Source organism: Kitasatospora sp. NPDC093679 (genome assembly GCF_040683455.1).
Taxonomy (GTDB): domain Bacteria; phylum Actinomycetota; class Actinomycetes; order Streptomycetales; family Streptomycetaceae; genus Kitasatospora; species Kitasatospora arboriphila.
Genome location: NZ_JBFBDW010000022.1, coordinates 1 through 56,038, shown reverse-complemented (window position 1 = coordinate 56,038; position 56,038 = coordinate 1). Strand labels below are relative to the sequence as shown.

The 56,038-nt window shown below is 75.3% G+C and carries 52 protein-coding genes (1 of these 52 cut by a window edge); 29 read left to right on the top strand and 23 right to left on the bottom strand.

From position 1 onward, the window contains the following. Positions 1-632 carry the 3' portion of a tyrosine-protein phosphatase gene (locus tag AB0O09_RS19700; protein ID WP_363542913.1) on the top strand. 97 nt of this gene lie to the left of the window's left edge, so the window shows 632 of its 729 coding nt (coding positions 98-729); its start codon lies off the left edge, out of view; the stop codon is at positions 630-632. A gap of 105 nt (positions 633-737) precedes the next feature. On the opposite strand, the gene AB0O09_RS19695 is transcribed toward AB0O09_RS19700, so the two are convergent. Then, a complete protein-coding gene (locus AB0O09_RS19695; protein WP_363542911.1) occupies positions 738-1,751 on the bottom strand; it encodes a polysaccharide deacetylase family protein in 1,014 nt (337 codons plus the stop codon). 297 nt (positions 1,752-2,048) lie between these two features. Here AB0O09_RS19695 and AB0O09_RS19690 point away from each other — a divergent pair, with 297 nt between their 5' ends. From AB0O09_RS19690 to AB0O09_RS19665, 6 genes are all read left to right on the top strand, one after another. Further along, the gene (locus AB0O09_RS19690; protein ID WP_363542910.1) at positions 2,049-2,306 is read left to right on the top strand and encodes a hypothetical protein; all 258 of its coding nucleotides are present in this window, start codon (positions 2,049-2,051) and stop codon (positions 2,304-2,306) included. Between the two features lie 266 nt (positions 2,307-2,572). Continuing rightward, positions 2,573-3,406: a polysaccharide deacetylase family protein gene (locus AB0O09_RS19685; RefSeq protein WP_363542909.1), complete on the top strand. Its 834-nt coding sequence runs from the start codon at positions 2,573-2,575 to the stop codon at positions 3,404-3,406. Then, positions 3,399-4,592 carry a glycosyltransferase gene (locus tag AB0O09_RS19680; RefSeq protein WP_363542908.1) on the top strand — a complete coding sequence of 398 codons (1,194 nt, stop codon included), beginning with the start codon at positions 3,399-3,401 and terminating at the stop codon, positions 4,590-4,592. Before AB0O09_RS19685 ends, AB0O09_RS19680 begins: the two co-directional genes overlap by 8 nt. Before the next feature lie 37 nt (positions 4,593-4,629). Further along, entirely contained in the window at positions 4,630-5,322 is a 693-nt protein-coding gene (locus AB0O09_RS19675; RefSeq protein WP_363542907.1) for a sugar transferase, read from the top strand. A gap of 7 nt (positions 5,323-5,329) precedes the next feature. Next, positions 5,330-5,953, top strand: coding sequence for a NeuD/PglB/VioB family sugar acetyltransferase (locus AB0O09_RS19670; protein ID WP_363542906.1), 624 nt, complete (start codon positions 5,330-5,332; stop codon positions 5,951-5,953). A 48-nt stretch (positions 5,954-6,001) separates the two neighbouring features. Then, positions 6,002-6,493 carry an NUDIX domain-containing protein gene (locus AB0O09_RS19665; RefSeq protein ID WP_344625041.1) on the top strand — a complete coding sequence of 164 codons (492 nt, stop codon included), beginning with the start codon at positions 6,002-6,004 and terminating at the stop codon, positions 6,491-6,493. Here the strand turns inward: AB0O09_RS19665 and AB0O09_RS19660 are convergent. Further along, positions 6,480-7,409: an NAD-dependent epimerase/dehydratase family protein gene (locus tag AB0O09_RS19660; protein ID WP_363542905.1), complete on the bottom strand. Its 930-nt coding sequence runs from the start codon at positions 7,407-7,409 to the stop codon at positions 6,480-6,482. The two genes, AB0O09_RS19665 and AB0O09_RS19660, sit on opposite strands and share 14 nt — an antisense overlap. Before the next feature lie 92 nt (positions 7,410-7,501). Then, a complete protein-coding gene (locus AB0O09_RS19655) occupies positions 7,502-7,906 on the bottom strand; it encodes a PTS fructose transporter subunit IIA (protein WP_363542904.1) in 405 nt (134 codons plus the stop codon). A 352-nt stretch (positions 7,907-8,258) separates the two neighbouring features. Here AB0O09_RS19655 and AB0O09_RS19650 point away from each other — a divergent pair, with 352 nt between their 5' ends. The 3 genes from AB0O09_RS19650 to AB0O09_RS19640 all read left to right on the top strand — a co-directional run bounded on the left by AB0O09_RS19650 (position 8,259) and on the right by AB0O09_RS19640 (position 11,176). Then, positions 8,259-8,495, top strand: a complete 237-nt coding sequence (locus tag AB0O09_RS19650; protein WP_363542903.1) for a DUF397 domain-containing protein — start codon at positions 8,259-8,261, stop codon at positions 8,493-8,495. Between the two features lie 718 nt (positions 8,496-9,213). Then, on the top strand, positions 9,214-9,708 hold the full coding sequence (locus AB0O09_RS19645) for a hypothetical protein (RefSeq protein ID WP_344625037.1): 495 nt from the start codon (positions 9,214-9,216) through the stop codon (positions 9,706-9,708). Between the two features lie 286 nt (positions 9,709-9,994). Continuing rightward, complete coding sequence (locus AB0O09_RS19640) at positions 9,995-11,176, top strand: acyl-CoA dehydrogenase family protein (protein ID WP_363542902.1); 1,182 nt, start codon at positions 9,995-9,997, stop codon at positions 11,174-11,176. Between the two features lie 47 nt (positions 11,177-11,223). Here AB0O09_RS19640 and AB0O09_RS19635 read toward each other — a convergent pair whose 3' ends face one another. Then, a complete protein-coding gene (locus AB0O09_RS19635) occupies positions 11,224-12,390 on the bottom strand; it encodes an aminoglycoside phosphotransferase family protein (RefSeq protein ID WP_363542901.1) in 1,167 nt (388 codons plus the stop codon). A gap of 456 nt (positions 12,391-12,846) precedes the next feature. Between AB0O09_RS19635 and AB0O09_RS19630 the strand changes: the two genes are divergently transcribed. Then, the gene (locus AB0O09_RS19630) at positions 12,847-14,319 is read left to right on the top strand and encodes a hypothetical protein (protein WP_363542900.1); all 1,473 of its coding nucleotides are present in this window, start codon (positions 12,847-12,849) and stop codon (positions 14,317-14,319) included. A gap of 59 nt (positions 14,320-14,378) precedes the next feature. On the opposite strand, the gene AB0O09_RS19625 is transcribed toward AB0O09_RS19630, so the two are convergent. After that, a complete protein-coding gene (locus AB0O09_RS19625) occupies positions 14,379-14,744 on the bottom strand; it encodes a PAS domain-containing protein (protein ID WP_363542899.1) in 366 nt (121 codons plus the stop codon). A 319-nt stretch (positions 14,745-15,063) separates the two neighbouring features. Here AB0O09_RS19625 and AB0O09_RS19620 point away from each other — a divergent pair, with 319 nt between their 5' ends. Together AB0O09_RS19620 and AB0O09_RS19615 are read left to right on the top strand one after the other, a co-directional pair. Continuing rightward, positions 15,064-16,518 carry a HEAT repeat domain-containing protein gene (locus tag AB0O09_RS19620; protein WP_363542898.1) on the top strand — a complete coding sequence of 485 codons (1,455 nt, stop codon included), beginning with the start codon at positions 15,064-15,066 and terminating at the stop codon, positions 16,516-16,518. Between the two features lie 109 nt (positions 16,519-16,627). Beyond that, positions 16,628-17,356, top strand: coding sequence for a DUF1775 domain-containing protein (locus AB0O09_RS19615; RefSeq protein WP_363542897.1), 729 nt, complete (start codon positions 16,628-16,630; stop codon positions 17,354-17,356). A gap of 61 nt (positions 17,357-17,417) precedes the next feature. On the opposite strand, the gene AB0O09_RS19610 is transcribed toward AB0O09_RS19615, so the two are convergent. Then, a complete protein-coding gene (locus AB0O09_RS19610) occupies positions 17,418-18,260 on the bottom strand; it encodes an undecaprenyl-diphosphate phosphatase (protein WP_363543000.1) in 843 nt (280 codons plus the stop codon). Positions 18,261-18,619: 359 nt separating this feature from the next. Between AB0O09_RS19610 and AB0O09_RS19605 the strand changes: the two genes are divergently transcribed. Continuing rightward, complete coding sequence (locus AB0O09_RS19605; protein ID WP_363542896.1) at positions 18,620-19,384, top strand: SDR family NAD(P)-dependent oxidoreductase; 765 nt, start codon at positions 18,620-18,622, stop codon at positions 19,382-19,384. Between the two features lie 66 nt (positions 19,385-19,450). Here AB0O09_RS19605 and AB0O09_RS19600 read toward each other — a convergent pair whose 3' ends face one another. From AB0O09_RS19600 to AB0O09_RS19575, 6 genes are all read right to left on the bottom strand, one after another. Then, on the bottom strand, positions 19,451-20,296 hold the full coding sequence (locus AB0O09_RS19600) for a biotin-dependent carboxyltransferase family protein (RefSeq protein WP_363542895.1): 846 nt from the start codon (positions 20,294-20,296) through the stop codon (positions 19,451-19,453). Then, positions 20,289-20,963: a 5-oxoprolinase subunit PxpB gene (gene pxpB, locus AB0O09_RS19595; RefSeq protein ID WP_363542894.1), complete on the bottom strand. Its 675-nt coding sequence runs from the start codon at positions 20,961-20,963 to the stop codon at positions 20,289-20,291. The genes AB0O09_RS19600 and pxpB overlap by 8 nt, the downstream gene beginning before the upstream one ends. Continuing rightward, positions 20,963-21,739, bottom strand: a complete 777-nt coding sequence (locus tag AB0O09_RS19590; RefSeq protein ID WP_344628470.1) for a 5-oxoprolinase subunit PxpA — start codon at positions 21,737-21,739, stop codon at positions 20,963-20,965. Before AB0O09_RS19590 ends, pxpB begins: the two co-directional genes overlap by 1 nt. A 198-nt stretch (positions 21,740-21,937) precedes the next feature. Next, positions 21,938-22,228 (bottom strand): hypothetical protein, encoded by a 291-nt coding sequence (locus tag AB0O09_RS19585; RefSeq protein ID WP_363542893.1) that lies wholly within the window; start codon positions 22,226-22,228, stop codon positions 21,938-21,940. Positions 22,229-22,332: 104 nt separating this feature from the next. Beyond that, positions 22,333-23,100, bottom strand: coding sequence for a ferritin-like domain-containing protein (locus AB0O09_RS19580; protein ID WP_363542892.1), 768 nt, complete (start codon positions 23,098-23,100; stop codon positions 22,333-22,335). Continuing rightward, positions 23,097-23,657, bottom strand: a complete 561-nt coding sequence (locus AB0O09_RS19575) for a hypothetical protein (RefSeq protein WP_363542891.1) — start codon at positions 23,655-23,657, stop codon at positions 23,097-23,099. The genes AB0O09_RS19580 and AB0O09_RS19575 overlap by 4 nt, the downstream gene beginning before the upstream one ends. A 149-nt stretch (positions 23,658-23,806) precedes the next feature. Here AB0O09_RS19575 and AB0O09_RS19570 point away from each other — a divergent pair, with 149 nt between their 5' ends. The 7 genes from AB0O09_RS19570 to AB0O09_RS19540 all read left to right on the top strand — a co-directional run bounded on the left by AB0O09_RS19570 (position 23,807) and on the right by AB0O09_RS19540 (position 33,898). Next, the gene (locus AB0O09_RS19570; protein WP_363542890.1) at positions 23,807-25,339 is read left to right on the top strand and encodes a hypothetical protein; all 1,533 of its coding nucleotides are present in this window, start codon (positions 23,807-23,809) and stop codon (positions 25,337-25,339) included. Between the two features lie 178 nt (positions 25,340-25,517). Beyond that, on the top strand, positions 25,518-26,390 hold the full coding sequence (locus tag AB0O09_RS19565) for a hypothetical protein (RefSeq protein ID WP_363542889.1): 873 nt from the start codon (positions 25,518-25,520) through the stop codon (positions 26,388-26,390). 57 nt (positions 26,391-26,447) lie between these two features. Next, complete coding sequence (locus AB0O09_RS19560; RefSeq protein WP_363542888.1) at positions 26,448-31,022, top strand: hypothetical protein; 4,575 nt, start codon at positions 26,448-26,450, stop codon at positions 31,020-31,022. A 415-nt stretch (positions 31,023-31,437) separates the two neighbouring features. Next, complete coding sequence (locus AB0O09_RS19555) at positions 31,438-32,214, top strand: metallophosphoesterase (RefSeq protein ID WP_363542887.1); 777 nt, start codon at positions 31,438-31,440, stop codon at positions 32,212-32,214. 52 nt (positions 32,215-32,266) lie between these two features. After that, entirely contained in the window at positions 32,267-33,130 is an 864-nt protein-coding gene (locus AB0O09_RS19550; protein ID WP_363542886.1) for an SMP-30/gluconolactonase/LRE family protein, read from the top strand. Positions 33,131-33,353: 223 nt separating this feature from the next. Continuing rightward, entirely contained in the window at positions 33,354-33,551 is a 198-nt protein-coding gene (locus AB0O09_RS19545) for a hypothetical protein (RefSeq protein ID WP_363542885.1), read from the top strand. A 2-nt stretch (positions 33,552-33,553) separates the two neighbouring features. Then, the gene (locus tag AB0O09_RS19540; protein ID WP_363542884.1) at positions 33,554-33,898 is read left to right on the top strand and encodes a metalloregulator ArsR/SmtB family transcription factor; all 345 of its coding nucleotides are present in this window, start codon (positions 33,554-33,556) and stop codon (positions 33,896-33,898) included. Positions 33,899-33,922: 24 nt separating this feature from the next. Here the strand turns inward: AB0O09_RS19540 and AB0O09_RS19535 are convergent, their stop codons facing one another. Continuing rightward, positions 33,923-34,270 (bottom strand): ArsR family transcriptional regulator, encoded by a 348-nt coding sequence (locus AB0O09_RS19535; protein WP_363542883.1) that lies wholly within the window; start codon positions 34,268-34,270, stop codon positions 33,923-33,925. A gap of 112 nt (positions 34,271-34,382) precedes the next feature. On the opposite strand from AB0O09_RS19535, the gene AB0O09_RS19530 reads away from it, so the two are divergent. Continuing rightward, the gene (locus tag AB0O09_RS19530) at positions 34,383-35,477 is read left to right on the top strand and encodes an NADH:flavin oxidoreductase/NADH oxidase (protein ID WP_363542882.1); all 1,095 of its coding nucleotides are present in this window, start codon (positions 34,383-34,385) and stop codon (positions 35,475-35,477) included. A gap of 7 nt (positions 35,478-35,484) precedes the next feature. On the opposite strand, the gene AB0O09_RS19525 is transcribed toward AB0O09_RS19530, so the two are convergent. Together AB0O09_RS19525 and AB0O09_RS19520 are read right to left on the bottom strand one after the other, a co-directional pair. After that, on the bottom strand, positions 35,485-35,814 hold the full coding sequence (locus AB0O09_RS19525; protein WP_344627390.1) for a hypothetical protein: 330 nt from the start codon (positions 35,812-35,814) through the stop codon (positions 35,485-35,487). Positions 35,815-35,969: 155 nt separating this feature from the next. After that, positions 35,970-36,665: an FCD domain-containing protein gene (locus AB0O09_RS19520; protein ID WP_363542881.1), complete on the bottom strand. Its 696-nt coding sequence runs from the start codon at positions 36,663-36,665 to the stop codon at positions 35,970-35,972. A 112-nt stretch (positions 36,666-36,777) separates the two neighbouring features. Between AB0O09_RS19520 and AB0O09_RS19515 the strand changes: the two genes are divergently transcribed. After that, the gene (locus AB0O09_RS19515) at positions 36,778-37,317 is read left to right on the top strand and encodes a gluconokinase (protein ID WP_363542880.1); all 540 of its coding nucleotides are present in this window, start codon (positions 36,778-36,780) and stop codon (positions 37,315-37,317) included. Continuing rightward, the gene (locus tag AB0O09_RS19510; protein WP_363542879.1) at positions 37,314-38,816 is read left to right on the top strand and encodes an SLC13 family permease; all 1,503 of its coding nucleotides are present in this window, start codon (positions 37,314-37,316) and stop codon (positions 38,814-38,816) included. Before AB0O09_RS19515 ends, AB0O09_RS19510 begins: the two co-directional genes overlap by 4 nt. A 75-nt stretch (positions 38,817-38,891) precedes the next feature. Here AB0O09_RS19510 and AB0O09_RS19505 read toward each other — a convergent pair whose 3' ends face one another. The 6 genes from AB0O09_RS19505 to mmuM all read right to left on the bottom strand — a co-directional run bounded on the left by AB0O09_RS19505 (position 38,892) and on the right by mmuM (position 45,694). After that, positions 38,892-39,203 (bottom strand): hypothetical protein, encoded by a 312-nt coding sequence (locus tag AB0O09_RS19505; RefSeq protein ID WP_363542878.1) that lies wholly within the window; start codon positions 39,201-39,203, stop codon positions 38,892-38,894. A 138-nt stretch (positions 39,204-39,341) separates the two neighbouring features. Then, positions 39,342-40,937: a glycerol-3-phosphate dehydrogenase/oxidase gene (locus AB0O09_RS19500; protein WP_363542877.1), complete on the bottom strand. Its 1,596-nt coding sequence runs from the start codon at positions 40,935-40,937 to the stop codon at positions 39,342-39,344. A gap of 149 nt (positions 40,938-41,086) precedes the next feature. After that, complete coding sequence (glpK, locus tag AB0O09_RS19495) at positions 41,087-42,619, bottom strand: glycerol kinase GlpK (protein ID WP_363542876.1); 1,533 nt, start codon at positions 42,617-42,619, stop codon at positions 41,087-41,089. A gap of 93 nt (positions 42,620-42,712) precedes the next feature. Next, on the bottom strand, positions 42,713-43,432 hold the full coding sequence (locus AB0O09_RS19490; RefSeq protein ID WP_363542875.1) for an MIP/aquaporin family protein: 720 nt from the start codon (positions 43,430-43,432) through the stop codon (positions 42,713-42,715). Between the two features lie 361 nt (positions 43,433-43,793). Beyond that, positions 43,794-44,558 carry an IclR family transcriptional regulator gene (locus tag AB0O09_RS19485; protein ID WP_363542874.1) on the bottom strand — a complete coding sequence of 255 codons (765 nt, stop codon included), beginning with the start codon at positions 44,556-44,558 and terminating at the stop codon, positions 43,794-43,796. A gap of 119 nt (positions 44,559-44,677) precedes the next feature. Continuing rightward, positions 44,678-45,694, bottom strand: coding sequence for a homocysteine S-methyltransferase (gene mmuM, locus AB0O09_RS19480; protein WP_363542873.1), 1,017 nt, complete (start codon positions 45,692-45,694; stop codon positions 44,678-44,680). Positions 45,695-45,983: 289 nt separating this feature from the next. Between mmuM and AB0O09_RS19475 the strand changes: the two genes are divergently transcribed. The 5 genes from AB0O09_RS19475 (at position 45,984) to AB0O09_RS19455 (ending at position 53,232) form a co-directional block, all read left to right on the top strand. Beyond that, positions 45,984-46,865 carry an NUDIX hydrolase gene (locus AB0O09_RS19475; protein WP_363542872.1) on the top strand — a complete coding sequence of 294 codons (882 nt, stop codon included), beginning with the start codon at positions 45,984-45,986 and terminating at the stop codon, positions 46,863-46,865. Next, the gene (locus AB0O09_RS19470) at positions 46,862-47,941 is read left to right on the top strand and encodes a molecular chaperone DnaJ (protein WP_363542871.1); all 1,080 of its coding nucleotides are present in this window, start codon (positions 46,862-46,864) and stop codon (positions 47,939-47,941) included. The genes AB0O09_RS19475 and AB0O09_RS19470 overlap by 4 nt, the downstream gene beginning before the upstream one ends. Positions 47,942-47,951: 10 nt before the next feature. Beyond that, positions 47,952-48,944: a hypothetical protein gene (locus tag AB0O09_RS19465; RefSeq protein WP_363542870.1), complete on the top strand. Its 993-nt coding sequence runs from the start codon at positions 47,952-47,954 to the stop codon at positions 48,942-48,944. A gap of 200 nt (positions 48,945-49,144) precedes the next feature. After that, the gene (locus AB0O09_RS19460) at positions 49,145-51,022 is read left to right on the top strand and encodes an adenylosuccinate synthetase (RefSeq protein ID WP_363542869.1); all 1,878 of its coding nucleotides are present in this window, start codon (positions 49,145-49,147) and stop codon (positions 51,020-51,022) included. A gap of 191 nt (positions 51,023-51,213) precedes the next feature. Then, the gene (locus AB0O09_RS19455) at positions 51,214-53,232 is read left to right on the top strand and encodes an acetoacetate--CoA ligase (protein ID WP_363542868.1); all 2,019 of its coding nucleotides are present in this window, start codon (positions 51,214-51,216) and stop codon (positions 53,230-53,232) included. Between the two features lie 107 nt (positions 53,233-53,339). Here AB0O09_RS19455 and ptsP read toward each other — a convergent pair whose 3' ends face one another. Both ptsP and AB0O09_RS19445 read right to left on the bottom strand, forming a co-directional pair. After that, entirely contained in the window at positions 53,340-55,010 is a 1,671-nt protein-coding gene (gene ptsP / locus AB0O09_RS19450; protein WP_363542867.1) for a phosphoenolpyruvate--protein phosphotransferase, read from the bottom strand. Between the two features lie 35 nt (positions 55,011-55,045). Further along, positions 55,046-55,495 (bottom strand): PTS glucose transporter subunit IIA, encoded by a 450-nt coding sequence (locus tag AB0O09_RS19445; protein WP_344627375.1) that lies wholly within the window; start codon positions 55,493-55,495, stop codon positions 55,046-55,048. Positions 55,496-56,038 lie beyond the last annotated feature (543 nt).

Genomic DNA, 56,038 nt, shown 5'->3' with positions numbered 1-56,038 from the left:
TCCGCTCCGACTCGCTCGGCAAGCTGGACGGCCCGGACCTGGCCCGCCTGGAGGCCCTGGGCGTCCGTACGGTGATCGACCTGCGCTACCCGTGGGAGATCGCCCAGACCGCCCGCGTCCCGGAACTCCCCGGGCTGGCCTTCCACAACCTGTCGATCGAGCACCGCCCGTACGACCAGGCCGCACTCGGCCCCGAGGTCGACCCGGCCGTCTACCTGGCCGAGCGCTACGCCGAGGTCGCCGAGGACGGTGCGGACGAGCTGGCGCAGGTGCTCCGGGTGATCGCGGAGGCCGACGCGCCGCTGGTCTTCCACTGCTACTCGGGCAAGGACCGGACGGGCATCGTCGCGGCCCTGGTGCTGACCCTGCTGGGGGTGCCGGAGGAGGACGTCCTCGCCGACTTCGCCCGGACCGAGGACGCCACCGCCCGGCTGGTCGCCGAATGGCACGCCCGCCACCCGGACCTCACCCTCGTCTGGCCCGGCTACGGCCGCGCCCCCGCCGGGATCATGCGCCGCTTCCTGGCCGGCCTCGCCGACCGCTACGGCTCCGTCCCCGACTACGCCGCCACCCGCCTGGACGCCGACCCCGCCCTCGTCACCGCCCTCCGCACCCGCCTGCTCGCGGATTGACGGACGTGAGTGCAGGGGCGCGGGGCACTGCGCGATGCAAGGTCGGCGCATCCGGCACATGCGGCCCACCCGGGAGTGCGCACTCCCCGCGCCCCCGGCCGCTCCTCACACGGCCGCACCGCGCAGCCGCTGCACCGCAGGCTCCAGCCCCGACAGGATGGTGTCGAAGCGGCGCGTCCCGGTCGTGGAGTCCACCTGCAGCCGGCTGATCCGCAGCGGATGGGCCGGCAGCCGGGGCCCGAGCCGGTGGTCGGAGAGGAAGCCGAGCCGGTAGCCCAGCCGCCGCAGGACCGCGTCGGCCCGCGGGTCGTACCCGCCGTCCGGGTAGGCGAACGCCGTGGGCGCCTCGCCGAGCCACTGGCTGAGCGCCAGGTGGGCGCCGGTGATCTCGGTGTGCACGGTGGAGTCGTCGCAGCGCCCGAGCGAGGGGTGCCCGAGGGTGTGGTTGCCGATCGCGACGTCGGCGTCCCGCAGGGCCCGCAGGTCCTCGGGCCGGAGCTGCTCCTGCCGCGGCGGCCGCCGGTCGGCGCTGACCCGCAGCTCCTGCAGGCAGCGGCGGCGGTCCGGGTCGGGCAGCTCGCGCAGGCGGGCGAGGAGCCGCCCGGGCGGGCCGCCGGGCAGCAGGCGGGCCCGGCCGCCGTGCCGGGCGAGGTAGGCGGCCTCGTGCCACCAGAACGGCCGGTCGGTGCCGATCAGCTCGGCGATCACGAAGGCGGCGGCCGGGATGCCGCGGGCCGCGAGCATCGGCAGGGCGTGGGTGAAGACGGAGCGGTCGGCGTCGTCGAAGGTGATCAGGACGGACCGGGGCGGCAGCGGCCGGCCCTCGGCGACGGCCCGCTCGACGTCGGAGAGCGAGACGGGGTTGGCGAGGCGCCGCATCCGGTCGAGCTGGGCGCCGAAGGACCGGGGGTCGGTGACCCCGTGGTAGGCGAGGACGGCGAGCCGCTGGGCGGCCCGGGCCCGGAAGAGCGCCTGGGCGGGGGTGAGCCGCAGCCAGCTGCCGCGGTCGCGCAGCGGTGCCTTGCCGCGGGCGTGCACCGCCTCGCGCAGGGCGGTGGTGGTCGGCGGGGTGGTGACGGTCGTGGAATCGCTGACGGTCGTGGACTCGGAGTACGGCACGCGGTTCCCCCCTCGGTCGCCGCAGCGCGGCGTGGCGGTACCGTCGGCAGGCGGAGCCCGGCCTCCGACCCCGGGTGCGGCGGCTCCGCCCCCGGTGTGATCCGGTCCGTTGCCGGGGACTCCCTGCCCGGCCGCGGACGGCTCCTGGATCGCTCAATGTAATGGAGACCATCGGGCCCGACGGATGGTTGTACGGCGCTCGGCGAAATTTCGTCCGGCGTGCGCGGGCGCCTTTCCGGGCCTCTCGTGGACACTGGCGGTAGGCCCGTCGCGGGGCGCCCGAGTAGCGTGGAGGACATGGTGCACACGGATCGTCACGATGCGGTGACCCGCTGGGCGCGGATGTGGAGCGGATGCGCGATCGAGCGCCACAAGCTGCTGCTCACGGCGGTCGGTGCGGCCTGCATCGCGGTGGGCATCCTGGTGGCCGTGCTGGTGCCGGACACCGGCGGCCCGGCCTGGGCGATGTCCGTCGCCGGCTGCCTCGCCGCGGGCGTGGTGCTCCTGGCGCGGGTCGCGGTGGCCGTGCTGCGCAGGCCGGCCAGGGTCGGCTGACGCCCCGGCCGGAGCAGTCCGACCGAATTCCGGACGCCGATGTCCGGCGCCCGCGGCGCTTTCCGCGGTATCCCGCCGATTTCCGGCCGAGAACGCCACCGGAATGACCGGACAGGCCGGTTTTCGGCCCGCCTGCGCGCTTCTTTCACAATTCTCGGGCAGCAGCCCCACACTTCCCCCTACTGTGGTTCCCGCCCGGGCCTCGACCACCGCCGGGCAGGGGCCGGTCGGACGGCGCCGGGGAGGGCGCCGCGGAGGGGAGAACGATGGGGACGACCGCCGCGCCCGCGGCCGCCGGAGGATTCCGCACCACGCTGAAGCGCGGCCTGGCCCGCGCCGCCGGCTCCGTGCCGGGCGAGGGCGCCACCTACCTCATCTACCACCGGATCGGCGGCGGCACCGCCGACGAGCTGGACGTCGCCACCGCCGACTTCACCGCCCAGCTGGACCTGCTCGCCGACCTGCCGCCCGGCCGGGTGGTCTCCATCGACGAGGCCACCGACCGGCTGGCCGCCGGCCGCCGCACCCCCAGCACCGTGCTCACCTTCGACGACGGCTTCGCCGACGTGCACGAGCGGGCCTGGCCGCTGCTCGAGGAACGCGGCCTGCCTTTCACCGTCTACCTGGCCAGCGGCCACGTCGGCGGGGAGATGCGCTGGGAGGGCTCCACCGCGAAGGGCCCGGCCGCACCCGGCCTCAGCTGGGCGCAGCTGCGCGAGATGACCGACTCCGGCCTGTGCACGGTCGCCAACCACACCCGCAGCCACGCCCGGCCGGTGCTGCTCACCACGGCCGAACTGGACGGCTGCAACGACGACGTCGAGGAGCAGCTCGGCACCCGGCCGCGGCACTTCGCCTACACCTGGGGCGTGCCCGTGCCGCACATGGCGGTCGCGCTGCGCGCCCGGTTCCGGACGGCCGCCACCGGCGAGGTCGGCCGCAACCTGCCCGGCTCCGACCCGGCCCGGTTCTGCCGGGTGCCCGTCCGCCGCACCGACCCGATCGACTTCTTCCGCGCCAAGCTGTACGGCCGGCTGGTCCCCGAGCGCGCCTACGCCCGGATCGTGGCCGCCGCCAAGGCGGTGGGCGCCCGTGCCTGAGTCCGCCGCCGGCGCCCCGCGTCCCGTCCCCCGGCTGCGCGGCCCCGGCGGTCGCCCGCTGCGGGTCGCCCACCTGACCACCGTCGACATGAGCCTGCAGCTGCTGCTCGCCACCGAGCTCAAGGTCGACCTGGAGGCCGGCTTCGAGACCTACGGCATCAGCGCACCCGGCCCGTACGTGCCCCGGCTGGAGGCGATCGGCGTACGGCACGAGCCGCTGCACGCACTGACCCGCGCCTGGCACCCGCGGGCGGACGCCGCCGCCGGGCGGGAGCTGTTGGCGGTGCTGCGCCGGATCGAGCCGGACGTGCTGCACACCCACAACCCGAAGACCGGCGTGCTCGGCCGGGTGCTCGGCCGGCTGGCCCGGGTGCCGGTGGTGGTGAACACCTGCCACGGGCTGTGGGCGCAGGCGCACGACCCGCTGGCGAAGCGCGCCCTCGTGCTCGGCGCGGAGGCCGTCGCGGGCCGCTTCTCGCACGCCGAGCTGTACCAGAACGCCGAGGACCGGCGGACCCTCGCCCGCGCGGTGCCCCGGTACCGCTCACGGGTGGTGGGCAACGGCGTCGACCTCACCCGCTTCACCGCGGACCGCTCGGCCGACCGCGCCCGGCTGCGCGCCGCGCTCGGCGTCGCCGACGACGAGCTGCTGGTCGGCGGAGTCGGCCGGCAGGTCGCCGAGAAGGGCATCCGGGAGTTCGCGGAGGCGGCCCGGGCACTGGCCGGCAAGGCCCGCTTCGTCTGGATCGGCCCTCCCGACCCGGACAAGCCGGACGCGCTGGACGGCGCCGAGAGCGGCATCGACTTCCTCGGTGCCCGCACCGACATGCCGGAGCTGTACGCGGCACTGGACGTCTTCGTCCTGCCGTCCCACCGCGAGGGCTTCTCGCGCTCCGCCATGGAGGCCGCGGCCGGCGGTCTGCCGATGGTGCTGAGCGACATCCGGGGCTGCCGGGAGATCGGCACCGACGGCGAGCACCTGCTGCTCGCACCGCCCGGGGACGCCCGGGCGCTCACCACCGCGCTGGACCGGCTCCTCACCGGGCCGGACCTGCGCGCGCGGCTCGGAGCGGCGGCCCGCGCGCGGGCCCTCGCCGAGTTCGACCAGCGTGCGGTGGCCCGCGTCTCGCTGGAGACCTACGCGGCCGTGGCCAGGGTCAGGGGTCTGCCCTGGACGGTCGGCTGAGGGCCCGTCCACACCACCACACCCGTTGGGGGAGAGCATGCAGCCCGTTGGGGGAGGTATCAGGCGCGGCGGCGATCTGCTGATCGCGGCGGCTGCGGGGATCGTCGCGGTCCCGCTCGGCCTGCTGATCGTCGTGCTGATCCGCTGCACCATGGGAGGCCCGGTGCTGTTCCGGCAGACCCGCACCGGGCGGCACGGCAAGGAGTTCGACATCCTGAAGTTCCGCACCATGCGGGAGAAACGTTACGCCGACGAGCCGGACGCCCCACGGATCACCCGGCTCGGCACCTTCCTGCGCACCACCAGCCTCGACGAACTGCCCCAGCTGTGGAACGTCGCCCGTGGGGAGATGGGCGTCATCGGCCCCCGGCCGACCCTGCCGGAACAGGTCGTCCACTACACCGACCGCCAGCGCGGCCGACTCGCCGTCCGCCCCGGCCTCACCGGCTGGGCCCAGGTCCGGGGCCGCAACTCGATCACCTGGCCGGAGCGGATCGAACTCGACCTCTGGTACGTCGAGCACCGCTCGCTCCTGCTCGACCTGCGCATCCTGCTGCTGACCGCCAAGGTGCTGCTCCGGCCCGCCGGCATCACCGCGGCGGGCGGCGTCAACCCCGGCTTCCCCGTCCCGGCCGAGCCGCCGGCGCGGGTGGTCGTCCCGCTGATCGCCCCGCGGGAGGCCGAGGAGGCCGCCCCGTCCGCCGTCTCACCCGCCGCCGCAGGCCGATGATGGAGCCATGACCGAAGCCCAGCTGTGGATCGCCGGCGCCGGGGGCGTCGGCCGCGAGGCGCTCGACACCGCACTCGCGGCCGGCGTCCCGGTGGCCGGCTTCCTCGACGACCGGGCCCGCGGCACCGAGGTCCGCGGACTCAAGGTGCTCGCCCCCGAGGACCTGCCGCCCGGCAGCCGCTACCTGGTCGGCATCGCCGACCCGCACGTCCGGCTGCGCCTCGCCGCCCTGCTGGACGCGGCCGGCGGCGAACCCGCCGTGCTCGTCCACCCGCGGGCGCTGATCGCCCCCGAGACCGAACTCGCCCCCGGCTGCCTGGTGATGGGCGGCGCGTACGTCTCCAGCGGCGTCCGGCTCGGCGCGCACGGCCAGGTGCACTACAACGCCACGGTCGGCCACGACGCGGTGCTGGGGGAGCGGGTCACCGTCTACCCCGGCGGCAACGTCTCCGGGTCCGTCCGGCTCGCCGACGGCGCCACCGTCGGCTCCAACGCCGTGGTGCTGCAGGGCCGGACGGTGGGCGAGGACGCCTTCGTCGGCGCGGCCGCCGTGGTCACCCGGGACGTCCCGCCCGGCACCGTCGTGGTCGGCTCCCCGGCCCGGCCGCTGCAGCGCCCCGCCGGGCGCTGACCCCGGCGGGCGAAGGCCCGGCCGGGCCCGGCGGGTTAGGGTCGGGCCATGGCCATTCCGAGCTTCCTCGCCGATCTCCGTGCCCTCGTCGGCACCCGCCCGCTCTGGCTCTCCGGCGTCGCCGCCGTGATCGTCGACGGGCAGGGCCGCGTCCTGCTCAACCGCCGCAGCGACAACGGCCGGTGGGCGCTGATCGGCGGCATCCTCGACCCGGGCGAGCAGCCCGCCGAGGGCCTCGCCCGGGAGGTTCTGGAGGAGACCGGGGTGAGCGTCGAGCCCGAGCGGCTCACCTCGGTGACCGTCTCCCCGCTGCTGGAGTACCCCAACGGCGACCGGGCCCAGTACCTCGACCTCACCTTCCGCTGCCGGCTGCTGGCCGGGGAGGCGCGGGTGAACGACGACGAGTCGCTGGAGGTCGGCTGGTTCGCCCCGGACGCGCTGCCGCCGCTCGACGACTACGCCCGGCACCGGCTGGCGCTCGCCCTGGCCGGCGCCGAGCACACCGTCTTCTCCTTCGAGCCTCAGGTCAGCGGGAGCTGAACCACTCCGCGGTGCGCTCCAGGCCCTCCCGCAGCGGTACCGCCCGGACGTCCGGGAACAGCTCGCGCAGCCGCCCGTTGTCGGCCTGCGAGTCCCGGACGTCCCCGGCCCGCGGCTCGGTGTGCTCGGTCTCCAGCGGCCGGCCGAGCACCGAGCCCAGCTCGCCGACCAGCTCCATCAGCGTCGTCCGGGTGCCGAACGCCAGGTTCACCGGGTCCGGGTGGACGACCCGGCGCAGCACCGCCTCGGTGAGCACCTGGGCGACCGTCCCGACGTAGGTGAAGTCCCGGCTCTGCCCGCCGTCCCCGTGCACCGTCAGCGGCCGGCCGGCCAGCGCCGCGTCCAGGAAGGCCGGCACCACCGCGGCGTACGCGTGCCCGGCGGGCTGCAGCGGGCCGAAGACGTTGAAGAAGCGCAGCGGCAGCACACCCAGCCCGTAGCAGTGGTGGTAGGCCGCCAGGTACGCCTCGGTGGCCAGCTTGCCCACCGCGTACGGGCTCATCGGCGCGGTGCGCATGGTCTCGCGCTTGGGCAGCTCCCGGTTGGCCCCGTACACCGAGGAGGAGGACGCCGCCGCCACGTACGGCCCGCCGGCGCGGCGGGCGGCCTCCAGCACCTCCAGGGTGCCGGTGGCGTTGGCGTGGTGGCTGGCCAGCGGGTCCTTCACCGAGCGGGGCACCGAGGGCAGCGCGGCCAGGTGCACCACGGCGTCGGCGCCCGCGAAGGCCTCGTCCAGCAGCGCCGCGTCCAGGATCGTGCCCTGGTGCAGCGTCACGCCGAGGCCGTCCAGGTTCGCCTTGTCGCCGGTGGACAGGTCGTCCACCACCCGGACCTCCGCGACCTCCGGACGGGCCAGCAGCTCCCGGACGAGGTTGGCGCCGATGAAGCCGGCTCCGCCGGTGACGACCACGCGCATGCTGGGACTCCCCCCGTTCGGCCGGAGCCTCTCCCCGCCCCGCGCTCCCGGCCGATGCTAGTGGCGCGCCGAGCCGCCGGGAGGGCGTTCCGTCACAAATGGGGCCGACCGGTCTTGTGCTGCCGGTACGTCTCCTCGGCCGCGTCCAGCACGGCCGCCAGGTCGCCCCCCGCCGTCGCGGTGACCACGGCCGCCACCGCGCCCTCCACGAACGGTGCGTCGGCGAACCGCACCGGGAAGGGCAGCCCGTGCTCGTCCGCGTCGGCCAGCAGCGCCAGCACCGTGGTGACCGCGCTGCCCAGGTCGGAGAGGACGGCCACCCCGTGCCCCTGGTCCACCCGCCGGGCGGCGGCCGCCACCAGGACGGCGCTGGTGCCGAGGCCGTCGTCCGGGGTGCCGCCGGTCGCCGACACCGGTGCCGGGTCGTCGCTGCCGGACAGCGTCAGCGCGAGCCGGCGCACCGCCAGCGCCAGCTCCTGGCTGTGCGAGACCAGCACCACCCCCACCCGACCGTGCCCCGACGGCCTGGTCGGCCGGGGCACCGGCGCCGGCCGGGTCGCGGTCGCCGACCCGGCGCCCGGGGCTGACGGGGCGTCGGAGATCGGGATCACATCGGCGCGCGTGCCGGCCCGGCGGTCCATCGGCTGCTCCCTGGAGGCTGAACGATCGTGCGGGCACCACTCTCGCAGCCCCGTGCCGCCGGACGGGCCAATGGCGGCCGTGTCTACCACAGCCGGCCGCCGCCCGGCGGGCGATCCGCCGCATCGCCCGCCCGCGGACCGAAGTCGCCCCGCCGCCGACCGGCCGCTGGCTACATTGGAGCCCGGACGACAGCGGGAGGAGCAGGGGATGACGACCGACACGGTGACCGGCGCGGGGCGCATGCCGAAGCCGAGACTCGACCTCGGCGGGGCGGAGTGGCTCTCCAGCAGCCAGGGCGCCGGAGACGTCCAGATCGCCTTCGTCGACGGCTTCATCGCGATGCGGGACGGACGCAACCCGGACGGGCCCGCCCTGGTCTTCACCCCGGCCGAATGGCGGGCCTTCGTGCTCGGCGCCCGGGACGGCGAGTTCGACCTCACCTGACGGCGGCGCCCGGCCGGACCTCCGGCTGAACCCCCGGTGACGGCACGGAGGTCACAAATGAATTCTGATGGTCCGAAACTCGTTGACTGCTGGACAAGCGGCAGCCCACAGTATGGAGCAGGCAGACGCCGTGCCGACCGCCCCCACGCGGTCGAGCACGGCGCCCGCTGTGCTGCCCGTCACCGGCGCCGGCGACGAGCTCCTCCCGAGGTGTCCCCGCACGCACCGGAGTGCGTTCGGCCACCCGGGCCCGCGAAGGGCCGGTCGTCGCCGGGAGGAAGGCACCGTGCCGAGAGCTACTCGACGGCGGTGCCGAAGTGTCCGGGTCATCCGCACGCCCCCACGCGGCGGTGTCCCGGACAGGTCCGCGAGTGCGACGGGCCGGGGCCCCGCGAACCTGGCTTGTGGAGTTGTCGTTCGTCGTTCTCCGCCGTCCGGCCCGCCCCAGGCGGGCAGCGGGACGGCGACGGTGGATCAGGTCTGTTCGCACGACGACGTGCTGAGCGAGGGAAGCGCGACACGGCACGCCTGAACAAGCCGCCCCCCGGTGGGACGAACCCACAGCGGCTGTCGTGCTGAACCGAACGTAGCCCGGACGGTTGCTCAGAGTCAACATTGGTCTCTGAGCGTCGATGCCCGGCCGGTCACCGCCGTGCGCCCGCGTGCGCCGGGGCACCCGTGCGCGGGCCGCGCGGCCCCCGACCCGTACGATGGTGTCATGTCATTCCTCCGCCGTCGCTCCGGCTCGCCCGCAGGTCCGGACTTCGACGTGCTCGCGATGGACCCGGGCGACTGGCCCGGCCACTTCGGGGCCATGACGATGAACGCCCAGGACGGCTCGTGCCAGGGGATCTTCCTGCGCTACGACCTCTTCGGCGGCCGGGGACCGGCCATGTTCATCGGCAACCTGCCGGACGGCTCGCCCGCCCGCGAGCCCGAGGACGGCGTGCCCTTCGAGGTCCGCCAGCTGCTCGCCGCCCTCGAGAACGACGAGCCGGTGGACTTCGTCTCCGCCGAGGACTTCCCGGTGATGCTCGGCGACGACCTGCTGATCGTGAAGAAGGTCAAGGTCTCCGAGGAGCGGGTGTTCTGCTCCCAGTTCGGCCGCAGCGACGGCGTGCTGGTCACCATCGCCTCCTGGGACCGCCCGATCGCCGACGACCTCTACCAGCTGCTCAAGCCGCTGCCGGCGGAGATGTTCCAGCAGGGCTGATACCGACCGGTACGGACGCGCTTGACGGTGGCGATCAACGCTTCGTACAGTCGCCGACATGTCGTGCCGCCCTCCGCTGCTCACCCGCCGCAGGCACCTCGACCTCCGGCGCGACGCGGGCGGGAGCTGTCCGGGCAGATGACCGGGGGCCCAGGCCCCCCGTCCCCGCGGCACCGGGCCGCCGCCAGGCCGCCCGCGCCCACCGGACCGCCGGCCCAGCGCCCGCGGACGGCCCGGACGGTGCCGCCCCGCAGCCCGCGTCCCGCCGCAGCCCGGAGGCCCCGACATGACCCCCGCCACCGCCCCGCCCCACGAGCGCACCGCCGTCACCGACGCCCTCGCCCGCCTGCCCCGCGTCGCCGACCTGCTCGCCGCCCGCGCGGAGGAGCACGACCGCGACGGCACCTTCCCCTACCAGGGCGTCGAAGCCGTCCACGAGGCCGGACTGCTCACCCTCACCGTGGCCCACCGGCACGGCGGCGCCGGCGCCGGACTCGCCGACACCGTCCGCGCGCTCGCCGGACTCGGCCGCGGCGACGCCTCCGTCGCCGTCCTCGCCGCCCACACCCTGCTGCTCCACGCCGAACAGGCCCGCGCCGGGCTGTGGCCGGCCGCCGCCTACCGCAAGGTGCTCACCGAGTCCCGCCGCGGACCGGCCCTGCTCGGCACCCTCCGCGGCGAGCCCGGCGCACCCGCCACGGTGGCCCACTGGGACGGCGAGGCCTGGGAGTTGACGGGCCGGAAGCACGACTGCAGCGGCGCCGAGGCGCTCGCCTGGATGGCCGTGCCCGCCCGCACCGACGAGGCCGTGCCCCGGACGGGCCTGTTCCTCGTCCGCGGGGACAGCCCCGGCCTGGAGATCGACCCGGTCTGGGACCAGCTCGGCCTGCGCGCCAGCGCCGGCCACGACATCGTCCTCGACCGGGTGCGGGTCGCCCCCGAACTCGCCGTCCGGCTCACCGCCCCCGGCCGCGACACCCCGGAGCAGCAGGCCGCCGCCGGCACCACCCGGGCCTGGCACGACCTCGCGCTGTCCGCCGTCCACCTCGGCACCGCCCGCGCCGCCCAGGACTGGCTGGTCCGCTTCCTGCGGCAGCGCACCCCGGCCAACCTCACCGAACCGCTCGCCACCCTGCCGCGCTACCGCGCCGCACTCGGCGAGATCGAGACCGCCCTGATCGGCGCCGAGGAGGTGCTCGGCGCGGTCGCCGCCGCCGTGGACCGCGGCGAGCCCGGGGCCGCCGCCCGCAGCGCCGCCGCCCAGCTGCTCGCCGGCCGCGCCGCCACCACCGCCGTCCAGCAGGCCGTCGCCCTCAGCGGCAGTCCCGGGCTCAGCCGCCGCCACCCACTGGAGCGCTACCTGCGCGACGTCCTCAGCAGCCGGGCGCACTTCCCGCCGGACGACACCGTGCTGGACGCGCTCGCCGGGGCCGCCCTGGAACGCGGCGGTCCGCGCCGCGCCGGGTAGCCCGGAACGAATCCGGCCCACCCGGCCCGACGCGGACCGCGAGGACCTCAGCGGGTGCCGACCGCCGCCCGCACCGCGCGGCGCGCCAGCGCGGCGTCGTCGTACAGCCGACGGATCATGATGCGCTGCTCCTCGCCCGCGCCGGGGACGTCGTGCAGCCGGATCTCCCGCATCAGCACCAGGACGAGGTTCACCAGGAAGGCGTCCCGGGCCAGCGTGCCGCCGGACTGCGCGAGCTGGCTGATCTGCCGGCGGGCCGCGGTGTCACCGGAGAGCACGCTCCACAGCACCGCCAGGTCGTAGCCCGGCAGGTACCAGCCGGCCTCCTCCCAGTCGAGCAGCACCGGGCCGGAGGGCGCCAGCAGGATGTTGCCGAGCAGCGCGTCGCCGTGGCACAGCTGCCGGCCGGTGTTGGCCAGGCCGTGCAGCAGCTGGCGCAGGTCGCCGGCGTCCCGGTCGGTGAGCTGGCCCACCGAGTGGTAGCGCGAGATCTCCAGGGAGTAGTCCAGCGGCTTGCCGAACACGTCGGTCGGCGGACGCCACAGGTTCAACGTGCGCACCGCACCGAGCACCGCGCGGACCTCGCCCGGGGTGGGCGGGTTCACCGGGTGCCGCTCGCGGGCCGCCGGCCGGCCCGGTACCCGCTCCAGCACCAGCACGCAGCGGTCGTGGTCGGCCGCCACCAGCCGGGGCAGCCGGACCGGCGGGCGGTGCCGCACGAACGCCCGGTAGACCGCCACCTCGTGGTGGAAGCGCTCGACCAGCTGTTCGTCCCGGGCGGCCTGCGGCGCCAGGCACTTGGCGACCACCGGCGCCCGCCCGATGGTGCCGGCGATCAGGATGTGCCGGCTGCCCTCCCGCAGCACCTGCCGGGGGAGGAAGGCGGGACATATCCGCGAGACGGCGGCCAGCGCGGCCTTCACCGCGGGCGTCTGCAGCGCCGCGGGGTCGACCCGGTCGACGAAGCCCTCACCCGTGCGGGTGGTGAGCAGCCGGCCGGGGACCGACCGGACGGGGGCCTCGGGCCGGCCGGCGAGCGCGGTCCTGGCCAGGGCGGTGCGGGGGTCACGCAGCTCGGTGCCCCGCGGCGCGGGCCGGCCGCCGGCCGCGGTCGGGGGCCGCAGCGCGGGGCGGGCCTGCCCCGGGAGGTGGCGCGCGGTGCCCGGTTCGGGGGCGGGTGCCGGGCGGGTGCCGGTGCTGGCTGTGGAGTACATGGGCTGGTGAGGGTCCCTTCCTGGCCGACTGCGGTGCCGTCTTCGCCGGGTCGGCCCGGGGCCTGCGAGCTGCCCCTGGCGCGACCGGCGGCCCGGGTGGAGTGCGGGCGTCGGGCGCGGTGCCGGCGGGCCTCCTCCGCACCCTGGGGAATGCGGTGTCCGCCTGCCGCGCCGTGCCCGACGCTCCCGCGCCACCCGGCCGCGCCACCCCCTCCGGGGAGTCCCGGAGGCGTCCGCCCGGAGCCGTTCGGACGGGTCGCTGACGACCCGTCGGGCCGGAACCGTGGACGTTCCGGCCGCCTCCCGGCTCCGAAGTCGGGGTGGCGCCTTCCTACCTGACACCGCGTCGGCACTGGCACACCATGTGGCGTGCCCTGGCGAACCCTGGCGAATGGTCGCGTGGCATGTGACAGAGCCACTACTGTCGAAATCAGCCGAGGAACCTGGGGGCTTCACGTGAGCAAGGGGCCGAACGCCAGACTCGCCGACCTGTTCGCCCTGACCGGATGGTCCAAGGGCGAGCTCGCCAGGCTGGTCAACCGGCGCGGTGCGGCGATGGGTCAGCAGCAGCTGTCCACCGACACCTCGCGGGTGCGGCGCTGGATCGAGCAGGGGGAGATCCCCCGCGATCCGGTGCCGCGGGTGCTCGCCGCCGTGTTCACGGAGCGGCTCGGCCGTGTCGTCACCACAGAGGACCTCGGTCTGGAGCGACACCGGCCCACCAGGGCGGGCACCCCCACGGAGACGGCGGCGGTCGTGCCCTGGCAGCCGGATCGGACAGCGGCGGTCCTCACCGAGTTCACGGGAATGGACCTCATGCTGAACCGACGCGGTCTGGTCGGTGCGGGCGCGGCGCTCGCCGCCGGCACCGTCATCGCCGACAACCTCCACGACTGGCTCACCGGCGACGGCGTCGCCCACGCGGCCGAACGGCCCGGCCCGCGCCAGGTGTTGACCCAGGGCGGCCCGCAACCCGTCGTGGACGTGTACGACGCCGGCCCGGTCGGCAACGACGAAGTCACCGCCCTGGAACGGTCCGTGGAGGTCTTCCGGGCCTGGGACGCCTCCCGCGGCGGCGGCCTCCAGCGCAAGGCCGTGGTCGGCCAGCTCAACGAGGTCGGCGGGATCCTGACGCACCGGCACAGCCCGGCCGTGGAGCGCCGGTTGTGGACGGTCGCGGCCAACCTCGCGGTGCTGGCAGGTTGGATGTCCCACGACGTCGGCCTGGAGCCCACCGCGCAGAAGTACTTCGTGATCGCCGCGCAGGCCGCCAAGGAGGCCGACGACCGGCCCCGGGCCGGCGAGGCGATCTCCCGCGCCGCCCGCCAGATGCTCCACCTGGGCCGCGCCGACGACGCCCTGGAGCTCATGCAGCTCGCCCAGGCCAGCGCCGGCGACCGCGCCCAGCCGCGGACGCGCGCCATGCTGCACACCGTCGAGGCCTGGGCGCAGGCCTCGCTCGGCCGCTCCGAGGCGACCCGGCGGGTGCTGGGCGAGGCCGAGGACCTCTTCGTGCAGGACGCCGACGAGGCGCCGCCGAGCTGGATGCAGCTCTTCAACGAGGCCGAGCTGCACGGCATGCAGGCGCTGGTCTACCGCACCCTGGCCGAGCACGACCCCGGCGCGGTGCGGCTCGCCGAGCAGCACGCCCGCCGCGCCATCGACCTGCGGCCGGCCGGCCGCGAGCGCTCGGCGCTGCTCGACCAGATCACCCTGGCCTCGGTCTACTGGATCTCCGGGGAGCCGGACGAGGCCTGCCTGCAGGCCAAGCTGGCGATGAACGCGATCAACCAGACGTCCTCGCTGCGGACCTGGGACCGGCTGCGCGAGATGTACCGGCTGGCCGGCCGCTACCAGGGGCTCCCCGAGGTCGCGGAGCTGCGCGAGGAGATCGACGCGGTGATGCCACAGCGCCGCCGGCAGGTCTAGGCACCGCCGGCAGGTCTGAGCGCCGCCGGCGGGTCCGGGCGTTCCGGGGACCGTCCGCGTCAGCCGTGGACGGGGCGGATCAGCATGCGCAGGGCGGTGGCCCGGCCGTCGCGGCCGAGCAGGGGTGCCCCGGTGCAGCGCACCGTGGTGGTGCGGCCGTCGGGCCGGCGTATTCGGACGGTCGCGGCGCCGGTCTGCCCGTGCACCAGGATGCGGGTCACCAGGCGGCAGAGCTGCGGCCGGTCCTCGGCGTGCAGCAGGGCGGGGAGTGCGTCCAGGGTGAGCGGGCCCAGCCCGCGGTCGCGGCCGAGCAGGCGGAAGGCGCCGTCCGACCAGTGCACGTCGTCGGTGAGCAGGTCCCACTCGGCGGCGGCGACGTCTCCCGGACGGCTCACGGCGGGTGCGTGGCCGGCGGTCAGGCTCATCGGGGCTCGCTGCGTGTTCGGAGGAGGGTGAGGGTGCGGCCCGCGCGGGGCCGTTCCCCGAGCCTGCCACAGCGTTCCGTCCGATGTGGGGGATTTGCGGACATCGTCCGCGAACTTTCCGGTGGCATATGCCCGGACCTGCGCGCGGCGGGAGCGCGGGGGCGGTTTTCCGCCGCCGATCCGTTGCCCTGTGTGCAGATAACGGCCCCAAGCGGTAGCCTTCGGTGATTCCGGCGCCCGGGCGCCTGTCCAGGACCGATCCACCCCCGGCGACGGAAAAGCCGTTGCCTCGACGACCGCCGCAACGGATGCTGACCTCATGTTCGAGCCAGTGATAGCGCCCAGTGCCAGTCTCGTCGGCCTCCTGCAGAGGGGCCGCGGCGACGGGCAACTGCATGCCCTGGCCGCCGACCGCGCCGAGGCGATCGCCGCCCTCGAGTCCTGCGTCACCCACGACCCCCGCGCCGACTGGCAGGTCGAGAACCGCTCCCTCTACTACGCGCGCCTCTACATGGAGTTGGAGGCGCCGCTCACCGGCATCGAGGCCCACCTGCGCGCCCCCGAGGACACCCTCGACCAGGACGAGGCCCGCACCGGCCTGGCCCTGTCCGTGCTCGGCCACCTCGCCGCCTACGGCCGCCGCGACGCGCTCGACCTGCTGCGCGGCTACACCGCCACCGGCTGGAACTGGGCGTGGGCGCTGGACGAACTCGCGCTGCGCGACGACGACCGGTCCCTGCTCTCGCTGGCCCCCGCCGTCCTCGGCCGCTTCCCGGCCGGCCCGGAGGGCGACGCGGAGCTGCGCGCCGCCGTCCGCGGCGCGTACGAGCCGCGGCCCTGGCGGCTGTGGGCCGCCCACCACCCGCGGATCGCCACGGCGAGCGAGCAGTCACCCTTCGACCTGTGGCAGCGCCAGATGAACCGCGGCGGCGTCACCCCGGGCTGGAGCACCGCCGACGTGCTCGCCTGGGCCGACCAGCAGGATCCGGCCGATCCGACCGGCACCGCGGTTCCGGACGCGGCCGCCGCCGCCCGCCGCGCCGCCGCGGCCGCCCGCTGCCTCGCCGCCGTCGTCCGCCCCGAGGACCGCCCCGCCGTGCTGGACGCCGCCCGGAACGGCGCGCCCGGCGCACGCAGCGCCGCCCTGCGCCACCTCGTCGACCGGAACGATCCGGCCGCGGCCGGCCTGATCGAGGCCGCCGCCGCCGACGTCGACGAGCGGATCGTCACCGCCGCCCTGGAGGTGCTCGGCCGGATGCGCGGGCCGGAGGCCCTGGCGCACGCCCGGCGGTGGGCCGACCCGGCGACCGGCGGCGCCGACAGCGCGCTCGGCGAGGCCGCCGTGCAGCTCCTCGCCGACGCCGGCGAAGCCGCCGACGGCCCGCTGGTGGTCGAGGCGCTGCGCCGCTGGATCTCGGTGCGGGGCACCGACGGCGCGGGCCTGGCGACCCTGGTCGACGGTGCGGGGCGGCTGGCCGCCGCCGCTGCCGTCCCCGCCCTGCGCCACGTCTACGGCGAGGCCGTCTCCTCCGAGCTCCGCGGCCGGGCCGCCCGCGCGCTCGCCGCGACCGATCCGCACTTCGCCGAGGGCCCCGCGGTCGAGTGCCTCTGGGACTGCGAGGAGTCGACCCGTGAACTCGCCGCCCGACACGTCACCACAACGGGTGATGTGCGGGTGCTGGAGCGCCTGCGCCGGCTCGCCGCCGACCCGGCGGAAGAGGCCGAGGTGCACGCCGCGGTGAGGGTACGGCTCACTTCCCGCGAGCGCCACTAGATCATCGGAATCGGCGATCGGGGCCGGGCGGCCCGCCCCGGTGCGGCATCATGGGCAGGACGCCGAACCGGCCGCAGGCCGGCCGTCCATCCCGGGGAGCACCGCCGCCATGAACCGATCCCGCCTCCTTGCCCGCGCCGCCGTGCCGCTGGCCGCCGCGGCAGGTGTGCTGGCCCTGGCCGCCCCGGCGCTCGCGCACGTCGAGGTCGAGTCCGGGACGGCACAGGCGCTGGCGACCGACGCGGTGGTCGCCTTCGACGCCGAGGGCGAGTCCTCCAGCGCGGGCATCAAGCAGGTCAAGGTGGTGCTGCCGGCCGGGATCGCCCCGTCCGACGTGACGCTGGTCGAGGCGCCCAAGGGCTGGACCTTCACCCCGTCCGAGGACGGCTACCAGGTGGCCGGCGCGGCGCTCGCCCCCGGCAGGAGCGCCGCCTACAAGATCAAGGTGCGCCAGCTGCCGAACGAGAAGTCGGTCGCCTTCAAGAGCCTGGTCACCTACTCCGACGGCCACGTCGACCGCTGGATCGAACTGCCGCAGGGCGGCGCCGAGCCCGCCAAGCCGGCGCCCGTGCTGAAGCTCGCCGCCGCCTCGCCCGGGGCCAAGCCGCTGCCCGCCTCGCCGTCCGCGACCGCCTCGGCGGCACCGACCACGGCCTCCGCCGCGCCCTCGGACACGCCGAGCGCCGCACCGTCCTCGGCGAGCCCCGGGGCCACCGACCCCGCCGCCTCCGACGGCGGCTCCGGCAGCGGCACGGCCACCGTGGTGGTCGTCGCCGTCCTGGCCGCGGCCATCGTCGGCGTGGTGGTCTGGCGCCGCCGGGCCGCCCCGCGCGACTGACGCGAACGGCACGGGGCCCGGTCCGCCCGCCGGACCGGGCCCCTGCGCCTGCCGGGCGGGACTACCCGCCGACGCCGGCGTCCGGCGCCAGCACGCCGGCGGTGACCAGACCGACGATCACCACGCCGAGCGCCACCCGGTACACCACGAACGGCATGAAGCTGTTGTGCGAGATGTACTTCAGGAACCACGCGATGGCGGCGTAGCCCACCGCGAAGGCGATCGCGGTGGCCAGCAGCGTCGGCCCCCAGGCCGGCGCCGGGCCCTCACCGATCTTGAACAGCTCCAGCGTGCCCGAGGCCAGCACCGCCGGGATCGCCAGCAGGAACGAGTACCGGGCCGCGGCCTCGCGGCTGTACCCCATCAGCAGGCCCGCACTGATCGTGCCGCCCGAGCGGGACACCCCCGGGATCAGGGCCAGCGACTGCGCGAGGCCGTACGCCGCCGCGTGGGGGAGCGTCAGATCGCTGATCGGGCGGGCGTTGCGGACCGCCCGCGAGCGGTCCGCGACCGCGAGGACCAGGCCGAAGACGATCAGCGTGGTGCCGATGACCCGCAGGTCGCGCAGCGAGGTCTCGATGGTGTCCTGGAACGCCGCGCCGAAGAGGCCGATCGGCAGGGTGCCGACGATGACGAACCAGCCCAGCCGGGCGTTCGGGTCGCTGCGCCGCGCGGGGCTGAACAGCGAGGCCGCCCAGGCGCCGACGATCGCGGCGATGTCCTTGCGGAAGTAGATCAGCACGGCCGACTCGGTGCCCAGCTGGGTGACCGCCGTGAACGCCGCCCCCGGGTCGTCCCAGCCCGCCAGCGCGGAGAAGACGCGCAGGTGCGCGCTGGAGGAGACGGGCAGGAACTCGGTGAGCCCCTGGACGAGGCCGAGCACGGCCGCGTGGAACCAGTCGATCACCGGGCACCCGCCAGGGGCGTCCGTCGGTGGGTGTGCATGGGGGCTGTCCTGTTCGTTCGTGGTGGTGCGCGGTCCGCCGACGGCACGACGCGGTCGGGGAGGCTGCCGGGGTCCTGCCGTTCCGCGGCGCCGCCCGCTGCGGCGCCCGGCCCCCTCCGGCGCAGCTGGAGGATAGGCATTCAAGATGACCGGCAGCTTTCCGCAGGGTCAAGATCCGGTGCCGCCCCGGCCCCGGTCGGGCCTGCCGGGTCTGCCGGGCCTGCCGTACCGACGGGATGACGGCATGTCAGGCGCGCCGCGGCCGCACGGCTGCGGCATGCTGGCCCCGGGCCACCACACGGACGGGAGCGGACGGCATGAGCGGACGGCTGGCGGGCAGGGCGGCGGTGGTCACGGGTGCGGCCCGCGGGATCGGACGCGCCACCGCGGAACTCTTCGCCGACGAGGGCGCACGGCTCGTGCTGACCGACATCGACGGTGCCGCGGTCGAGGCGCTGTGCACCGAACTCTCCGCCGACGGCGCCGAAGCGGTGCCGGTCGCCGGCGACGTCTCGGTGCCCGCGGACGCCCGGGCGATGATCGAGACCGCGGTGGGCTCCTACGGCCGGATCGACGTGCTCGTCGCCAACGCCGGGGTGATCCCGCTGCACACCGTCGCCGAGGCCACCCCCGAGGACTGGGACGCCGTCATGGCCGTGGACGGCCGCGGCATGTTCCTCACCTGCAAGTACGCGATCGAGCGGATGTCCGCCGCCGGCGGCGGCTCGATCGTCTGCCTCTCCTCGATCTCCGGCCTCGCCGGCCAGGCCGGCCAAGCCGTGTACGGACCGGCGAAGTTCGTCGCCACCGGGCTGACCAAGCACCTCGCGGTGGAGTGCGCCCCGCAGGGCATCCGGGTCAACGCCGTGGCGCCGGGCACCATCCGCACCGACCGGGTCCGGCAGCTCCCGGACGAGCCCGGCGGGCCGGAGTACCTGGAGGCGATCGTCCAGCAGCACCCGATGGGCCGCCTCGGCGAACCCGAGGAGGTCGCCCGGGCGATCCTCTTCCTCGCCTCCGACGAGGCCTCCTTCGTCACCGGCGCGGTGCTGCCCGTGGACGGCGGCTACCTCGCCCGCTGACCCGCCCGGCCCCGGCCGGGTCGCCGGGGCCCGCCGCGAGGATCGGTCGCGGGTCCGGCCGTCGGCTCAGCGGCGGCGCGGGACGAAGCGCAGCGGCGTACCCGGCCGGGCCTGCGCCGCCGCGGCGAGGTCGGCCCGCGGGACGACGCCGATCACCGGATAGCCGCCGGTGGTGGGGTGGTCCGCGAGGAAGACCACCGGCAGGCCGTCCGGCGGCACCTGCACCGCGCCCAGCAGCATGCCCTCGCTGGGCAGTTCGCCGCCGTGCCGCCGGGCCACCGGCGGCCCCTCGGTGCGCAGCCCGATCCGGTTGGACGCCGCGGCCACCCGGTACCCGGCGCCCGGCGGCGGCCCGGCGAACCAGTCGGCGTGCGGACCGGGCAGCAGACCGAGCACCAGCTCCCGCGGTGGGCCGGGCAGCGGCACCAGCTCCGCCGCCGGCCCGGGGCGGACGGTGCCGACCAGCAGCCGGTCGCCCTCCGCCAGCGGCGCCGGGCCGAGGCCGGAGAGCAGGTCGGCCGAGCGGCTGCCCAGCACCGGCGGCACCGCGATGCCGCCGGCCACCGCGAGGTAGCTGCGCACCCCCGAGGTCGCGGCACCCACCTCCAGCAGTGCGCCGGCCGGCACCCGGACCGCCGCCCCCCACGCGGCCGGCCGCCCGTCCACCCGGACGGGCGCGGGCGCGCCGGTCACCGCGACCAGCAGCGGCGCCGAGGCCCGCAGCGCCGTCCCGCCGAGGGTGGTCTCCAGCCCGGCCGCCTCCGGCGGGTTGCCGAGCAGCCGGTTCGCGGCCCGCAGGGCCGGCTCGTCCAGGGCGCCCGCGCGGGGCACGCCCAGGTGGGCGACGCCGCGTCGCCCGAGGTCCTGCACGGTCGTCAGCGGGCCCGGCCGCACCACCAGCAGCTCAGCCACCGGTCACCGCCTCGAACCGGACCCGGGTGCCCGGCGCCAGCAGCGCGGCCGGCTCGCGGGCGGTGTCCCACAGCCGCAGCGCGGTGCGCCCGATCAACTGCCAGCCCCCGGGCGAGGAGCGCGGGTAGACGCCGGTGTACGGGCCGGCGAGGGCCACCGAGCCGGCCGGGACGGTGCTGCGCGGGGTGGTCCGGCGCGGCACGCGGTACCGCTCGGGCAGCCCGGTGAGGTAGCCGAAGCCGGGGGCGAAGCCGCAGAACGCCACCCGGTACTCGGCCCCGGTGTGGATCCGCACCGCGGCCTCCGGGGACACCCCCCAGAGGTCGGCGACCTCGGCCAGGTCCGCGCCGTCGTACACCGTCGGCACGGTCACCGACGGGCCCTCGGCGGGCGGGTGTTCGGGCAGCTCCCAGCCGGCCAGCGCCCGGGCGAGCGCGGTGCGGTCGGCGACGCCGTCCAGCAGCACGGTGCAGGCGGCCGGCACGATCTCGGCGACCTCGGGCAACTCGTCGCGGCGGGCCAGCAGTTCGGCGTAGAGGGCGGCGACCTGCTCGGCGCCGCCCGCGGTGACGAGCAGGGCGTCCTCGCCGACCGGGCGCACCACCGGGCCGCCCGTTGCCCCGGGCCCCTCGGGCCGCCCGCCGGCCTCGGACCGCTGACCGGCCATCAGGTGAACGCCTCCACCCGGACTCCGGCCGAGGCGAGCGCCCCGCGCACCCGCCAGGCCAGCTGGGCGGCGCCGGGGGTGTCCCCGTGGACGCAGAGCGAGCGCGCGCTGACGGCCACCGCCTCGCCGCCGGCGGCCGCGACCGTGCCGTCCCGGGCCAGCCGCACGGCGCGGGTGATCACCGTCTCCGGGTCGTGCACCACGGCGCCGGGCTCCCGCCGGGGCACCAGCGTCCCCGCCCGGGTGTAGGCCCGGTCGGCGAAGGCCTCGGCGACGACCGGCAGACCCACCCCCTCGGCGACGGCGAGCAACTTGGAGCCCGGCAGGCCCAGGACCGGCAGCGGGCCGTCGCAGACCGCACCCGCCCGCAGCACTCCGGAGACCACGGCCTCGGCCTGCTCGTCGTCGGCCACCACCCGGTTGTAGAGCGCGCCGTGCGGCTTCACGTACGACACCCGGGAGCCGGCCGCCCGGGCGAAGACCTGCAGGGCGCCGATCTGGTAGGCGATCTCGTCGGCGAGTTCGTCCGGCGGCACGTCCATCGCCCGCCGCCCGAAGCCGGCGAGGTCCCGGTACGAGACCTGGGCGCCGATCCGGACACCGCGTTCCGCGGCCAGTGCGCAGACCCGGCGCATGGTCGACGGGTCACCCGCGTGGAAGCCGCACGCCACGTTGGCGCTGGTCACCACGGACAGCAGGGCCTCGTCGTCGGTCAGTGTCCAGCGTCCGAACCCCTCGCCGAGGTCCGCATTGAGATCGATCACCGGGTCCGTCACGCGTCCGTCCGCCTTCCAGCAGCTCCTGCTGGTGATCGTAGGGCCTGATCGTTTGCCGGGGTGCCGGGCCGGTCACCCGGGTGCGGGGTTTTGCCGAACGTCCGTCACCCGTTCGCCTCCGGCGGCCCGTCGAACGGCCCGACGGGCCCGGCAGGCGGGGGAGTTGGGGAGCTCGGCACAGCCCGCGGCGCAGCGCGGTCAGAGCAGGACGATCGCCAGGACGAACAGGGGAACGACGGAGACGACCCACACGGCGGTGCCCGCGGCACAGGCCCGCACGGTCCACAGTCCCACCCGGACGGGGCCGAGCGGGCCGCCGTCGCGGATCCACCGCCGGGTCAGCACACCGTTCGCCGCGGGCCCGAGGCAGAGCGACAGCCACCACATCAGGACACCGACCGGCGAGTGCGTGAACGCCCCCACCGTCCCGGGCGCGGCGGACCAGAGCACGTACAGGGCGACCTGGACCGCGAGTCCCGCGGCGAGCACCCCGAGCGCCCGCGACGTCGGCCAGGCACTGGTCGGAACCGTGCGTTCCGGGGCCGTCCGGAGGTACGCGGGGAGGACCGGAATCAGCGGCTCGGGCGGGGGCGTCACCGGGCCGGCCCCAGTGCTCGGGCGGCCTCGGCCGCCACCGCGGCCGACCGTACGACGAACTGCCGCCGGCGGACGCCCAGCACCCGCAGGGCCGGTCCGTGGTCCAGCGCGACGAATCCGGCCGCGGCGGTCGCGAGCAGCCGCCAGAGGGCGACGGCGGGGGAGTGCAGCGCGGCGGGCAGCAGCCCGATCGACTCCCGCAGCCGCAGGCAGTGGAAGGGGATGTGGCGCAGCTCGTCCGCGGCGATCCGGCCGGCGACCTCGGCGACCAGCCCGTCCGCGGCCCCGTCCCGCACGGACCGGTAGTACGGCACGGCCACCACCTCGGCGACCAGCAGCACCATCAGCTCCAACCGCAGGCCGAGCAGCCGCCGGAGGCGGACGAAGAGCGCGTCGCTCCAGTGCGAGCCGAGCAGCGGCGTCCCGGCGGCCTCCAGCAGGGCGGCCAGCAGCCGGGCGTGGTTCTGCTCCTCGGCGACGAACAGCCGGACGGCGGCCGCGTAGTCGGCGTCGCCCGCGGCGTCGGCCTTGCCGATCAGGTTCGTCCCGTCGCCGTCCTCGCCGACCTGGAACTTCTGCAGGCTGCGCAGCAGGGCGGCGGACGCCCGGGCGCCCCGGGACCAGTCCGGGTCGCCTAGCTCCGCGCGCCGGACCGCCTCGGCGGTGAAGTGCGCCACCCAGCCGGCGTGGTCCAGGCGGTCGAGGCCGGCCGGTGCACCGGTGGCGGGGACGGTGGTGCCGACGGAGGTGTCTGGGGCGGTCATCGGACGGCCACCGAGGCGGTGAAGCCGTTCGGCACGGTGACGGCCCGGGACCACTCCAGCCGGCGGATCGCCCGCAGCACGATCAGCAGCGGGACGGCGCCCAGCACGCCGAACGACATGTCGACGAATCGCCAGTACAGCGGGATGCCGCGGAGCGGGCCGCAGATCAACGCCAGCGGCAGGACCCCGGCGCACGCCAGCAGCGCCCAGCGGATCACCCAGACGTTGCGCACGGGGTCGCGCAGCGGACCCCAGAACGCGGTGGCGATCACCAGGTGCGCGAAGGCCAGCCAGTCGGTGCCGTAGGCGAGGAAGGGGTGGCGGGCGTTGGTGTCGGCGATGCCGTCGCGGACCTGGGCCACCCGTTCGGCGAGGGCCGGCCAGTGCCCGCCGAGGCCGCTGCCGTCGACCGCGGAGGCCAGCCAGCGGGTCTCGGACTCCAGCGGGAAGGCGGTCAGGCCGCTCAGGACGAGGCAGACGATGAAGATCCACAGCCAGGTGCGGATGCGCCGCAGTGCGGCGTCCCGGTCCACCGCCGGGTCGGTGTCCTTGGTCATGGCCCGACTCTAGACCCAGGAATTGAACACGTTCAAGTAGAAAACTGAACATGTTCAACAGGTGGGCGGGTGGCGCCCGGGGCCGCCGGAACCGGGGCAAGCAGGCTCGTTTCGGATGTTGTCGGTGCGAACCTCTAACCTTGTCCACCGTGACCGCCATCGCAGACCAGTCCGCCGAGTACGAGCTCCGGCCGCCCGCCGCAGCCGCCCGGCCCGCACCCGGCCCGGCCGCCGACGAGGGCCTGGCCCGCCGGCTCAAGGCGCTGGCCTGCACCGCACCGCTGCACGACCTCGACGCGCGCAAGGTCAACCTGGCCGGCGAGTACAGCTCGTACACGATGGCCGAGGTCGGCCTCGCGGTGATCGACCTCGTCACCCTCAACATGGACTTCGACACCGGCGCCGACCGCGACATAGTGCTCGGCCGCCTGCAGCCCCGGATCGCCGCGCAGAACCCGACCCGCAGCACCGCCGAGCACGAGCGGGTCGGCCGCTGGGTGCTGGAGTCGCTGATCAACGTCGGCAGCGTCGACCGCGGCTTCCGCGCCGTCTACGGCACCTTCGGCCCGGACGGCGCCTACGTCCGCCGCGACTACGACTTCAAGCTCCTCGAGGAGGTGCCGGGGCCCGACGGCGGCGTCTACCTGCGCACCACCGACGAGGCCGTCAACGTCCTCGTCGGCGCCCTCGACACCGACGTCACCTCCGCCCAGATCGCCGCCGAGGTCAAGCTGGAGGTGCTGATCCGCCGCGGCCGCCTCGCCGACGCCCAGCTCGCCGCCGAACAGGCCCGCTACCGCACCGTCCAGTACGCCGAGACGCTGCGCCGCGCCCTGGAGGCCACCCGCCGCAACGTCCGCGCCGTCGACTGGATGGAGACCGTCCCCGACCTCATCGACGAGGCCCTGGACCACATCGCCGACCGGTACCGGCACGAGAACGCGATCCTCACCAACATCCGCAAGGCCCGCGACGAGAGCATCGACCCCGAGCACAAGCGGCGCGCCGCCGAACTCGTCGACATCGTCAAGGACTGCATCCGCCGGCACACCCAGCTGCAGACCCGCCTGCTGGAGGCCGGGCCGCTCTTCCGCGCCGAACAGGACCGCCAGGCCTTCGCCGCCCCCGGCGCCCGCAGCGGCATCGACCTGTACGGGCACCTGCTCGCCCCGCTGCTGGAGCTGCCCGTCGAACAGGCCGTCCGGCCCACCGACGCCTTCTTCGCCCGCGGCACCGGCCTGCGGACGCCCGTCTCCGTCCGGGTCGCCGACCTCGTCGACCTGCTGCTCACCCCGCCCGTCGAACGCGAGCACCTCGGCGCGGAGCTCCCGGAGCCGGACCTCGTCGCCACCCCCGACGACAGCCGCTTCAGCGAGGCCCAGCTCGAAGCCGCACTCGACCTCCTCGACCTGCCCGCGGACGCACCCCGACGGCTCTCCGGCCTGCTCGCCGACGCCCGCCGCCAGGACCCGGACCTGCCCTACCTGGTCGCCCTGCTCGCCGTCCACGCCGCCAGCCCGCCGGTCGGCACCGCCTACCGCCAGGGCGAGGAGCGCCTGCTCTTCGCCGTCGACGACGGCACCCACCTCGACGACCCCGAATTCGGCGGCGCCGACCTCATCGTCGGCAGCGCCCTCCTCGACGCCGCCGGCATGGCCGCCGACCGCAAGGAGGCCGGCTGATGCCGCGGCCGACACGAGCGGCACACCCCCAGGGGCGCGCGGGGGCACCTCCCGGCCGCCAGGCCGGGGGAGAACCGCGCGACCCGGGCGTCGGCCACCGTCGGACGACGCAGGTCCCCGCGCCCCCGGCGCTTGCCCCTCGACAGCTCGTATCCCGTTCCCGCAAGGAGTCCCGTCCGTGACGATCAACCACGATGCGGCGTGGGCCCCCGAGGTGGAGCCGGCGGCGGCGCCCCTCACCCCCGCCGACGTCGCCGACGCCGCCCGGCTGGTCTCGTTCGGGCTGCAGGCCAAGCTGCTCCCGGCGCGGGACGCCGAGTACGCCGAGCTGGTCCGCCGCTACCGCGAGGACCCTCCGTTCGCGCGGCTCGCCGACGCCGTCGCCACCGGCATGGGCCTGGTGGTGCTGGAGGTGTCGCCGCGGGCCGGCATGGCCGTCGCCGCCGACGAGGACTCGGTCTTCGCGGTGCGGATGGGCGACTACTCCCGGCGTGCGGCGTCCGAGTCGGCCGACCGCTTCCTGCACGGCCTCGCGCACCTCGCGGTGGCGGCGCTGGCCTTCCCCCGTCCCGAGGACCTCGCCGACGACGGCTACCTGGGCCGGGTGACGGTCAACGGCGTGGACGCCTTCGTCCGGCAGGCGTGCCGCCGGCTGGAGGAGCGGGCCGAGGCGCAAGGTGCGGTCACCGACCCGGCCAGCGACGCGCCGGGCCTGGAGGCGGCCTGGCGGGTGTGGGCCCGCCGCTCGTCCACCGGCGCGACGAAGGACGCCCGCCGCCTGGCGGGTTCCACCACCGGCATCGTCTCGAAGGCGGTGCTGTTCCTGGTCGACTCCGGCTTCCTGCAGAAGACCTCGGACGACGCGGGCGGCACCTTCCGCACCACGGCCCGCTACCAGTTGCAGGTCCGCGACCTGGCAGGTTCGGCCGCGATGGCGGAGCTCACCGACCTCGGCGTCGTGCCGGTGACGGACGGTACGGCGACGCTGATGCCCGCCGACGACTCCGACGAACTCGTCGCCGACGCCGGCCTGCCGTTCCACTCCCTCTGAACCCGCCTCCGACCTGCACCCGTCCCTCCACCCGTCACCCTGGAGAACCGCAGCACCATGTACGAGCTCAACCGGGTCCGCCTGTACTCGATCGGACCGGCCGGCGCCCGGTACGCCGACACGGTCCTCGACCTGCGCGGTGTCGGCGAGCCGGTGGCGGAGCCCGCCCCGCAGCAGATCGGCCTGTTCGGCGGCGAGCCGGAGGGCCCGCGGCGGCGCCCGGCCCCGGCCGGCGTGCTGTTCCTGGAGAACGGCGGTGGCAAGTCCGTCCTGCTGAAGCTGATCTTCTCGGTGATGCTGCCCGGCCACCGCAACACCCTGGGCGGCGCCAGCTCCGGCGTGCTGCGCAAGTTCCTGCTCGCGGACGACTGCGGCCACGTCGCCCTGGAGTGGCAGCACACGGTGACCGGCGAGCTGATCGTCGTCGGCAAGGTCAGCGAGTGGCGCGGCCGCCAGGTCTCCTCCGACCCGCGGAAGTTCGCCGAGCTCTGGTACTCCTTCCGGCCCGGCCCCGGGCTGACCCTGGACTCCCTGCCGGTCGCCGAGCGGGTCAGCCTGGCCGGCGACCAGAAGGCCCGCGGCCGCCGCCGCACCATGAAGGGCTTCCGGGACGCCATGACCGAGGCCGGCAAGGCCTACCCGTACCTCGACCTCACCTTCGAGGAGATCCACGACCGCTGGAACGAGCACCTCGGCGACCTCGGCCTCGACCCCGAACTCTTCCGCTACCAGCGGGAGATGAACGCCGACGAGGGCGAGGCGGCCGGCCTGTTCGCGGTGAAGCACGACGCCGACTTCACCGACCTGCTGCTGCGCGCCGTCACCGACACCCGGGACACCGACGGCCTCGCCGACCTCGTCCACGGCTTCGCCGCCAAGCTCGGCCGCCGCGCCGAACTCACCGCCGAACGCGACTTCACCGCCGGCTCGCTGGACCTGCTGCAGCGGATCGTCGACGCCACCGCCGCCCGGGAGGGCGTCCGCGAGACGCACCGCTCCGCCGAGCGCCGCACCCGCCGCCTCGCCCACGCCCTCGGGTCCCGGGCCACCGCCGAGCGGGACCGCGCCCAGGACCTCGCGGTGGAGGTCGCCGCCGCCGCGAGCGCCGTCACCGCCGCCGAGTCCGACCGCACCCGGCACTCCCTCATCACCGCCGAACTCACCTACCGGCACGCCACCCTGGCACTGGCCGCGGCCACCGGCGAGGCGGCCGCGCTGCGCCGCGAACTGACCGAGGCCCGCACCCTGCACTCCGCCTGGCAGGCCGCCGAGGCGGTGCTGCGGCACCGCGCCGCCGCCGACCGGGCGGCCCGGGTGTCCGCGGCGATCCGCGAGGCCGAGCTGGACGCCGCCCCGGCGCTCGCCGCCCGCGCCCAGGCCGCCGGTGCCCTCGCCCGCGCCCTGGAGACGGCGGCCCTCGCCGCCGAGGCCCGCGCCGACCACGAGGAACTGCGCGCCGGTGAGCTCCAGGAGGACGGTTCCACCGCGCACTCCGAGGCGACCGCCGCGGCCACTGCCGCGCAGAAGGCCCGCAGCGAGGCCGAGCACCTGCGCCAGCGCCTCGCCGAGGTCGAGCAGGAGACCGCCGCCGCCGTGGAGGCCGGCTGGATCGACGCCGCCGAATCCGCGTCCGACCCGCTGGGCGACCCGGCCCGCGCCGCCCTGCACGCCTCCGACGCCGAGAAGGCCGCGACGGCCGCACTGGAGCAGGTCCGGGGCGCCGCCGAGCAGGCCGCCGCCCGGCTCCGCGAGTCCTCCGCCGCCGAGGCCCGGGCCGAACTCGCCGCCGCCCGCGCCACCGACGCCCTGGCCGCCGCCGAACGCGCCCTGGCCGCCGAGCGGCGCACCGCCGCGCTGCTCGCCGCCGAGCCCCGGCTCGCCGAACTGGTCTCCCTGACGCCGTACCAGGAGGGCGCCGCGGAGGACGAGGGATTCCTCACCCCCGCCGTGCTGGACCGCAACGCGGAGGACCTGCGCGAGCAGCTCGACCGGGCCGTCGCCACCGCCGAGCGCACCCTGTTCGACCTGCGCACCGCCGCCGCCGACGACTCCCGGATCCTCGCCGCGCTCGGCGACGGCGGCCTGCTGCCGCCCGGCCCCGACGTGCTCGCCACCGTCGAGTACCTCGGCGAGCATGGCATCCCCGCCCTGCCGGGCTGGCGCTACCTCGCCCAGTCCGTCGACCCGGCCGACCACGAGGCCATCCTCGCCGCCCGCCCCGAGCTGGTCGACGGCGTCGTCGTCACCGACCCCTCCTCGCTCGAACGCGCCCGCGCGGCCCTGCACGCCGCCGCCCTGCTGCCGCGCTCCACCGTCGCCGTCGGCACCGCCGCCGCCCTGATCGCGCCGATCGAGGAGGAGCCGCCGTTCTTCCTGGTGCCGCCGAACCCGGCCATGCACGACGAGCACGCCGCCGACGACGAGCGCCGCGAGCTGCGCGCCCGCGCCACCGCCCGCGAGGAGCACATCCGCGAACTCGCCGCCCGGCTCGGCCACGACCGGGCGCTGGCCGCCCGGCTCGCCTCCTGGCACGCCCAGTGCCCGCCCGGCACCCTCGGCGAGCTCGCCGACGCCGTCCGCGCGGCCGGCGAGCAGGCCGAGACCGCCGCCGCCGTGCTCGCCGCCGCCCGCACCGAGCACGCCGAGGCGGAGGCCGACCACGCCGCCGCGGCCGGCGCGCACGAGGAGCGCCGCGAGGCCGCCCAGCGGGCCCGCCGCCGCGCCGACGCGCTGGCCGGCCTCGCCTTCCGGCTGCGCGAGCGCGCCAACTGGACGCGCCGGCAGCGCGAACTCGCCGAGGACGCCGCCGAGTGCGACCGCCGCCAGACCGCCTGCGCCGAACGCGCCCGCACCTGCGACGAGGACCGCCGCGCCGCCCAGCGCGCCGCCGACGACGCCCGCCGCACCGCCCGCACCCTGCGCGCCGAACGCGCCGAACTCTCCACCGTCGCCGAGGAGGCCCCCGGGCCCACCGGCACCCCCGCCTCGCTGCCCGCCCTCCGCGAGGCCTACCGGGCGGCCTCCCAGGTCTACGAGAAGGTCGGCGTCGGCGCCGACCTGCGTGCCGAGCAGGCCCGTGCCGAGGGCGACGAGGCCGCCGCCGCGGCCGAACTCGACCGGCTCACCAACAAGGTCCGCACCCGCGCCGAGGAGCTCCTCGCCAGCCCGGACGGCGCTGACGGCCCCGCCCGGCAGGCCGCCGCCGCCCGCGCGGAGGAGCTGGTCGCCACCATCGAGGCCCGCTCCGCCACCGCCAGCGAGCAGCTCGGCCGGCTCCGCGGCGACGCCGAGCGCTCAGCCCCCGCCGACGGCGAGGCCCACACCGAGCTCCCCGAGGACCTCGTCCCCGCCGACCCGGAGCACGCCCAGACGCTGCTGCGCACCGCCACCACCCGGCTCGCCGAGCGCCGCGAGCGGCTGGAGACGGCCCGCACCGAACACGCCGACCTGCTGCGCACCTTCGAGGCGGCGCAGGCCGCCGCGGCGAACTTCGACGAGACCGCGGTGCAGCTCCGCGACGGCCTGCGCGACAACCCGGACGAGGCCGAGCCGCACGCCGAGCCGTACCTCGGCGGCCTCGCCGAGGCCCGCACCGCCGCCACCGAGAGCCGCCGCGCCCTGCGGACGGCGGCCGCCGAGCTGAGCGGCGCCGAACTCGCCGTCCGCGACGCCGCCGACGCCCTGATCCGGCACGCCAACGCGGCCCGCTACGAGGCCGTCCGCACCCCGGCCCGCCAGCAGATCCGCGAACTGCCCACCGCCGCCCTGCCCGAGCACGCCGCCGCCTGGGCCGCCGCCTTCGCACCCCGGCTGCGCGTCCTCACCGACGAACTCGCCCAGCTGGAGCGCAACCGCGGCTCGATCGTCGACCGGTTGCGCGGCCTGGTGGAGTCCTCGCTCGCCACGCTGCGCGCCGCCCAGCGGCTCTCCCGCCTGCCCGAGGGCCTGGGGGAGTGGTCCGGCCAGGAGTTCCTGCGGATCCGCTTCGAGGACCCGGACCACGCCGTCCTGGTCGAGCGCCTCGGCGAGGTCATCGACGAGGCCACCCGTGCCGCTGTGAAGAAGAACTCCGACCTGCGCCGCGACGGCATGTCACTGCTGCTGCGCGGCGTCGCCGCGGCGATCGGCCCGAAGGGCGTCAGCGTCGAGATCCTCAAGCCCGACGCGGTGCTGCGCGCCGAACGCGTCGGCGTCGGCCAGATGTCGGACGTCTTCTCCGGCGGCCAGCTGCTCACCGCGGCCATCGCGCTGTACTGCACGATGGCCGCGCTGCGCGCCAACGACCGCGGCCAGTCCCAGCTGCGGCACGCGGGCACGCTCTTCCTCGACAACCCGATCGGCCGGGCCAACGCCACCTACCTGCTGGAGCTGCAGCGGGCCGTCGCCGACGCGCTGGGCGTCCAGCTGATCTACACCACCGGCCTGTTCGACACCACCGCGCTCGCCGAGTTCCCGCTGGTGATCCGGCTGCGCAACGACGCCGACCTGCGGGCCGGCCTGAAGTACATCTCGGTCGAGGAGCACCTGCGCCCCGGCCTGCCCGCCCCGCAGGACCCGGACGGTCCGACCGTCCACGGCGAGATCACCGCCACCCGGATGTTCAAGCGCCCCACCGAGGCCCCGGTCGGCTGATCCCGCTCGGCCGGTCCCGACCCGCCGGCCGCCGACCCGACACCCGTCCGGCCGGCGGTGCCACCGCCCGTCCCCGCACGGGGCGGGCCCGGGTTTCCGTCCGGCGTGATCAGGGGAGGTCCGTCAGGTGGAACCGCACCAGCCGGCGCAGTCGGACGGCCGTACGGCCCTGCCCAGCGCCACGGTCCCGATCCTGATCCCGGTCCCGGTCCGCCGTGCGCGCCGCCCCGGCTGCGGCGCGGCCTCCCGCCACCCGGTCGCGGTCCGTCCGTCCCGGCGCCGCCGGGGCACCGGTCGGGCCTCCGGAGTGCGTCGGTGCCGTGCCCGCGGCCGGTCCTCCTGGCGAGCGGTGCGTCCCCCCGATCGGCCCGGCCGCGAGCCGACTCCCGTTCCGCCGACTCCTGGAGGCCCCTGCATGCCGGTGATCGCCCACCTCAGCGACATCCACCTCGGCCAGGTCCGCACCGGCCCCGACGGGCCGGACGGCGGTGCCCGCGCCGAGGCCAGGGCCGCGCGGGTGATGGCCCACCTGGAGGCGCTGCCCGGCCCGATCGACGCCGTCCTGGTCACCGGCGACCTCGCCGACCACGGCCTCGCCGAGGAGTACGCCGCGGTCGCCCGGGTGCTCGCCTCCGACCGCTGGCCGGTGCTGACCTGCCCCGGCAACCACGACGTCCGCGAGGCGTACCGGGCGGTGCTGCTCGGCGAGGAGCCGTCCGCGGCGCCGGTGAACCGGCTGCACGAACTCCCGGGCCTCACCGTGCTGATGTGCGACTCCAGCGTCCCCGGCCGCGACGAGGGCCGGTTCGACGAGGAGACCCTGGGCTGGCTGGACACCGCCCTCAGCCGGGCCCGCCGGGACGTCCCCGCCGTGGTCGCCTTCCACCACCCGCCGGTGGAGCTCCACCTGCCGGTCGTCGACCCGATCCGGCTGCTCGACGAGGAGCGCCTCGCGGCGGTGCTGCGCTGCCACCCACAGGTCGCCGCCGTGCTCTGCGGCCACGCGCACACCCCGGCGACCACCCGCTTCGCCGGTCTGCCGCTGGCGGTCGCACCCGGCGTGGTCTCGACCGCCCTGCTGCCCTTCGAGGGCGGCGAGGAGCTGGAATTCGACCACCCGCCGATGGTTTCCTTCCACATCCTGGACGCGCAGCGCAGGCTGACCACGCATCACCGCATCGTTCTCTCCTGAGACCGGGCCGCCCCCCACCGGCCGTCCCCCGTCCGCCCGACCAGGAGCCCCCATGCCCCGCACCCTGCACGCCGAGCCGGTCGTCCGCGACCGCGCCCACCTCAACGAGAGCCCGCTCTGGGACGACCGCCACCGGATGCTCCGCTGGGTCGACATCCTGGCCGGCCGGGTGCACGGCTGGGACCCGGCGACCGGGGAGCGCACCCTGTTCGAGGCCGGCCTGCCGGTCGGCGCGGTGGCCCTGCGCGAGGCCGGCGGGCTCGTCCTGGCCGTCGCGGACGGCTTCGCGCTGTTCGACGGCGAGCGGACGACCCGCATCGCCGACCTCGACTCCGAGGGCGGCGAGCTGCGGATGAACGACGCCGTCTGCGACCCCGAGGGCCGCCTGCTCGCCGGCACCATGGCCTACTCGCACGAGCCGGGCCGCGGCACCCTGCACCGCCTGGACGCCGACCACACCGTGCACACCGCGCTGGCCCCGGTCACCATCTCCAACGGCCTCGACTGGTCGGCGGACGGCGGGACCGCCTACTACGCGGACAGCCCGACCCGCGAGGTGCGTGCCTACCGCTACCGCGAGGGCCGGCTGCTCGACCCGCGTCCGTTCGTCACCACCGAGGGCGGCGTGCCGGACGGTCTCGCGGTCGACGCCGAGGGCGGGGTGTGGGTCGCGGTGGCCTTCGCCGGCGCGGTCTGCCGCTACCTGCCGGACGGCACCCTCGACACGGTCGTCCGCGTGCCGGCCACCGTGACCACCAGCTGCGCCTTCGGCGGCCCCGACCTGGACACCCTCTACATCACCACCGCCACCGAGAACCTCACCCCGGCCCAGCTCGCCGAGCAGCCGCTGGCCGGCGGGATCTTCGCCTGCGAGCCGGGCGTCCGCGGCCGGGCCGCGAACCGCTACCGCGGCTGACGGGGCACTCGCCGCACCGACCGCCGCACGGGCCCGCACCGGCCGTTGCACCGGGCGCCGCACCGTCGCGGGGGTCGGTACGGCCGGGCCGATACACCCTCCGGTGGGCGAGGCGCCGTACTCGGTCGGAAACTTGAAGAAGTCTTCCCAGTCTTGGATGCTGGACCCCCCGGGTCTGACCCGGGCGGTGGGCCGGCGCCGCTGCCGGCATCGGAGGTCAGCCGTGACGGACCTGTTCCGCGAGGAGCTCGGGGCGCAGCTGACGCGGGCCCGCGACGACCTCGCCGCCGCCAGGGAGGCGGGCGACGACGACGGCGTGCAGGCCTACCGGGGGCGGATCGCGAGTCTGCTGCGGATCGCCGCGCGCCACGGCGTCGAGCTGCCCCACTCGCCGGACGAAGAGGAAGACGAGGACGACTGAGCATGCCGGTCCCGCTCTACCAGGCCAAGGCGGAGTTCTTCCGAACCCTCGGTCACCCGGCGCGCATCCGTGTCCTCGAACTCCTCCAGGACGGTCCGCGTCCGGTCCGCGGACTGCTCGCGGAGATGGACATCGAACCGTCGAACCTCTCCCAGCAGCTCGCCGTGCTGCGCCGCACCAACCTCGTCACGGCGACCCGCGAGGGCAACACCGTGGTCTACGAGTTGAGCACCCCGGACGTCGCCGACCTGCTGCGCGCGGCGCGGCGGATCCTCACCGAGATGATCGCCGACCAGGGCGTGCTGCTGGCCGAACTCCGCGGCGGCGGCCGCGTCCCGACCGCCTGAGGCCCGGTCCGCGCGGGCGGAACGTCAGAGCGGGTACCGGGAGGACGCCCGGTGCCCGGCCACCACGCTGTCGAGCAGTCCGGGGAAGCGTGCGGCCAGGTCCTCGCTGCGCAGCGAGTTCATCTTCGACGTGCCGCGCCGCACCTGCCGGATCACTCCGGCCTCCCGCAGCACCCGGAAGTGGTGGGTGAGCGTGGACTTGGCCACCGGCACGTCGAAGGCCAGGCAGTTGACCTGGTCGGTGCAGCCCGCCAGCGAGGAGACGATCCGCAGGCGGACGGGGTCGGCGAGCGCGTGCAGCACGGCCTCCAGACGGATCTCGCCGACGGCGGGCTCCGGGAAGGGCGCGCAGGCCTCGTGGGTCTCGGTCACCCCCTCATGGTACGAGGACCGTCGTAGTTTGACAGATCTCGTAGTACGAGAGTTATCGTACTGAGCAGCACCAGCCTCCCGGCCTGCCCGGGCCACCGCCGAAGGAGCTTCCGTGAGCGCCCTGTTCGAGCCGATCACCCTCCGCTCGCTGACCGTGCCCAACCGCGTGTGGCTCGCCCCGATGTGCATGTACTCCGCGGCGCCGGACGGCCCCGAGCAGGGCGTCGCCACCGACTTCCACCTCGCCCACCTGGGCGCCCGTGCCGCGGGCGGCGCCGGCCTGGTGATGACCGAGGCCACCGCCGTCCGCCCCGACGGCCGGATCTCGCCCTACGACCTCGGCCTGTGGAACGACCGGCAGCAGGAGGCGCTGGCCCGGATCGCCGCGCTGATCACCGCCCACGGCGCGGTGCCCGCGATCCAGCTCGCCCACGCCGGCCGCAAGGCCGCCACCGGCCGCCCGAACGACGGCTCCAAGCCGCTGGCCGCCGCGGACGGCGGCTGGCAGCCGGTCGGCGCCTCGCCGATCGCCTTCGGCGAGGGCTACCCGGTGCCGGACGAGCTGACCACCGAGCAGATCGCCGAGCTGGTGCGGGACTTCGCCGCCGCCGCGGTCCGCGCCCGGGAGGCCGGCTTCCGGGTCGCCGAGGTGCACGGCGCCCACGGCTACCTGATCCACTCCTTCCTCTCGCCGCACTCCAACCACCGCACCGACGGCTACGGCGGCTCCTTCGCCGGCCGCGCCCGGTTCGCCCTGGAGGTCGCCGCCGCCGTCCGCGCGGTCTGGCCGGAGGACCTGCCGGTGTTCTTCCGGGTCTCCGCCACCGACTGGCTGGACGGCGAGCCGGGCTGGACGCCCGAGGAGACGGTGCTGCTCGCCAAGGAACTGCAGGCCGTCGGCATCGACCTGGTCGACGTCTCCAGCGGCGGCAACGTCCAGAACGCCGCCATCGCGCTGGGCCCCGGCTACCAGGTGCCGTTCGCCGAGCAGGTCCGCACCGAGGCCGGCGTCCCGGTCAGCGCGGTCGGTCTGATCGTCGAGCCCGCCCAGGCCGAGGAGGTCGTCACCACCGGCCGCGCCGACGCCGTGATGCTCGGCCGCGAACTGCTGCGCAACCCGTACTGGCCGCTGCACGCCGCCCGCGAGCTCGGCGCCGAGCGCACCTGGCCCCGCCAGTACGGCTACGCGGTCGGCCCGCGCGGCTGACCGGCCGTCAGCGCCAGACCCGGCTGCTCTCCAGCGGCGCCCGGCGACCCGCCGGGCGCCGCCGCGGTTCCCGGCTGCCCGCCAGCGGCGATGCGGAGTTCGGGCCGCGCAGGCGCTGCGCCGCGATCTGGCGCGAGATCAGGATCTCCAGCAGGCTCCACGCCGTACCGAACACGCCGAGGGCCATCAGCAGCAGCGCGGGGGCCAGCAGTCCGCTGCCCGCGTACGAGGCCAGGGTCGCCACGATCAGTGCCACCAGCGTCAGCGAGAGGCTGAACAGGGCGCGGACGGCGGCGGAGCGCACCTCGTGCGGCGGACGGCGGTCAACGGCGGACATCGGCGGGCCTCCCCGGCGCAGCGGACGTGACGAGCGCGGCGGGCGTGCTCCGGCGCACCCCGCCCGGCATCCACCACCCTGCCCCACCTCGGGCCCGCCATGCCCGGAAATCCCCGATTCACCCCGGAATCCGACGCTCCGCCCGTGGCGGACCGTCAGTCGAGGGTCGCGTTGAGCTCGTCGAGCGCCCCCGCGACGATCGTGCGCATGGACCGTTCGGCGAGCGCCGCGTCGCCGGCGCAGATCGCCTCGGCCACCTCCCGGTGCAACTGCACCGCGTAGGGCCGGGGCTGGTGCGGCATCAGGTGGTGCTCGGTGCGGCCGGTCAGCACCGCGCCGACGGTGTCCTTCAGGTGCGCGAACATCTCGTTCCCGGAGGCGCGCAGCACGATCGCGTGGAAGGCGATGTCGTGCGCGAGGAAGGTCTCCAGGTCGGCGGCGCGCGCGGTGACGGTCAGTTCCACCGCCAGGGCGCTCAGCTCGCGGCGGTCGTCGTCGCTGGCGTGCACCGCGGCCAGTGCGGCCGCGGCCGGCTCCACCGCGACCCGCAGCGAGCCGAGCGAGCGCAGCTGGGCCGCCCGGTCGGCACCGGCCAGCCGCCAGCGGATCACCAGCGGGTCGAAGACGTCCCACTCGGACTTCGGGCGGACGGTGATCCCCACCCGCCGCTTCGGGGCGACCATGCGCATCGACTCCAGGATGCGGACGGCCTCGCGGACCACCGTGCGGGAGACCTGGAACCGTCCCTCCAGCTCCTCGGCGCGCAGCACGGCTCCCTCGGGGATCTCGCCGCCGGCGATGGCGGGGCCGAGGTCGGCGAGCAGTCGGCCGGGCAGGCCCTGGATCTCCATCGGGCCAGACTATCGGGAAGTAAAAGTATGACGATTGTGTTGCGGTCGCTTGAATAAGTCATACCTTTGCGCGAAGGTGAGCGCGGAACAGGCAGAAGAGGAGCACCACCCCATGGCTCTCAGCGTCGAGACCGAGCCGCCCGTCGTCGTCGTGATGGGCGTGTCAGGCGTCGGCAAGACCACCGTCGCCCGGCTGCTCGCCGAGCGGCTCGGCCTGCCGGGCGCCGAGGCCGACGACTTCCACCCGCCGGAGAACATCGCCAAGATGAGCGCCGGCGTCCCGCTCGGCGACCGGGACCGCGAGCCGTGGCTGCACGCCCTCGGCCGCTGGCTCGGCGACCGGGCCACCGCCGGCACCGGCGGGGTCGTCACCTGCTCGGCGCTGAAGCGGCAGTACCGCGACACCCTGCGCGCGCACTGCCCGGACGCGTTCTTCCTGCACCTCAGCGGCGGTCACGAGCTGGTCCAGGACCGGCTCGCCCACCGCGTCGGGCACTTCATGCCGACCTCCCTCCTCGACTCCCAGTACGCCCTGCTCGAACCCCTCCAGCCGGACGAGCGCGGTGCCGTACTGGACGTCGGCCCCACCCCCGCCATCCTCGTCGAGTCGGCCGCAGCCCTGCTGGGCCATGTCAACGGAGACCTCGCGTGACCCCCACCTCCCTGCTCGCGGCCGCCGCACCGGCCCTGCCGCACACCGACAGCAACGGCAGACTGCTGCTCGCGGTCCTGCTCAGCATCGGCACCATCGTGCTGCTGATCACCAAGCTGAAGCTGCACCCCTTCCTCGCCCTCACCCTCGGCTCCGGGCTGCTCGCGGCCGTCGCCGCGGCCCCCTTCGACAAGCTGCTCACCAGCTTCTCCACCGGCTTCGGCAGCACCGTCGCCGGCGTCGGCCTGCTCATCGGCCTCGGCGCGATGCTCGGCAAGCTGCTCGCCGACTCGGGCGGCGCCAACACCGTCGCCGACACCGTGCTCGCCCGGACGGGCAAGCGCGGACTGCCGTGGGCGATGGCGCTGATCGCGGCCGTCCTGGGCCTGCCGCTGTTCTTCGAGGTCGGCGTCGTCCTGCTGATCCCGATCGTGCTGCTGGTGGCCCGCCGCGGCAACGTCCCGCTGATGCGGATCGGCATCCCCGCCCTCGCCGGACTCTCCGTCCTGCACGGCCTGGTGCCCCCGCACCCCGGCCCGCTGGTCGCCGTCGACGCGCTCAAGGCCGACCTCGGCGTCACCCTCGCCCTCGGCCTGCTGATCGCCGTCCCCACGCTGATCGTCGCCGGCCCGCTGTTCGCCCGGATCGCCGAGCGCTGGGTGGGCACGCTCGACGTGCCCGCCGCCCCCGGCACCGGCACCGGTTCCGCTTCCGACGGGCCCGCCGCCGACGGTGACGGCACCCCGCACGGGACCGCCCCGGCCGGCACCGGCACGGGCACGGCGACCGCCACCCGTACGGCGCTGCCCGCGGCCGTCCGCCCCGAGCACGCCCCGCGGTTCGGCGCGGTGCTCGCCACCATCCTGCTGCCCGTCGTGCTGATGCTCGGCAAGGCCCTGGTCGACGTCGTCGTCGACGACCCGAAGGCCGGCGTCCAGCGGTTCTTCGACTTCATCGGCTCGCCGCTGATCGCCCTGCTCGCCGCCGTGCTGCTCGCCATGGTCACCCTCGGCCGGGCGGCCGGCTTCACCAAGGGCCAGGTCTCCGACAGCGTCGCCGCCTCGCTCGGCCCGATCGCCGGCATCGTCTTCATCGTCGGCGCGGGCGGCGGCTTCAAGCAGACCCTGATCGACGTCGGCGTCGGCCAGGCCGTCAGCGCCTGGGCCACCGACTGGCACGTCTCGGCCCTGCTGCTCGGCTGGCTGATCGCCGTGCTGATCCGGCTGGCCACCGGCTCGGCCACGGTCGCCACGATCACCGCGGCCGGCATCGTCGCCCCGCTCGCCGCCGGCATGTCGAGCAGCCACTCCGCCCTGCTGGTCCTCGCGATCGGCGCCGGCTCGCTCTTCTTCTCGCACGTCAACGACGCGGGCTTCTGGCTGGTCAAGGAGTACTTCGGGATGAGCGTCGGCCAGACCGTGAAGTCCTGGTCGGTCATGGAGACGGTGATCTCGGTCGTCGCGATCGCCCTGATCCTGCCGCTCAGCCTGATCGTCTAGGGCCCGTTCCACGGACGCCCGGGGCCCGCGCACACCACCGTCGATCCGGTGGGTGCGCGGGCCCCGGGCGTCGGCTCAGCCGCGGTCGTCGTCCGCGGCCGCGGCCCGTCGCGCGAGCAGCTCCCCGAGCGGCGCGTCCGGCACCTTGCGCCACCGCTTCCGCCGCCGACCGTCCGCCCGCTCCGCCACCTCGGCCGCCCGGTCACCGACCTGGCGGCCGCTGAGCGTCGCCAGCACCGTCCGGTGCAGCCGGCGGTTGACGCTGTTCACCGCCCGCTTGCGGCGCCGGACGCTCGGGCGCGAGCCCTTGTCGTTCTCGCCGTAGGCGTTCCGACAGTCCTTCAGGTAGCTCAGCCGCTTCTTCTCCCGCGGCGTCCTGCGCACCATGCACATCGCCCCCTTCCCCGCACCGACGCTATGCGCCGGGCGGCGAAGGGGGCGAACGCTTTTACCGGTACTGCCTACTTCTTTCCGCGCTTCGCGAGGCTGCGTCCTACTTCTTTCCTCGCTTCGCGAGGCTGCGTCCTACTTCTTTCCTCGCTTCGCGAGGAAGGTTTCGACCTCCTGGCGGACCTCCGGCGTGTCCAGGCCGCGCACCGTCATGGTGGTGCGGCGGCGCAGCACGTCGTCCACGGTGTACGCCCACTCGTTGTCGGCGGCGTACGCGACCTGCGCCCAGACGTCCGGGCCGTCGGCGTGGATCGGCCGGCCGAGCTCTGGGTCCTGCGCGATCAGGTGGGCGATCTCGAAGGAGAGCGTGCCGTAGTGGCTCGCCAGGTGCTTGGCGACCAGCGGCTCCATCCGGGAGCCGGGCTCGCGGTCGACCAGCAGACGGTGCGCGACGGCGTTCGGCGCGCCGACACCGGGCAGCGGCACGGTCGCCGGGAAGGGCGACATGTCCTCGGCCAGGCCGGTGCCGGGCACGTGCTTGAGCTTCTCCAGCACGGCGCGGCCGATGTGCCGGTAGGTCGTCCACTTGCCGCCGGCGACCGACAGCATGCCGCCGCGGCCCTCGGTGACGACGGTCTCGCGCTTGGCGGCGGCGGTGTCGCCGGGGCCGCCGGGCAGCACCCGCAGGCCGGCGAAGGCGTAGGTGATCAGGTCGCGGTCGAGGTGCTCGTCGCGGATGGCGTGGCCGGCCTCGTCCATGATCTGGTCGATGTCGGCCTCGGTGGCGCGGACGTCCAACGGGTCGCCGGTGTACTCCTCGTCCGTGGTGCCGAGCAGGACGTGGTCCTCCCACGGGATCGCGAAGGAGACGCGGTACTTGTCGATCGGGATGGTGAGCGCGGCGCGCCACGGGGTGCGTCGCTTGACGACGACGTGCGCGCCCTTGGAGAGGCGGATCGACGGGGCGGCACCCGCGTCCTCCATCTTCCGCAGGTGGTCGACCCAGGGGCCGGTGGCGTTGAGCACCAGGCGGGCGGAGACGCCGAACTCGGTGCCGTCCAGGCGGTCCCGCAGCTCCGCGCCGGAGACCCGGCCGCCGGTGAAGCGCAGGCCGGTGACCTCGGCGTGGTTCAGCACGACCGCGCCGGACTCGACGGCGGCGCGCACGGTCATCACGGCGACCCGGGAGTCGTTCATCTGGTGGTCGCCGTAGACCGCGACCGAGCGCAGGCCCTCGGTGCGCAGCGCCGGCACCTGCTGGGCGGCGTGCGCGGCGGTGGAGACCCGGCCCATGCCGTCGCGGAAGGCGGAGAGCGCCGAGTAGAGGAAGACGCCGGCGCCGAGCTTCGGGGCGCTGTGCGGGCCGCCCTTGTACACCGGCACGAAGAAGGTCAGCGGGTTGACCAGGTGCGGGGCGACGTCGGTGGCGAGCGCGCGGCGCTCCTTGTGGTTCTCGGCGACCAGCTTGACCGCGCCGGTCTGCAGGTAGCGCAGACCGCCGTGGACGAGCTTGGAGGAGGCACTGGAGGTGGCGCCGGCGAAGTCGCCCGCGTCGACCATGGCGACCTTCAGACCGGCCTGCGCCGCCGTCCAGGCGGTTGCGGTGCCGAGGATGCCGCCGCCGATCACCAGCAGGTCGTAGGTGGCCTTGCCGAGCAGCTCGCGGGTCTCGGCGCGGGAGGCGGTGCGGCCGGTGGTGTAGCCGGCGCCCAGAGTCGGAATGGTTGCCATGGTGTGTGTACGGCGGCCTGGTCGGGCTGCCGTGTCTCCTCTCGGGGTGTGCGGTGCGGTCTCCGCGGGGAGACCGGGGCCGGCCCGGTGCGGCGGGCCGGAACGTCACGAAGGCCGGCCGGGGCGGCGCTGCCCCGGCCGGCTGTTCGTCAGCTCTGCTCGTCCTCCTCGACCCAGCCCATGGTGCGCTCCACGGCCTTGAGCCACTTCTTGTACTCGCGGTCGCGGGTGGCCTCGTCCATCCGCGGGGTCCACTCGGCGGCGCGGTGCCAGTTGGCCCGCAGGGTGTCGAGGTCGCTCCAGAAGCCGACCGCGAGGCCCGCCGCGTAGGCCGCGCCCAGCGCCGTGGTCTCGGCGACGTAGGGGCGCTCGACCGGGGCGTCCAGGACGTCCGCGATGTTCTGCATCAGCAGGTTGTTGGAGGTCATGCCGCCGTCGACCTTGAGGGCGGTGAGCTCCACGCCGGAGTCCTTCTGCATGGCGTCGACGACCTCGCGGGTCTGCCAGGCGGTGGCCTCCAGGACGGCCCGGGCCAGGTGGCCCTTGGTCACGTACCGGGTCAGGCCGGCGATCACACCGCGGGCGTCGGAGCGCCAGTACGGGGCGAACAGGCCGGAGAAGGCCGGGACGAAGTAGGCGCCGCCGTTGTCCTCGACGGTGGAGGCAAGGGTCTCGATCTCGGCCGCGGTGGAGATGATGCCGAGCTGGTCGCGGAGCCACTGCACCAGCGAGCCGGTGACGGCGATCGAGCCCTCCAGGGCGTAGACCGGCTTCTGGTCGCCGATCCGGTAGCCGACCGTGGTCAGCAGGCCGTGGTAGGAGTTGACGACCTTCTCGCCGGTGTTCAGCAGCAGGAAGGTGCCGGTGCCGTAGGTCGACTTGGCCTCGCCCTCGTCGAAGCAGGTCTGGCCGAACAGCGCGGCCTGCTGGTCGCCGAGCGCGGAGGCGACGGGCACGCCCTCCAGGTCGCCGATCGCGTGGCCGTACACCTCGGCGGAGGAGCGGATCTCCGGGAGGACCGTCATCGGCACCTCCATGGACTCGGCGATCTTCTCGTCCCACTCCAGGGTGTGGAGGTTCATCAGCATGGTGCGGCTGGCGTTGGTCACGTCGGTGACGTGCTTGCCGCCGTCGACGCCGCCGGTCAGGTTCCAGATGACCCAGGTGTCCATGGTGCCGAAGAGGATGTCGCCGGCCTCGGCGCGCTCGCGCAGGCCCTCGACGTTGTCCAGCAGCCAGCGGATCTTCGGGCCGGCGAAGTAGCTGGCCAGCGGCAGGCCGGTCTCGCGGCGGTAGCGGTCCTGGCCGACGTTGCGGCCGAGCTCGCGGCAGAGCGCCTCGGTGCGGGTGTCCTGCCAGACCAGCGCGTTGTGGACGGGTTCACCGGTGTTCTTGTCCCACAGCACGGTGGTCTCGCGCTGGTTGGTGATGCCGATGGCGCGGATGTCGCCCTTGGTGAGGCCGGCCTTCTCGAGGGCCCCGCGGATCACCGACTGGACGCGGGTCCAGATCTCGGCGGCGTCGTGCTCGACCCAGCCCGGCTGCGGGAAGATCTGCGAGTGCTCCTGCTGGTCGACGGCGACGATCCGGCCGTCGGCGCCGAAGATGATGCAGCGGCTGGACGTGGTGCCCTGGTCGATCGCGGCGATGTAGTTCCCGGTGGGCGTGGTGCCAGAAGTCATGGGGTCCTCGATCTGGATGAGGGATGCAGGGACGGGCGGGCCTGACGTGGGGTCAGTCCCCGTGGGCGGGTGCCGGGCAAACCCCGGTCGGGCTCAGAAGACGATGTGGTAGAAACCGCCGGCCAGCAGGCCGCCGATGGCCGGGCCGGCCACCGGGATCCACGCGTACGACCAGTCCGAGCTGCCCTTGTTGGGGATCGGCAGCAGGGCGTGGGCGACGCGCGGGCCGAGGTCGCGGGCCGGGTTGATCGCGTAGCCGGTCGGGCCGCCGAGCGACAGGCCGATGCCGACCACGGTGAGCGCGACGATCAGGATGCCGGTGCCGGAGAGGCCGAGGCCCTTGTTCAGGCCCTGGGTGAGGATCGCGAGGCAGAGCACGAAGGTGCCGATGATCTCGGTGAGCATGTTCTGGATCGGGTTCCGGATCTCGGGACCGGTCGAGAAGATGCCGAGGGTGGGCTCCTCGTTGGCCTGGAACTGGCCGAGGTAGGTGCCCCACACCAGGACGGCGCCGATGAACGCGCCGAGCATCTGGGAGCCGATGTAGAGCGGGACCTTGCTCCAGTCGCCGGTGTCGGCGGCGATGGCCAGGGTGACCGCCGGGTTGAGGTGGGCGCCGGACTTGGGGGCCGACATGTAGGCGGCGATGAGGACGGCGAATCCCCAGCCGAAGGTGATGGCGAGCCAGCCGGCGTTGATCGCCTTCGACTTCTTGAGCGTGACCGCGGCGCAGACGCCGCCGCCGAGGAGTATCAGAGCGGCGGTGCCGAGGGTTTCGCCGACGAAGATGTCGCCGTTGGAGAAAGCGGACACAGAGACTCCCTTGTCCTGATGGCCCGGACGTGCGTGTGCGGGTGGGGGCAGGTGTGCCGGGTCGATCCGGTGCGGGTGAGCGCAGTGGGAGCGGATCTTCCCGGCCGTCGTTCGACAATGTCGACCGACATGCGGAAGCTTCCACCGCAGCCACCCTCCACGTCAAGGCAGGGTTACGCACCTGTGACGGACGGGGGCGCAGGGACGCGCCGAACGGGCCCGGGCCGTCCACGGAACGGGCGAACCGGGCCTCCGGGCGCCACCCGGTGGCCCGTGTACATGCGAAAGGGGCGCGGACGGGCTGCTCGCCCGTCCGCGCCCCGCGCGTGCGTCCTCCGTGGCCCCGGGCCCCGGAAGGGGTTCAGAACCGTCCGGCGCCCAGGTCCCGGGAGATCGCCCGGGCCGCGCTGCGCACCGAGGCGACCAGCGACGGCTTCACGAAGCCGTCCTCCGTCACCGTCTCCACCGGTCCGCTCACGCAGACCGCGCCGACCGGGTTGCGCCGCCGGTCCTGGATCAGCGCACCGATCGACGCCACCCCCTCCCAGGTCTCCTCGATCGAGTCGGCCCAGCCCCGCTCGCGGATCAGCGCGCACTCCGCGTCCACGTCCGCCGGATCGGTCAGTGTGCGCAGCGTGTAGGACTCGTAAGGCCCGTCGCCCAGTTGCCCGCGGGCGACCGGGTCGTAGGCCAGCAGCACCTTGCCCAGCGCGGTGGAGTGCAGCGGCTGCATCGAGCCGACCTCCAGCACCTGCCGGGTGTCGTCCGGGCGGAAGACGTGGTGCACGATCAGCACGCCCTGCTGGTGCAGCACGCCCAGGTAGACCGTCTCGCCGCTGGCCCGGGCCAGGTCGTCCGCCCACACCAGGGCGCGCGCCCGCAGCTCGTGCACGTCGAGGTAGCTCTGGCCGAGCCGCAGCAGCTCCGCCCCGAGCTGGTACTTCCCGCTCTCCGGGTCCTGCTCGACGAAGCCCTCCTGCTGCAGCGTGCGCAGGATGCCGTGGGCCGTGCCCTTGGCCAGGTCGAGCGCGGTCGCGACCTCGGAGAGCCCGAGCCTGCGCTCACCGCCGGCCAGCAGGCGCATGATCGCGGCGGCCCGGGAGAGCGACTGGATCGGGCCGGGCATTGGCTACCTCCCCTGACAGGCGGTCGACATTGTCGACCGAAGTGTTGACGGCACGAGTCTGCCAGGCCGACGGCCGGACGCGCACCTTTCCGATCACTCCGCACCCCGCGCGGACCCGTTCACCCCGCACCGCGCACCGCGCGCGCGAGCCCCGCGATCTCCCGCTCGCCGACCCGGCAGCAGCCGCCGACCAGCCGCGCCCCGTCCGCCAGCCAGCCCGTCACCCGCTCCGGACGGAACGTCGGGCCGCCCCGCCAGTCCCGGGCCGCGGCGTCCCATGCCTCACCGCTGTTGGGGTACACCACCACCGGCAGGCCCGCCGCCCGCGCGGCCACCGGCACCGCCCGGTCGGCGTCCGCCGGGCTGCAGCAGTTCACCCCGACCGCCACCACGGCGTCCACCCCCGCGGCCATCCCCAGCGCGTCCTCCAGCGGCTGCCCCGCCCGGGTCAGGCCGCCCTCCGCGCTGAACGACAGCCACACCGGCACCCCCAGCCCGTCGACCGCCCGCAGCAGCGCCTCCGCCTCGACCATGTCCGGGACGGTCTCCAACGCCAGCACGTCCGGGCCCGCCGCCGCCAGCACCTCCAGCCGCGGCCGGTGGAAGCGCTCCAGCTCCGCCACGCCCAGCCCGTACCGGCCGCGGTACTCCGACCCGTCGGCCAGCACCGCGCCGTACGGGCCCACCGACGCCGCGACGAACAGCGGACCGGCGGCGACCGCGCCCGGCCGCGTCGGCACCGCCCGCCCCGCCCGCCCGGCCGCTGCCCGCGCTGCCTCCGCCCGCTCCGCCTCGGCCTGCCGTGCGGCCTCCCGGGCCAGGCGCACGCTCAGCGCGAGCAGCCGTTCCGCCTCGGCCCGACCCGTCCCGCGGCGTGCGAACCCCTCGAACGAGGCCTGGTAGCTGGCGGTGATCGCGACCTGGGCCCCGGCCCGGAAGTACCCCAGGTGCGCCGCCGTCACCGCCTCCGGTGCGTCCGCCAGCAGCCGGGCCGACCAGAGGGCGTCCGAGAGGTCGTGCCCGGCGTCGGCCAACTGGTTGGACAGTCCGCCGTCCAGGACCAGCGGGCCAGCCGCCAGGGCGGCGGCGAAACCCGGACGGGCGCCCGGCGCGGCGGGCGGGGGAGCGGCGGGCACGGGACACCTCCTGCGGCGCGGGCCGACTCCTGCTGCGGGGCCGGCGCGGATGCCTGAACTGTAGAGCGGCCGCGGCCGCTGCGGAGGCCGGGGGCGCGGATCGGCCCGCGACCCGGCCGTACGGGCGGCCGCCGGGGCGAACCACCCGTACGAGTGATCGAAATCGGCTGGCGGCCGTCGGCCCGCTGCGCTACGTTGTTCTCACTTGGAGAACGACTCCCCGGGCGTCGCTCGGCCGCCGGACGGTCCGACGGGCGCACCGCAGCTCCCACCGAAGGCAGGCACAGTCATGGCAGGCGACAGCGACACCGGGGCCCCGGGCGAGACCGCGGGCGGCGGCGAGCATGCCTGGCTCGCGGCCTACGACCCGCGCGCCTACACCCCCGTCGCCGTCACCGTCGACGTGGTCGCCCTGACGCTGCGCGCCGACGAGCTGCACGTCCTGCTGGTCGAGCGCGGCGAGCCGCCCTACCAGGGCTGCTGGGCGCTGCCCGGCGGCTTCCTCCGCGCGGGAGAGGAGGACCTCCCCGGCGCCGCCGTCCGCGAGCTCGCCGAGGAGACCGGCCTGCAGGGCACCCTGGAGGCCGCCGCCGCCCTGAGCCGCATCCACCTGGAGCAGCTCGGCAGCTACGGTGCCCCCGACCGTGACCCGCGCATGCACGTGGTCTCCGTCGCCTACCTCGCCTTCGCCCCCGACCTGCCCGATCCGCAAGCCGGCACCGACGCCGCGGCCGCCGCCTGGCACCCGGTCTCCGCACTCGACCTGACCGCCTCCCGAACCGCCGGGCCGGCCGCCGACACCCACGGGGGTGGCGTCGGCGGCCGGTCCGGCACCCGGCTCGCCTTCGACCACGCCGTGATCCTCGCGGACGGCCTGGACCGGGCCCGGGCCAAGATCGAGTACAGCCCGCTCGCCACCGCCTTCCTCCGGCACGACTTCACCATCCCCGAGCTGCGCGCCGTCTACGAGGCCGTCTGGGGCGAGCGGCTGCACGCCGGCAACTTCCACCGCAAGGTGCTCTCCGTGCCCGGCTTCGTCGAGTCCACCGGCACCACCACCGAACGCGGCGGCACCCGCGGCGGCCCGCGCGCCCGCACCTACCACGCCGGCGACGCCCGCCTCCTCCACCCGCCGCTGCTGCGCCCCGCCCACGAGGACGACATCCGATGACGGTCCCGCGCACCGCCCGTCCGCCCGCCGGGCCCGGCCCCGCACCGCGCACCTTCGCGGACGCGGCCGCCGCCGTCCTCGCCGCCACCGGCCCGGCGGAGCTGTTCCCCGACGACCCGGCCGAGGCGGCCCGGCGCTACCGCCGCCTCGCCCGCCTCCTCCACCCCGACACCGCACCCACCGCCGACCGCCCCCGAGCCGCCGCCGCCTTCCTCGTCCTCGGCCGGCTCTGGGAGCAGCACCGGGGGCCCGCCGGCGACACCACCGCCGAGCTGCGCACCGGCCGGCACACGTACCGGCTCGGTCCGGTCGCGGCGACCGGCGACATCGCCGTCCTGCGCGCCGCCACCACCGGGTCCGGCACCGAGGTGCTGCTCAAGATCCCCCGCAGCGCCCTCGACAGCGACCTCCTCGAACGCGAGGCCACCGCCCTCACCCGGCTCGCCCGCCACGGCGACCGCCGCTTCCACGCCTACGCCCCCACCCTGCTGGAGACCTTCCGCCACCAGGACACCGCCGACCCGGCCGACGCCCCGCGCCAGGTCAACGCCCTCGTCCGCCGCGAGGGCCTGCGCCCGCTCACCGACGTCCTCGCGGCCCACCCCGACGGCCTCGACCCGCGGGACGCCGCCTGGATCTGGCGCCGCCTGCTCGTCGCGCTCGGCTACGCCCACCGCGCCGGCGTCCGGCACGGCGCGGTCCTCCCCGAACACGTCCTCGTGCACCCCGCCGACCACGGCCTCGTCCTCGTCGACTGGTGCTACGCGGGCACCGGCGCGCCCGCCCCCGCACCCGCTCTGGTCGAGCGCCACCGCGCGCTCTACCCACCGGAGGTCCCCGCCCGACAGGCTGTCACCGAGGCCACCGACATCCACCTCGCCACCCGCTGCATCCAGCTGCTCATGGGCGACCGGGCACCGCGGCAGCTCCGCGCCTTCGTCGCCGGCTGCACCCTGCCCGCCGAGCCCCGCCGACCGCACGACGCCTGGAAGCTCCTCGCCGAGCTCGACGAACTGCTCCACACCCTCTACGGCCCGCGCACCTTCCGGCCGTTCCACCTGCCACCCACCGCCTGAGGAGGCCCCGATGGGCAGCGGCACCTGGTCCACCGACGTCTACGACGCCGCCGCGCACTACCGTGCCGGCACCGGCGCCAGCGCCTTCGCCTACAGCGACGCCACCACCCGCGGCGCCCGCTCCGGCTGGAAGGCACACCCCAGCCTCGACCCGCACGCCCTCACCGTCCGCGAGAGCAGGGACTCCGACGAGCACCCCGCCTCGCTGGCGATCGCCGTCCTCTTCGACGTCACCGGCTCCATGCAGACCGTCCCGCGCACCCTGCAGACCAAGCTCCCCGAGCTCTTCGGCCTGCTGCTGCGCAAGGGGTACACCGAGGACCCGCAGATCCTCTTCGGCGCCGTCGGCGATGCCACCTGCGACCGCGTCCCGCTCCAGCTCGGCCAGTTCGAGTCCGACAACCGGATGGACGACAACCTCGGCAACATCCTGCTGGAGGGCGGTGGCGGCGGGCAGATGACCGAGTCCTACGAGCTCGCCATGTACGCCATGGCCCGCCACACCGCACTCGACTGCGTCGAGCGCCGCGGCCGCAAGGGCTACCTCTTCCTCATCGGCGACGAACTGCCCTACGGCAAGGTCAAGGCCCGCGAGGTCCGGGCCGTCCTCGGCGAGGACATCCCCGAGGACATCCCGGTCACCGCGATCCTGGCCGAGCTCCGGCAGCTCTACCACGTCTACTTCATCCTCCCGGCCGGCACCGCCTACGCGGGCAACGCCGAGGTCCTCGGCACCTGGCGCAAGCTGCTCGGCCAGCACGTCATCGAGCTCGACGACCTCGACGCCGTCTGCGAGACCATCGCCCTCACCATCGGCCTCGGCGAGGAGGCCATCGACCTCCAGGAGGGCCTAGACGACCTCGCCGACATCGGCTCCGGCGCCGTCGCCAGCGTCGGCAAGGCCCTGGACTCCCTCGCCCGCCACAGCAGGGCGGCAGCCGTCCCCGGCACCTCCCTGCTCGCCCCCGACGACCGCTCGACAGCCGGCACCACCCGCCTCTGAGCACCGCCCGCCCCACCCGCGCTGCGGCCTGCCCGACCCCGGCCGGCCGCAGCGCGGGTCGGGCGCTGCCCGCCACCACCCACCCACCCACCGGAGCACCCACCCACCGGAGCACCCACCCACCGGAGCACCCACCCACCGCAGCACCCACCCACCGCGACACCACCCGCCGCAGTACCCCGCACAGAACGGGCACCGCCGTGACCGACCCACGATTCGACGGACACGTCATCGTCTGCGACCTCGGCTACGGGGACGCGGGCAAGGGCACGATCGTCGACCACCTATGCCGCGGCCCGCTCGGCCCCGACAGCCCCCACCCGGCCCGCGCCGTCGTCCGCCACAACGGCGGCGCCCAGGCCGCGCACAACGTCGTCACCGACGACGGCCGCCACCACACCTTCGCCCAGTTCGGCTCGGGCACCCTCGCCGGCGTCCCCACCCACCTCTCCCGGTTCATGCTGGTCGACCCGCTCGCCCTCGCCGCCGAGGCCCGCCACCTGGCCGCCCTCGGCGTCCCCGACCCGTTCGCCCTGCTCACCGTCGACCGCCGCGCCCTGCTCACCACCCCGTACCACGCCGCCGCCAACCGCATCCGCGAACAGCGCCGCGGCCCCGACCGCCACGGCTCCTGCGGCCTCGGCATCGGCGAGACCGCGAGCTACGCCCTGGACCACCCCGAGGACGCCCCGACCGCCGGCGACTGCACCCGCCCCACCCGGCTGCTCACCCTCCTCACCCTGCTCCGCGACCGCCTCGCCGACCGGCTCGGCCTCGACCCCGCCGAGCTCCCCGCCCCGCCGCCCGCCGACTGCGCCGAGGCCTTCACGGCCTTCGCCGCCCGGGTCCGCCTCACCGACGGCGACCACCTCGCCCACCTGCTGCGCACCGGCCCGGTGATCTTCGAGGGCGCCCAGGGCGTCCTGCTCGACGAGCACCACGGCTTCCACCCCCACACCACCTGGTCCACCACCACCTTCGCCAACGCCGAGACCCTGCTCGCCGAGTCCGGCGCCCCCGCCGCCCTCCGGCTCGGCGTCGTACGCACCTACACCACCCGCCACGGCCCCGGCCCGCTCCCCACCGAGGACAAGGCCCTCGACCTCCCCGAACCCCACAACACCACCGGCCGCTGGCAGGGCGCCTTCCGCACCGGCCACTTCGACACCCCCGGCCACCGCTACGCCCTCGCCGCCACCGGCGGCGCCGACGCCCTCGCCCTCACCCACCTCGACACCCCCGCCCACCACCGCGACCTGCGCCTCTGCGACGGCTACGAGCTGGACGGCGCACCCCTGCACGCCGTCACCACCGGCATGGCCGGCGACCTCGACGCCCAGGCCCGCCTCACCGAGGCCCTCCTCCGCGCCCGCCCCGGAACCCTCACCGACCCCGGCCCCGACCCGCAGGACTGGTCCGACGCGATCGCCGACCGCCTCGGCACCCCCGTCCTCCTCGAGTCCCACGGCCCGACGTCCCGTCAGAAACACCTCCGCCGAACCGCCGTCCACCGCAGTACCATCCACCCCATGACCACAGACCAGGCCGACCGGAAGTCCTACGGCCCCGGCTCGCACTGCCACTGGTGCGGCACCCCCTACAGCCCCGGCACCGCCGCCTGGCCCCGGACGTGCCCCGGCTGCAACGAGATCAGCTACCGCAACCCGCTGCCCGTGGTCGTCACCCTCCTGCCCGTCGTCTCACCCGAGGCCGAGGGCCTGGTCGTCATCCGCCGCACCATCGAGCCGGGCTACGGCGAGCTCGCCCTCCCCGGCGGCTACATCGACTACGGCGAGAGCTGGCAACAGGCCTGCGTCCGCGAGCTCCGCGAAGAGACCGGCATCGAGGCCGACCACGCCCGGGTCACCCTGGTCGCCACCGACTCCGACACCGCCGGCGGCTTCCTCTGCCTGTTCGGCATGCTGCCCGCCCGACGGCTCGGCGAGCTCCCGCCCTCCGTCCCCACCTCCGAGACCGAGGGCTGGCAGTTCCTCCCCACCCCGTCCCGGCTGGCCTTCCCCTTCCACACCCGGGTGGCCCACGCCTGGTTCAACGGCGACTACGCCCACCTGGTCTGACCACCGGCGGTCGCCACCGGCGCGGTGCCGCAGCGCCCCGCCCGGCCACCGGAAGGGGCCCCTGGCGCACCCGACGATCACATGGCAAGGTCTGCTCGTCAGCCACCACGCGGGCGGCGCCCGCCACGAGCAGCCCCGCCCACCGCCCCCGGCCCCCGGGCGGGGGCGCTCCACCCCGGGAGACCACCACCGTGAGCACCCCACCCGAAGGCCGACTGCTCTGGCGCCCCGACCCGGCCCGCGCCGCCTCCGCGCAGATCGTCGCCTTCCAGGCCTGGGCCGCCGAACACCACGGCGCCCCGGCGGCCCCGCTCGCCCCCGCGGACGACGACGAGCAGGCCGCCGCCCGCTACGCCGCCCTGCACGCCTGGTCCACCGAAGACCTGGAGCGCTTCTGGACGGCCGTCACCGAGTGGTTCGACGTCCGCTTCACCACCGCGCCCGAGGCCGTCCTCGCCGACCCGGCGATGCCCGGCGCCCGCTGGTTCCCCGGCGCCCGCCTCAACTACGCCGAGCACGCCCTGCGCGCCGCCGAGGACGCCGACCGGGCCGACAAGCCCGCGATCCTCCACCTCGACGAGACCACCGAGCAGCCCGCCGCCCTCACCTGGGCCGAGCTCCGCCGTCAGGTCGGCTCGTTGGCCGCCGCGCTGCGCGCCCGTGGCGTCCGCCCCGGCGACCGGGTCGGTGCCTACCTGCCCAACGTCCCGCAGGCGATCGTCGCCCTGCTCGCCACCGCCGCCGTCGGCGCCGTCTGGACGTCCTGCGCCCCCGACTTCGGCGCCCGCAGCGTCCTCGACCGCCTCCAGCAGATCGAGCCCACCGTCCTCTTCGCGATCGACGGCTACCACTACGGCGGCAAGGACCACGACCGCACCGAGGTCGTCGCCGAACTCCGCCGCGAGCTCCCCACGCTGCGCACCGTCGTGCACATCCCGCTGCTCGGCGCCCCCGCCCCCGAAGGCGCCCTCGACTGGGCGGAGCTGGTCGCCGGCGACGACGAGCCGGTCTTCGAACCCGTCCCCTTCGACCACCCGCTCTGGGTGCTCTACTCCTCCGGCACCACCGGCCTGCCCAAGGCCATCGTGCAGAGCCAGGGCGGCATCCTCGTCGAGCACCTCAAGCAGGCCGCGCTCCACCTCGACCTCGGCCCGGACGACCGCTTCCTCTGGTACACGTCCACCGGCTGGATGATGTGGAACTTCCTCGTCGCCGGCCTCCTCGTCGGGTCCACGATCGTCACCTACGACGGCAGCCCCGGCCACCCCGACACCGGCGCCCTCTGGTCCGTCGCCGCCCGCACCCGCGCCACCGTCCTCGGCACCTCCGCCGCCTACGTGATCGCCAGCCGCAAGGCCGACCTCCACCCCGGCCGCGACCTCGACCTCTCCGCCGTCCGCTGCCTCGGCACCACCGGCTCCCCGCTGCCGCCCGACGGCTTCCAGTGGATCTACGACGAGGTCAAGAAGGACGTCTGGCTCGCCTCCGTCAGCGGCGGCACCGACGTCTGCAGCTGCTTCGTCGGCGGCGTCCCCACCCTCCCCGTCCACCTCGGCGAGATCCAGGCCCCCTGCCTCGGCGCCGCCGTCGCCTCCTGGGACGTCCAGGGCCACCCCCTCACCGACCAGGTCGGCGAGCTCGTCGTCACCGGGCCGCTGCCCTCCATGCCGATCGGCTTCTGGAACGACCCCGACGGCACCCGCTACCGCGACAGCTACTTCGACATGTACCCGGGCGTCTGGCGGCACGGCGACTGGATCACCGTCACCTCCCGCGGCACCGTCGTCATCCACGGCCGCTCCGACTCCACCCTCAACCGCCAGGGCGTCCGGATGGGCTCCTCCGACATCTACGAGGTCGTCGAACGCCTCCCCGAGATCGCGGAGTCCCTGGTCATCGGCGTCGAGGAGCCCGACGGCGGCTACTGGATGCCGCTCTTCGTCGTCCTCGCCCCCGGCGCGGACCTCGACGACTCGCTGCGCGCCCGCGTCCGCACCGAACTGCGCACCCAGCTCTCGCCCCGCCACGTTCCGGACGAGATCATCGCCGTCAACGGCCTCCCGCACACCCTCACCGGCAAGCGCATCGAGGTCCCCGTGAAGCGGCTGCTCTCCGGCACCCCGCTGGAGAAGGCGGTCAACCCGGGCTCGGTCGACAACATCGACCATCTCCGGTTCTTCGAGCGCCTGGGCGCCGAGCGCCGCGGCTGAGCCCGACCCGCCGACGGCCGCCGGACGGACCCGGACAGCCGAGCAGGGGCGCTTCCAACCCCCACGGTGGAAGCGCCCCTGCGAGCCCCGGCCCTGCCCCGGGGCGTCTACTCGCCGGTCAGCACCTGGTGCGCCGCGGCACGCGCGTCGGCCGCGGTGTCCGCAGCCCGCGCCGCCGCCGCGGCACGCCGGCACTGCGCCAGCGTGACCTTGGCCAACGCCGTCCGCACGTACGGGATCGACGAGGCACCCATCGACAGGCTCGTCACCCCGAGCCCGGTGAGCACACAGGCGAGCAGCGGGTCGGCCGCCGCCTCACCGCACACGCTGCAGCTCTTCCCGGTCGAAAGCGCGGCTTCGGCCGACAGCGCGATCAGGTCCAGCAGCGCCGGCTGCCACGGGTCCTGCAGCCGTGCCACCGCGCCGACCTGCCGGTCCGCCGCGAAGGTGTACTGTGCCAGGTCGTTCGTCCCCAGCGACAGGAAGTCGACCTCCTGCAGGATCGACCGCGCCCGCAGCGCCGCCGACGGGATCTCCACCATCGCACCGAACTTCGCGGTCAGCCCCGCCTCCCGGCAGGCGTCCGCGAACGCCTTCGCGTCCTGCCGGTCCGCCACCATCGGCGCCATGACCTCCAGGTGCACCGGCAGCCCCTCGGCCGCCCGGGCGAGCGCGCGCAGCTGCGCCGCCATCACCTCGGGGTGGTCCAGCAGCGTCCGCAGACCGCGGACACCCAGCGCGGGGTTCGGCTCGTCGGCCGGCGTCAGGAAGTCCAGCGGCTTGTCGGCCCCGGCGTCCAGCACCCGCACGACCACCCGGCGCTCCGGGAAGGCCTCCAGCACCTTCCGGTACGCCTCGAACTGCTTCTCCTCGCTCGGTGCCTTCGCCGAGTCGTCGAGGAAGAGGAATTCCGTCCGGAACAGGCCGACGCCCTCCGCCTCGGCCTCCAGCGCCGCCGGCAGGTCGGCCGGGCCGCCGATGTTGGCCAGCAGCGGCACCAGGTGCCCGTCCGAGGTCCGGCCCGGTCCGGAGGACGCGGCCAGTGCGGCCTTCCGCTCGGCCGCCAGCCGGCGCAGTTCCTCCTGCCGCTCGACCGAGGGGCCGACCAGCACCTCGCCGCTGCTGCCGTCGACCGCGACGACCAGACCCTCGGCGACCCCGGTCGCGCCCGGCAGCGCCACCACGGCGGGCACGCCCAGCGCCCGGGCCAGGATCGCGCTGTGGCTGGTCGGCCCGCCCTCCTCGGTTACGAAGCCGAGCACCAGCGTCGGGTCCAGCAGCGCGGTGTCCGCCGGAGCGAGGTCGTGCGCGAAGAGCACGTACGGCTCGTCGCTGTCCGGCACGCCCGGCATCGGCACGCCGAGCAGCCGCGCCACGATCCGGTTCCGCACGTCGTCCAGGTCCGCCACCCGGCCGGCCAGGTAGTCGCCGGCCGCCGCGAGCAGCGCCCGGTACGCGGCGAAGGCGTCGTAGATGCCCCGCTCGGCACTGCTGCCGACCGCGATCCGCCGGCTGACGTCCGCCATCAGCTCCGGATCCTGCGCCATCAGCGCCTGCGCCTCGAGGACGGCCTGCGCCTCGCCGCCGGCCAGGTTGCCGCGCGCGATCAGGTCGGCCGCGACCGCGTCCACCGCGGCCTGGGCGCGCGCCTGCTCCCGCGGGGCGTCCTCACTGGGGATCTGCGTCGCCGGGGGTTCCAGCACGGCGGTTCCCATGTGCCGCACGGGGCCGATGGCGACCCCGTGACTGACTCCTACACCGCGAAGCATCGGTTCCACGTTCAGGGATTCCTTTCACCCGGCCAGCGCGGGGGTCAGTTCCAGGTGAAGAGTTCGCCGCCGGGGGTGATCTCACCGCTCTCGGCCACGTCCGCGAGCGCCTCAGCGGAGGCCTCCAGCGCGACGATCGGAGAGATCGGCGACTTGCCGGCGGCCTCGACGGCCGCCGGGTTCCAGCGGATCACCGGCTGGCCCCGCTTGACCTCGTCGCCCTTGCCGACGAGCAGCTCGAAGCCTTCGCCGTTGAGCTGGACGGTGTCGATGCCGAGGTGGGTGAGCACGCCGTGGCCGTCGGCGTCGACGACGACGAAGGCGTGCGGGTGCATGGACACCACGAGCCCGTCGACCGGTGCCACCGCCTCGGTGGGCTCGCGCACCGGGTCGATGGCGGTTCCGGGCCCGACCATCGCGCCGGAGAACACGGGGTCCGGCACGTTGGCCAGCCCGACGGCCCGCCCGGCGAGCGGTGAGGTCACAGTGGTCATGGTGGAGCCTCCCAGGTGCGGAGTACAGCGCGTGCGGCCGCAGAGCAACGGCATCGGCATCAGCTGAAGCCTAAATCATGTCAACTTCGGACATACCGGCACGTAACGGCGGAGTGCGCCGAGCGGGGAACCCCCCTGCTCCAGCGGCACGGAACCGTCCGCCACCGGCCCGTCGACACAGCAGTGAAGCGCCTGTGTCGACTCAAGTGGTCTAGTCCTCTGCGTCGATGCGCCGCACTCTACGGCATGCGCGGGAGTGTCGACGATGGCCCCGCACCGACGGCCCGCAGCCACCGCCCACCAGAGGGGTGCTCCGTACGGGTGACCGCGGCGCGTCCCGATTTGGCGCTCGGGTCGAGACCGGCTAACGTTGCACGGGTCGCCGCGCGGCGATGGTTAACTCCGCAAGTCGGGAACGTAAAGCGCCGGTTAAACGGTGGCAAACGGGTCTGATAAGCTGGAAACACGAAAGAGCGAAACGCCCGGAGGGTCCGCTGGAAGGCGGTCCGAAGGAAGTGTCCGTTCCTTGAGAACTCAACAGCG

Excerpts from the sequence above, each read along its gene's own strand:
- AB0O09_RS19560 (WP_363542888.1), top strand. The coding sequence starts at position 26,448 with ATGTACGAGCTCAACCGGGTCCGCCTGTACTCGATCGGACCGGCCGGC.
- AB0O09_RS19550 (WP_363542886.1), top strand. The coding sequence starts at position 32,267 with ATGCCCCGCACCCTGCACGCCGAGCCGGTCGTCCGCGACCGCGCCCAC.
- AB0O09_RS19580 (WP_363542892.1), bottom strand. The coding sequence starts at position 23,100 with ATGACCGCCCCAGACACCTCCGTCGGCACCACCGTCCCCGCCACCGGT.
- AB0O09_RS19645 (WP_344625037.1), top strand. The coding sequence starts at position 9,214 with ATGTCATTCCTCCGCCGTCGCTCCGGCTCGCCCGCAGGTCCGGACTTC.
- AB0O09_RS19465 (WP_363542870.1), top strand. The coding sequence starts at position 47,952 with ATGGGCAGCGGCACCTGGTCCACCGACGTCTACGACGCCGCCGCGCAC.
- AB0O09_RS19470 (WP_363542871.1), top strand. The coding sequence starts at position 46,862 with ATGACGGTCCCGCGCACCGCCCGTCCGCCCGCCGGGCCCGGCCCCGCA.
- AB0O09_RS19635 (WP_363542901.1), bottom strand. The coding sequence starts at position 12,390 with ATGTACTCCACAGCCAGCACCGGCACCCGCCCGGCACCCGCCCCCGAA.
- AB0O09_RS19690 (WP_363542910.1), top strand. The coding sequence starts at position 2,049 with ATGGTGCACACGGATCGTCACGATGCGGTGACCCGCTGGGCGCGGATG.
- AB0O09_RS19615 (WP_363542897.1), top strand. The coding sequence starts at position 16,628 with ATGAACCGATCCCGCCTCCTTGCCCGCGCCGCCGTGCCGCTGGCCGCC.
- AB0O09_RS19605 (WP_363542896.1), top strand. The coding sequence starts at position 18,620 with ATGAGCGGACGGCTGGCGGGCAGGGCGGCGGTGGTCACGGGTGCGGCC.
- AB0O09_RS19665 (WP_344625041.1), top strand. The coding sequence starts at position 6,002 with ATGGCCATTCCGAGCTTCCTCGCCGATCTCCGTGCCCTCGTCGGCACC.
- AB0O09_RS19500 (WP_363542877.1), bottom strand. The coding sequence starts at position 40,937 with ATGGCAACCATTCCGACTCTGGGCGCCGGCTACACCACCGGCCGCACC.
- AB0O09_RS19520 (WP_363542881.1), bottom strand. The coding sequence starts at position 36,665 with ATGGAGATCCAGGGCCTGCCCGGCCGACTGCTCGCCGACCTCGGCCCC.
- AB0O09_RS19685 (WP_363542909.1), top strand. The coding sequence starts at position 2,573 with ATGGGGACGACCGCCGCGCCCGCGGCCGCCGGAGGATTCCGCACCACG.
- pxpB (WP_363542894.1), bottom strand. The coding sequence starts at position 20,963 with ATGGCCGGTCAGCGGTCCGAGGCCGGCGGGCGGCCCGAGGGGCCCGGG.
- AB0O09_RS19575 (WP_363542891.1), bottom strand. The coding sequence starts at position 23,657 with ATGACCAAGGACACCGACCCGGCGGTGGACCGGGACGCCGCACTGCGG.
- AB0O09_RS19620 (WP_363542898.1), top strand. The coding sequence starts at position 15,064 with ATGTTCGAGCCAGTGATAGCGCCCAGTGCCAGTCTCGTCGGCCTCCTG.
- AB0O09_RS19445 (WP_344627375.1), bottom strand. The coding sequence starts at position 55,495 with ATGACCACTGTGACCTCACCGCTCGCCGGGCGGGCCGTCGGGCTGGCC.
- glpK (WP_363542876.1), bottom strand. The coding sequence starts at position 42,619 with ATGACTTCTGGCACCACGCCCACCGGGAACTACATCGCCGCGATCGAC.
- AB0O09_RS19525 (WP_344627390.1), bottom strand. The coding sequence starts at position 35,814 with ATGTCCGCCGTTGACCGCCGTCCGCCGCACGAGGTGCGCTCCGCCGCC.
- AB0O09_RS19640 (WP_363542902.1), top strand. The coding sequence starts at position 9,995 with ATGACCCCCGCCACCGCCCCGCCCCACGAGCGCACCGCCGTCACCGAC.
- AB0O09_RS19675 (WP_363542907.1), top strand. The coding sequence starts at position 4,630 with ATGCAGCCCGTTGGGGGAGGTATCAGGCGCGGCGGCGATCTGCTGATC.
- AB0O09_RS19485 (WP_363542874.1), bottom strand. The coding sequence starts at position 44,558 with ATGCCCGGCCCGATCCAGTCGCTCTCCCGGGCCGCCGCGATCATGCGC.
- AB0O09_RS19625 (WP_363542899.1), bottom strand. The coding sequence starts at position 14,744 with ATGAGCCTGACCGCCGGCCACGCACCCGCCGTGAGCCGTCCGGGAGAC.
- AB0O09_RS19515 (WP_363542880.1), top strand. The coding sequence starts at position 36,778 with ATGGCTCTCAGCGTCGAGACCGAGCCGCCCGTCGTCGTCGTGATGGGC.
- AB0O09_RS19650 (WP_363542903.1), top strand. The coding sequence starts at position 8,259 with ATGACGACCGACACGGTGACCGGCGCGGGGCGCATGCCGAAGCCGAGA.
- AB0O09_RS19475 (WP_363542872.1), top strand. The coding sequence starts at position 45,984 with ATGGCAGGCGACAGCGACACCGGGGCCCCGGGCGAGACCGCGGGCGGC.
- AB0O09_RS19540 (WP_363542884.1), top strand. The coding sequence starts at position 33,554 with ATGCCGGTCCCGCTCTACCAGGCCAAGGCGGAGTTCTTCCGAACCCTC.
- AB0O09_RS19670 (WP_363542906.1), top strand. The coding sequence starts at position 5,330 with ATGACCGAAGCCCAGCTGTGGATCGCCGGCGCCGGGGGCGTCGGCCGC.
- AB0O09_RS19555 (WP_363542887.1), top strand. The coding sequence starts at position 31,438 with ATGCCGGTGATCGCCCACCTCAGCGACATCCACCTCGGCCAGGTCCGC.
- AB0O09_RS19505 (WP_363542878.1), bottom strand. The coding sequence starts at position 39,203 with ATGGTGCGCAGGACGCCGCGGGAGAAGAAGCGGCTGAGCTACCTGAAG.
- AB0O09_RS19660 (WP_363542905.1), bottom strand. The coding sequence starts at position 7,409 with ATGCGCGTGGTCGTCACCGGCGGAGCCGGCTTCATCGGCGCCAACCTC.